This is a genomic window from Flavobacterium sp. W20_MBD1_R3 (assembly GCF_052119725.1).
Classification (GTDB): Bacteria; Bacteroidota; Bacteroidia; order Flavobacteriales; family Flavobacteriaceae; genus Flavobacterium.
Genome location: NZ_JBGQOR010000003.1, coordinates 230,686 through 288,356, shown reverse-complemented (window position 1 = coordinate 288,356; position 57,671 = coordinate 230,686). Strand labels below are relative to the sequence as shown.

Annotated in this window: 59 protein-coding genes (2 of these 59 only partly in view); 19 read left to right on the top strand and 40 right to left on the bottom strand. The window is 33.6% G+C overall.

Features of this window, described 5'->3' with window-relative positions; all coding sequences use genetic code 11:
* From ACEN2F_RS07220 to ACEN2F_RS07170, 11 genes are all read right to left on the bottom strand, one after another.
* Positions 1-560, bottom strand: the start of a protein-coding gene (locus tag ACEN2F_RS07220) for a DUF4838 domain-containing protein (protein WP_441737444.1). Its footprint begins 1,630 nt before the window's first position; the window shows 560 of its 2,190 coding nt (coding positions 1-560); its start codon is at positions 558-560; the stop codon falls past the left edge of the window.
* Between the two features lie 69 nt (positions 561-629).
* A complete protein-coding gene (locus ACEN2F_RS07215; RefSeq protein ID WP_441737442.1) occupies positions 630-1,901 on the bottom strand; it encodes a YaiO family outer membrane beta-barrel protein in 1,272 nt (423 codons plus the stop codon).
* Positions 1,898-3,340 carry a glycosyltransferase family 2 protein gene (locus tag ACEN2F_RS07210; protein WP_441737440.1) on the bottom strand — a complete coding sequence of 481 codons (1,443 nt, stop codon included), beginning with the start codon at positions 3,338-3,340 and terminating at the stop codon, positions 1,898-1,900. Before ACEN2F_RS07210 ends, ACEN2F_RS07215 begins: the two co-directional genes overlap by 4 nt.
* Positions 3,340-4,401: a HEAT repeat domain-containing protein gene (locus ACEN2F_RS07205; protein ID WP_441737438.1), complete on the bottom strand. Its 1,062-nt coding sequence runs from the start codon at positions 4,399-4,401 to the stop codon at positions 3,340-3,342. The genes ACEN2F_RS07210 and ACEN2F_RS07205 overlap by 1 nt, the downstream gene beginning before the upstream one ends.
* A gap of 374 nt (positions 4,402-4,775) precedes the next feature.
* The gene (locus tag ACEN2F_RS07200) at positions 4,776-6,041 is read right to left on the bottom strand and encodes a YaiO family outer membrane beta-barrel protein (RefSeq protein WP_441737436.1); all 1,266 of its coding nucleotides are present in this window, start codon (positions 6,039-6,041) and stop codon (positions 4,776-4,778) included.
* Positions 6,038-8,422 carry a sulfatase-like hydrolase/transferase gene (locus ACEN2F_RS07195; RefSeq protein WP_441737435.1) on the bottom strand — a complete coding sequence of 795 codons (2,385 nt, stop codon included), beginning with the start codon at positions 8,420-8,422 and terminating at the stop codon, positions 6,038-6,040. Before ACEN2F_RS07195 ends, ACEN2F_RS07200 begins: the two co-directional genes overlap by 4 nt.
* Positions 8,423-8,434: 12 nt before the next feature.
* Positions 8,435-9,871 (bottom strand): glycosyltransferase family 2 protein, encoded by a 1,437-nt coding sequence (locus ACEN2F_RS07190; RefSeq protein ID WP_441737433.1) that lies wholly within the window; start codon positions 9,869-9,871, stop codon positions 8,435-8,437.
* A 2-nt stretch (positions 9,872-9,873) separates the two neighbouring features.
* A complete protein-coding gene (locus tag ACEN2F_RS07185) occupies positions 9,874-10,977 on the bottom strand; it encodes a hypothetical protein (protein ID WP_441737431.1) in 1,104 nt (367 codons plus the stop codon).
* 26 nt (positions 10,978-11,003) lie between these two features.
* A complete protein-coding gene (locus ACEN2F_RS07180; protein WP_441737429.1) occupies positions 11,004-11,372 on the bottom strand; it encodes a response regulator transcription factor in 369 nt (122 codons plus the stop codon).
* A 462-nt stretch (positions 11,373-11,834) separates the two neighbouring features.
* Positions 11,835-12,599 (bottom strand): TIGR02757 family protein, encoded by a 765-nt coding sequence (locus ACEN2F_RS07175; protein ID WP_441737427.1) that lies wholly within the window; start codon positions 12,597-12,599, stop codon positions 11,835-11,837.
* Between the two features lie 139 nt (positions 12,600-12,738).
* Complete coding sequence (locus ACEN2F_RS07170) at positions 12,739-13,401, bottom strand: ABC transporter ATP-binding protein (protein WP_441737425.1); 663 nt, start codon at positions 13,399-13,401, stop codon at positions 12,739-12,741.
* Between the two features lie 244 nt (positions 13,402-13,645).
* Here ACEN2F_RS07170 and msrA point away from each other — a divergent pair, with 244 nt between their 5' ends.
* Both msrA and ACEN2F_RS07160 read left to right on the top strand, forming a co-directional pair.
* The gene (msrA, locus tag ACEN2F_RS07165) at positions 13,646-14,194 is read left to right on the top strand and encodes a peptide-methionine (S)-S-oxide reductase MsrA (protein WP_441737548.1); all 549 of its coding nucleotides are present in this window, start codon (positions 13,646-13,648) and stop codon (positions 14,192-14,194) included.
* A 44-nt stretch (positions 14,195-14,238) separates the two neighbouring features.
* Entirely contained in the window at positions 14,239-14,538 is a 300-nt protein-coding gene (locus ACEN2F_RS07160; RefSeq protein ID WP_441737424.1) for a hypothetical protein, read from the top strand.
* Between the two features lie 15 nt (positions 14,539-14,553).
* On the opposite strand, the gene ACEN2F_RS07155 is transcribed toward ACEN2F_RS07160, so the two are convergent.
* From ACEN2F_RS07155 to ACEN2F_RS07135, 5 genes are all read right to left on the bottom strand, one after another.
* Positions 14,554-14,856, bottom strand: coding sequence for a DUF6787 family protein (locus tag ACEN2F_RS07155; protein WP_441737422.1), 303 nt, complete (start codon positions 14,854-14,856; stop codon positions 14,554-14,556).
* A gap of 32 nt (positions 14,857-14,888) precedes the next feature.
* Complete coding sequence (locus ACEN2F_RS07150; protein ID WP_441737420.1) at positions 14,889-15,323, bottom strand: DUF6146 family protein; 435 nt, start codon at positions 15,321-15,323, stop codon at positions 14,889-14,891.
* A gap of 118 nt (positions 15,324-15,441) precedes the next feature.
* Positions 15,442-16,392, bottom strand: coding sequence for a D-2-hydroxyacid dehydrogenase (locus ACEN2F_RS07145; RefSeq protein WP_441737418.1), 951 nt, complete (start codon positions 16,390-16,392; stop codon positions 15,442-15,444).
* 187 nt (positions 16,393-16,579) lie between these two features.
* Positions 16,580-17,650 (bottom strand): 3-phosphoserine/phosphohydroxythreonine transaminase, encoded by a 1,071-nt coding sequence (gene serC / locus ACEN2F_RS07140; RefSeq protein ID WP_441737416.1) that lies wholly within the window; start codon positions 17,648-17,650, stop codon positions 16,580-16,582.
* 93 nt (positions 17,651-17,743) lie between these two features.
* Positions 17,744-18,802, bottom strand: coding sequence for an acyl-CoA reductase (locus ACEN2F_RS07135; RefSeq protein ID WP_441737414.1), 1,059 nt, complete (start codon positions 18,800-18,802; stop codon positions 17,744-17,746).
* Between the two features lie 135 nt (positions 18,803-18,937).
* Between ACEN2F_RS07135 and ACEN2F_RS07130 the strand changes: the two genes are divergently transcribed.
* Entirely contained in the window at positions 18,938-19,288 is a 351-nt protein-coding gene (locus tag ACEN2F_RS07130; protein ID WP_441737412.1) for a 4Fe-4S dicluster domain-containing protein, read from the top strand.
* A gap of 163 nt (positions 19,289-19,451) precedes the next feature.
* Here ACEN2F_RS07130 and ACEN2F_RS07125 read toward each other — a convergent pair whose 3' ends face one another.
* A complete protein-coding gene (locus ACEN2F_RS07125) occupies positions 19,452-22,181 on the bottom strand; it encodes a TonB-dependent receptor (RefSeq protein WP_441737410.1) in 2,730 nt (909 codons plus the stop codon).
* Between the two features lie 326 nt (positions 22,182-22,507).
* Here ACEN2F_RS07125 and ychF point away from each other — a divergent pair, with 326 nt between their 5' ends.
* From ychF to ACEN2F_RS07095, 6 genes are all read left to right on the top strand, one after another.
* Positions 22,508-23,602 (top strand): redox-regulated ATPase YchF, encoded by a 1,095-nt coding sequence (ychF, locus tag ACEN2F_RS07120; RefSeq protein ID WP_441737408.1) that lies wholly within the window; start codon positions 22,508-22,510, stop codon positions 23,600-23,602.
* A gap of 379 nt (positions 23,603-23,981) precedes the next feature.
* Positions 23,982-24,509, top strand: a complete 528-nt coding sequence (locus ACEN2F_RS07115; protein WP_441737406.1) for an NADPH-dependent FMN reductase — start codon at positions 23,982-23,984, stop codon at positions 24,507-24,509.
* 155 nt (positions 24,510-24,664) lie between these two features.
* Positions 24,665-26,527 carry a DNA topoisomerase IV subunit B gene (locus ACEN2F_RS07110; RefSeq protein ID WP_441737404.1) on the top strand — a complete coding sequence of 621 codons (1,863 nt, stop codon included), beginning with the start codon at positions 24,665-24,667 and terminating at the stop codon, positions 26,525-26,527.
* A 12-nt stretch (positions 26,528-26,539) separates the two neighbouring features.
* Positions 26,540-26,725, top strand: coding sequence for a hypothetical protein (locus tag ACEN2F_RS07105; protein WP_441737402.1), 186 nt, complete (start codon positions 26,540-26,542; stop codon positions 26,723-26,725).
* Positions 26,706-27,410 carry a PDDEXK nuclease domain-containing protein gene (locus tag ACEN2F_RS07100; protein WP_441737401.1) on the top strand — a complete coding sequence of 235 codons (705 nt, stop codon included), beginning with the start codon at positions 26,706-26,708 and terminating at the stop codon, positions 27,408-27,410. The genes ACEN2F_RS07105 and ACEN2F_RS07100 overlap by 20 nt, the downstream gene beginning before the upstream one ends.
* Complete coding sequence (locus tag ACEN2F_RS07095; protein WP_441737399.1) at positions 27,410-30,103, top strand: DNA gyrase/topoisomerase IV subunit A; 2,694 nt, start codon at positions 27,410-27,412, stop codon at positions 30,101-30,103. The genes ACEN2F_RS07100 and ACEN2F_RS07095 overlap by 1 nt, the downstream gene beginning before the upstream one ends.
* A gap of 38 nt (positions 30,104-30,141) precedes the next feature.
* On the opposite strand, the gene ACEN2F_RS07090 is transcribed toward ACEN2F_RS07095, so the two are convergent.
* From ACEN2F_RS07090 to ACEN2F_RS07060, 7 genes are all read right to left on the bottom strand, one after another.
* Entirely contained in the window at positions 30,142-30,912 is a 771-nt protein-coding gene (locus ACEN2F_RS07090; RefSeq protein WP_441737397.1) for a TerC family protein, read from the bottom strand.
* Positions 30,913-30,944: 32 nt separating this feature from the next.
* A complete protein-coding gene (locus ACEN2F_RS07085) occupies positions 30,945-31,319 on the bottom strand; it encodes a DNA topoisomerase IV (RefSeq protein WP_441737395.1) in 375 nt (124 codons plus the stop codon).
* Between the two features lie 169 nt (positions 31,320-31,488).
* The gene (locus tag ACEN2F_RS07080; protein WP_441737393.1) at positions 31,489-32,061 is read right to left on the bottom strand and encodes a pentapeptide repeat-containing protein; all 573 of its coding nucleotides are present in this window, start codon (positions 32,059-32,061) and stop codon (positions 31,489-31,491) included.
* Positions 32,061-32,282, bottom strand: a complete 222-nt coding sequence (locus ACEN2F_RS07075) for a DUF6095 family protein (RefSeq protein WP_441737391.1) — start codon at positions 32,280-32,282, stop codon at positions 32,061-32,063. The genes ACEN2F_RS07080 and ACEN2F_RS07075 overlap by 1 nt, the downstream gene beginning before the upstream one ends.
* Positions 32,283-32,338: 56 nt before the next feature.
* Positions 32,339-33,151 (bottom strand): N-acetylmuramic acid 6-phosphate etherase, encoded by an 813-nt coding sequence (gene murQ / locus ACEN2F_RS07070; protein WP_441737546.1) that lies wholly within the window; start codon positions 33,149-33,151, stop codon positions 32,339-32,341.
* 157 nt (positions 33,152-33,308) lie between these two features.
* Entirely contained in the window at positions 33,309-33,977 is a 669-nt protein-coding gene (locus ACEN2F_RS07065) for a ZIP family metal transporter (protein ID WP_441737389.1), read from the bottom strand.
* A gap of 102 nt (positions 33,978-34,079) precedes the next feature.
* The gene (locus tag ACEN2F_RS07060; RefSeq protein WP_441737387.1) at positions 34,080-34,844 is read right to left on the bottom strand and encodes a class I SAM-dependent DNA methyltransferase; all 765 of its coding nucleotides are present in this window, start codon (positions 34,842-34,844) and stop codon (positions 34,080-34,082) included.
* A 95-nt stretch (positions 34,845-34,939) separates the two neighbouring features.
* Between ACEN2F_RS07060 and ACEN2F_RS07055 the strand changes: the two genes are divergently transcribed.
* Together ACEN2F_RS07055 and ACEN2F_RS07050 are read left to right on the top strand one after the other, a co-directional pair.
* The gene (locus ACEN2F_RS07055) at positions 34,940-36,145 is read left to right on the top strand and encodes a THUMP domain-containing class I SAM-dependent RNA methyltransferase (RefSeq protein WP_441737385.1); all 1,206 of its coding nucleotides are present in this window, start codon (positions 34,940-34,942) and stop codon (positions 36,143-36,145) included.
* A gap of 43 nt (positions 36,146-36,188) precedes the next feature.
* Complete coding sequence (locus ACEN2F_RS07050; RefSeq protein WP_091172024.1) at positions 36,189-36,425, top strand: hypothetical protein; 237 nt, start codon at positions 36,189-36,191, stop codon at positions 36,423-36,425.
* Positions 36,426-36,521: 96 nt separating this feature from the next.
* Here ACEN2F_RS07050 and ACEN2F_RS07045 read toward each other — a convergent pair whose 3' ends face one another.
* The 8 genes from ACEN2F_RS07045 to ACEN2F_RS07010 form a co-directional block, all read right to left on the bottom strand.
* On the bottom strand, positions 36,522-37,343 hold the full coding sequence (locus tag ACEN2F_RS07045) for a DUF6048 family protein (RefSeq protein ID WP_441737383.1): 822 nt from the start codon (positions 37,341-37,343) through the stop codon (positions 36,522-36,524).
* The gene (locus ACEN2F_RS07040) at positions 37,315-37,836 is read right to left on the bottom strand and encodes a DUF6452 family protein (RefSeq protein WP_441737382.1); all 522 of its coding nucleotides are present in this window, start codon (positions 37,834-37,836) and stop codon (positions 37,315-37,317) included. The genes ACEN2F_RS07045 and ACEN2F_RS07040 overlap by 29 nt, the downstream gene beginning before the upstream one ends.
* 81 nt (positions 37,837-37,917) lie before the next feature.
* Complete coding sequence (gene rlmD, locus ACEN2F_RS07035) at positions 37,918-39,333, bottom strand: 23S rRNA (uracil(1939)-C(5))-methyltransferase RlmD (protein WP_441737381.1); 1,416 nt, start codon at positions 39,331-39,333, stop codon at positions 37,918-37,920.
* Between the two features lie 404 nt (positions 39,334-39,737).
* The gene (gene nhaA / locus ACEN2F_RS07030; RefSeq protein WP_441737379.1) at positions 39,738-40,889 is read right to left on the bottom strand and encodes a Na+/H+ antiporter NhaA; all 1,152 of its coding nucleotides are present in this window, start codon (positions 40,887-40,889) and stop codon (positions 39,738-39,740) included.
* A 413-nt stretch (positions 40,890-41,302) separates the two neighbouring features.
* A complete protein-coding gene (locus tag ACEN2F_RS07025) occupies positions 41,303-41,887 on the bottom strand; it encodes a fasciclin domain-containing protein (protein ID WP_441737377.1) in 585 nt (194 codons plus the stop codon).
* A 129-nt stretch (positions 41,888-42,016) separates the two neighbouring features.
* Positions 42,017-42,412, bottom strand: a complete 396-nt coding sequence (locus tag ACEN2F_RS07020) for a hypothetical protein (RefSeq protein ID WP_441737375.1) — start codon at positions 42,410-42,412, stop codon at positions 42,017-42,019.
* 71 nt (positions 42,413-42,483) lie between these two features.
* Positions 42,484-43,041, bottom strand: coding sequence for a sugar O-acetyltransferase (locus ACEN2F_RS07015; protein ID WP_441737373.1), 558 nt, complete (start codon positions 43,039-43,041; stop codon positions 42,484-42,486).
* Positions 43,042-43,081: 40 nt separating this feature from the next.
* A complete protein-coding gene (locus ACEN2F_RS07010) occupies positions 43,082-43,540 on the bottom strand; it encodes a YciI family protein (RefSeq protein WP_441737371.1) in 459 nt (152 codons plus the stop codon).
* A gap of 178 nt (positions 43,541-43,718) precedes the next feature.
* Here ACEN2F_RS07010 and ACEN2F_RS07005 point away from each other — a divergent pair, with 178 nt between their 5' ends.
* The 6 genes from ACEN2F_RS07005 to ACEN2F_RS06980 all read left to right on the top strand — a co-directional run bounded on the left by ACEN2F_RS07005 (position 43,719) and on the right by ACEN2F_RS06980 (position 49,649).
* Positions 43,719-45,923, top strand: a complete 2,205-nt coding sequence (locus ACEN2F_RS07005) for a TonB-dependent receptor (RefSeq protein WP_441737369.1) — start codon at positions 43,719-43,721, stop codon at positions 45,921-45,923.
* Positions 45,924-46,151: 228 nt separating this feature from the next.
* Positions 46,152-46,772, top strand: coding sequence for a hypothetical protein (locus tag ACEN2F_RS07000; protein ID WP_113666180.1), 621 nt, complete (start codon positions 46,152-46,154; stop codon positions 46,770-46,772).
* 52 nt (positions 46,773-46,824) lie between these two features.
* Positions 46,825-48,159 carry a 2TM domain-containing protein gene (locus ACEN2F_RS06995; protein ID WP_441737367.1) on the top strand — a complete coding sequence of 445 codons (1,335 nt, stop codon included), beginning with the start codon at positions 46,825-46,827 and terminating at the stop codon, positions 48,157-48,159.
* 33 nt (positions 48,160-48,192) lie between these two features.
* On the top strand, positions 48,193-48,477 hold the full coding sequence (locus ACEN2F_RS06990) for a 2TM domain-containing protein (RefSeq protein ID WP_441737365.1): 285 nt from the start codon (positions 48,193-48,195) through the stop codon (positions 48,475-48,477).
* 4 nt (positions 48,478-48,481) lie between these two features.
* Positions 48,482-48,796 (top strand): 2TM domain-containing protein, encoded by a 315-nt coding sequence (locus ACEN2F_RS06985; protein ID WP_441737363.1) that lies wholly within the window; start codon positions 48,482-48,484, stop codon positions 48,794-48,796.
* Positions 48,797-48,881: 85 nt separating this feature from the next.
* A complete protein-coding gene (locus ACEN2F_RS06980; protein WP_441737361.1) occupies positions 48,882-49,649 on the top strand; it encodes a LytR/AlgR family response regulator transcription factor in 768 nt (255 codons plus the stop codon).
* 104 nt (positions 49,650-49,753) lie between these two features.
* On the opposite strand, the gene ACEN2F_RS06975 is transcribed toward ACEN2F_RS06980, so the two are convergent.
* From ACEN2F_RS06975 to ACEN2F_RS06945, 7 genes are all read right to left on the bottom strand, one after another.
* Positions 49,754-49,936, bottom strand: a complete 183-nt coding sequence (locus ACEN2F_RS06975; protein ID WP_441737359.1) for a CsbD family protein — start codon at positions 49,934-49,936, stop codon at positions 49,754-49,756.
* Positions 49,937-50,173: 237 nt separating this feature from the next.
* Positions 50,174-50,947: a CDP-alcohol phosphatidyltransferase family protein gene (locus ACEN2F_RS06970; protein WP_441737357.1), complete on the bottom strand. Its 774-nt coding sequence runs from the start codon at positions 50,945-50,947 to the stop codon at positions 50,174-50,176.
* 87 nt (positions 50,948-51,034) lie between these two features.
* Positions 51,035-52,057 (bottom strand): COX15/CtaA family protein, encoded by a 1,023-nt coding sequence (locus ACEN2F_RS06965; protein WP_441737355.1) that lies wholly within the window; start codon positions 52,055-52,057, stop codon positions 51,035-51,037.
* Positions 52,058-52,107: 50 nt separating this feature from the next.
* Positions 52,108-53,529 carry a CCA tRNA nucleotidyltransferase gene (locus ACEN2F_RS06960; RefSeq protein WP_441737353.1) on the bottom strand — a complete coding sequence of 474 codons (1,422 nt, stop codon included), beginning with the start codon at positions 53,527-53,529 and terminating at the stop codon, positions 52,108-52,110.
* Between the two features lie 101 nt (positions 53,530-53,630).
* The gene (locus ACEN2F_RS06955) at positions 53,631-54,224 is read right to left on the bottom strand and encodes an L-threonylcarbamoyladenylate synthase (RefSeq protein WP_441737351.1); all 594 of its coding nucleotides are present in this window, start codon (positions 54,222-54,224) and stop codon (positions 53,631-53,633) included.
* Entirely contained in the window at positions 54,221-55,144 is a 924-nt protein-coding gene (locus ACEN2F_RS06950; protein ID WP_441737349.1) for a glycosyltransferase family 2 protein, read from the bottom strand. Before ACEN2F_RS06950 ends, ACEN2F_RS06955 begins: the two co-directional genes overlap by 4 nt.
* Positions 55,144-55,941, bottom strand: coding sequence for a glycosyltransferase family 2 protein (locus ACEN2F_RS06945; protein WP_441737347.1), 798 nt, complete (start codon positions 55,939-55,941; stop codon positions 55,144-55,146). Before ACEN2F_RS06945 ends, ACEN2F_RS06950 begins: the two co-directional genes overlap by 1 nt.
* 96 nt (positions 55,942-56,037) lie before the next feature.
* On the opposite strand from ACEN2F_RS06945, the gene ACEN2F_RS06940 reads away from it, so the two are divergent.
* Together ACEN2F_RS06940 and ACEN2F_RS06935 are read left to right on the top strand one after the other, a co-directional pair.
* Positions 56,038-56,685, top strand: coding sequence for a class I SAM-dependent methyltransferase (locus ACEN2F_RS06940; RefSeq protein ID WP_441737345.1), 648 nt, complete (start codon positions 56,038-56,040; stop codon positions 56,683-56,685).
* A 4-nt stretch (positions 56,686-56,689) separates the two neighbouring features.
* A complete protein-coding gene (locus tag ACEN2F_RS06935; protein WP_441737343.1) occupies positions 56,690-57,454 on the top strand; it encodes a lipopolysaccharide kinase InaA family protein in 765 nt (254 codons plus the stop codon).
* Here the strand turns inward: ACEN2F_RS06935 and ACEN2F_RS06930 are convergent.
* Positions 57,451-57,671 carry the 3' portion of a glycosyltransferase family 9 protein gene (locus ACEN2F_RS06930; RefSeq protein ID WP_441737341.1) on the bottom strand. The gene runs 1,630 nt beyond the window's last position, so 221 of the gene's 1,851 nt are visible here — the last part of the coding sequence; its start codon lies off the right edge, out of view; its stop codon occupies positions 57,451-57,453. The two genes, ACEN2F_RS06935 and ACEN2F_RS06930, sit on opposite strands and share 4 nt — an antisense overlap.

The window sequence follows — 57,671 nt, the reverse complement described above, 5'->3', positions numbered from 1 at the left end:
GGATTGCTTTTAAAAAAATCTTTTGGAGGCAAGAGAGTATGAAAAGAATGTCCCCAAATGCTAAAATCGTCTAAATGCCAATCTAATTTGTGCCAATCTCGGAAATCTTCATCAAATGCATCTGGATAAAAAAGTACTCGGTATTCAAACGAAGGAATATGAATTTGGGTTGTGTTTTTTGGAAAAATGACACTTTTTAATTTGGGAACATATAGATCTTTAGCAGTAAATTTTCTAAACCCCCAATTTTCAAGCAAAGTATATACGGCGTAACGAAGCAGTTTTTCATTTGCTGCAGCCAAAAAAATAGCGGTATCATCACTTTTGATAAGGAAAGTGTTTTTATCCTTTTTATTTTGTGAATTCGTAATGGAAAGATGAATTGTAGGAGTTATTTGTGTGCTAATCTCCGTACTGTTTTGAATGATGAATGGATTTAAAAAGCTTTTGTCTAAATACTTTTTTAATATTTTAGCAGCTGGTTTTGCATTTTCATCCATGTATTGAATCGCATTTTCTGCCCCAGATTTATTCTCAATTATAATGTTAGATTGAGCCATAGTTTTGAAGTTAAAGAGAACCAAAAAAAACAGAAAGCAAATTAAGTTCAGCCTTTTATTAAACATATTTTAGAATTTATATTGCAACATTAATGATAGTTCTACTTCGTTTTGTGTGCGGTTTTGAACGTATTCTTGTTCATTATAAGTGAGTTGAATTCCCATGATATAATGATTGTTGAACATTCTGTAATATCCTGCACCCAAACGGTACGAATCTAGCGCAATTCGTTCTTTGAACTGTCCTAAAGTAGTTCGTTCTTCTGGTGAAGAGCCGTAGCCAGAGGTCAAAGTTACATAATCAAACCGCGTATCAAAATAATACCTCATGGTCAATGTAATTGCGGGATAGTAATCTTGTTGATCTTTTTGAATAAAAGTCCTCAGATTGATCCAGTAGGATGCAATATATTTTCCAAGACCAATAACTACGGTATTAAATTCAGTGCCATCTTGGATTTTTAGATAGCGAAGACCTAAATCACCTTCCCAGCCTTTTTTAAAATTTTGATAAAAAGAATATCCCAGTCTTACTTTTGGGAATACGGCGTCATTGCTGAAAGCGGCACTCACGTACGAATAATTATTTTTGCCGGTAAAAAAATACGATTCGGCTTCATATTGAATTCCATTTGCAATACTTTGCCCGGAGGACAAGCGATCAGCATAATTCACTCGCCCAATCAAAGAACCCCATTGACGCTCCCTTATGTATTGAAAACCCAGTAAATGCCATGGTCCATATTTTTTTCTATCAAAAGTAGTAAAGCTGTAGTTTATGCCTGCTCGATCTGATTTTAGTTTAGATTCCATCTGGAAAACAAGTTGTGTAATGCCATCATCACTGGGGTTTTTAGCTTGTAATATTTTTAAATATTCATATTCTTTTTTTTGGTCTTTTTGCAATTGGAAAACAGTCAGTTTTTTTTGTTCGAAATTTTTATTTTCAGGATATTTTGCAATTGCTTCGTCTATCGAAACTAGGGCATTCGCGTAATTTTTATCCTCTAATTCAAGATTGATCAAATAGTTGAAAGTATCTTCATTGTCGGGATTTTTTTCAATGTAATATTTATAGTAAAACCTAGCGCTATCTTTTTTTTGTAGTAAATCATAGTTTCTACCCAAAAGCAGATAGTAATCTAAATATGCAGGTGCAATTTTTTTTCCCAATAAAGCTCTTTGAATGTTTTTTTCATAATTTTTATTGGTCTGCATATCTTTTATAATGACCGTGAGAAGACTATCAGAATCAATTTTTTGTGCTGATATATTCTGATTGGTTATAAATAATACAAAAATTAAAAAACTGGCGGTATTTAAAATTTTGTTTAGAATCATGATGTTACTTTTTCAGTTGTTGCAAATCCTTTTCGAATCATTACGCCCCATTTTTGTTCTGTTTGTCTAAGAAAGAACCAATAACCCTTTAATGATGCGTAGACATTTAAGGGATGGTAAACGAAGGGCTCTATGATGGCCATAAATATCAAGACCATTAGCTCTTTGTAATTAGCATAGCTCTTGTACAATAAATCGTCTATCAAAATGGATATTAGTGTAATCATTAAATAAAATATATAAACAAATAAACCCACAGTGATAAGATATTCAATATTTACGGAGTGGTTTATAAATCCTATAGTCAGTGCTATAATTCCAAGTAATTCTATAATAGGGACTAAGAATTCGAAAAAAAAGAAAAAGGGTAATATTAAGAATGCCGTTTTACCATATTTTGGGTTCAAAAACATTTTGCGATGTAGGAAAAGCGTTTGAACAAGTCCCCGGGCCCAGCGAGTGCGTTGCCGTAGCAATACTTCTCTTGTTTCAGGCACTTCGGTCCAGCATAATGATTCTGGAATGTATTTAATTAAAAATTGTTGCTTGTTTTCATGCATGTATTTTCGCATACGGGTAATGAGCTCCATATCTTCTCCTAATGACTTATGCCAATAACCGCCTACTTTTATGGCTATTTCTTTGTCAAACATTCCTAATCCGCCAGAAACTAAAAGTAAACCGTTGATTTGGCTCCAAGCCATTCTGCCAAAAAGGAACGAGCGAACATATTCTAATTCCTGAAATCGAGGATACCAGTCTTTAGGGAAATGTACTTTATGCAAAAAACCATCTTTTACCTCGCAAGAATTTGAAATTCTGATTCCGGCACCCGTGGCTATTACCCGAGTTTCATTTTCCATAAATGGTTTGGCTAATTTGAGAATCGTATCTCTCTTAAGAATACAATCCACATCAGTACAGAGAAACAAAGGATATTTAGAGGAATTAATTCCTGCATTAGAACCATCCGCTTTACTTTTTCCATTTTCTTTATCCACAACCATTAGTTTTGAATAAATTGGATTGGTTGATTTATAATGTCCTCGCACGGGTCTGGTAACAATTTTTTCTTGATAATAAAAATCAATTTTTACTAGCTCAAATTCGGTGATCAATTTAGTTAACGTATCATCTGTGCTGCCATCATTGACAATAATGATTTCGTATTTAGGATACGTCAATGACAACAATGATTTTACATTATAAACAATATTAACTCCTTCGTTAAATGCTGGTGCTACTATAGAAACGCCTAGCAAATGATTCGACCTTGTCAGAATATCTTCAGAAATATATTTTTGGTATCTAAGATGTTTTAATATGGCAAAATAGGAAAGAACAGATAAAAAAACATAAAATAAAATATAGGTAAGTGAGAAAAATGAAATGAAAATTTCATAAAAGTGGATAATCTGATATGTGAGACTGTTTATCATTATAAGTATATTTCTCTGACATGTTTTGTCATTTTTGTGGTATCAAAATCTGTGGCTGCAAGAATATTTAGTTCTGTTTTGTCTATTTCGTTTAGGCATTCAACTGCTTTTAGCTTTATTTCTTTATTGGTTTCTGTTCGAATAATATTTTCTAAAAAAGGAACTATGCTGTCATCGCCTATTACTTTTAGTGTATCTAGAATTTCCCATTTAATTTCAGTAGATTCTTTAGCAAAAAGTTGAATCAGATCATTTTTGGCCTCGAGCAAGAATAGTTCCCTGATGGCTGTGATTGCTTCTTTTTTTAAACCGTCATCTTCATGATGCAGTAATGCTGTAATTCCTTTGGCTTGGTTTCTATAATTGTAAAAAACCATTATTTTCAATCCTAATTTTGTAACTGAAATGTTACTTGTTTCAATCCATTGGTCGATATTTTTAGGGATAGGAATTCTTTTTTTATGTAGAATATCCATTATTTTTATCATGTTAAGATGCGATATTCCAGAAGACTGTTCTTTCAAACTTTCCATGTGATTTTCCGATAAGGAAATGTAGGCCATATTGGCATTAGACCGAATTACGATATTAGGATGTTTCAAATATGGTTTTATCAAAGCACTTCCTTTTTTATAATCTAAAGCCTGAAAATGGTGAAAACCTTCACATTTATAAAAACTTCGAAAATCTTGGATTAAGCCTGCAGAATATTTGTCAAGTTGTAATGCTTGGTAAAAAATATTAATTTGTTCTGATGCTTTTCCTTTTAAACTGAGTTTAAACCGAATCATATCATTAATGATCATTTCCTTACACCAAGATTTATAGAGCGGAATAGAAGTTTTGAATAGCGATAATTTAGTTCTGAATGTTTTTTCATTGGGATTTGAAAGAATCATTTCGGTCAAAAAAGTTTCAGCTTTGTTACTTATTGATTCTCTGAGGGGTTTGTTGTGTTCATAGCGTATTCTCTTAAACAAAAGAATAATTATTAATAATATTGTCAAAATCAAAAGAAACGGAATAATGTAATATTTCAGGTAGTATGTTATTAAGTCCATGATTAGTAGTGTTTTATATCATAATAGTACAAACAAAATAAGGCTAAAAAAAATATTTTCGACGTATTGCAATAAAATCCTATCAAACACATAATCCAATATAAGAGGTTTTGTTTTTAACAAAAAAATTATTTTTTTTTGAATCTATTTAGAGCTGTTTTTTGAAGTTTTTACGGGATAAAAATATCTCTCTTTATTAAGTGCAACGATTGATAATCGTTAGAGATGATTTTTGTTTTATTGTAGTCCAATATTATTTTAGTGAATACTTATTTTCTTTTTTCGAAACAAAAATGAATATTTTAAAAATAAAAAATCCTTCTTTTGAGTATTCAAAAGAAGGATTTATAAATTCAAATTTAATTTAATGCTTTTTATTTAAATTTTAGTTCCCATGAAAGCGCTAATGAATAAATCCAAAAGAAATTGCCTTGATCAAATATTATTTCTTGGTGCGAAACTGCAAATTGAGCACCCCAAGCATTTTGCTTATTTGTAGAGGTAAAATAATAGCCTAGATTGATTCTTTGAGATTCTAAGTCTACAAATTTAGTCGCACTTTCATTTATATTAAATTGGTTAATTTCAGGTGAAAAACCTACACTAACGGCTACTCCTAAATAATTATCAGCATCGCTTCGGTATTTTCGGTAGGTGAAAGTACCGGATTTGCTGGTTCCTGTTTCTCCGGGAGTAAAATAAGGACGGAATGATAAATAACTGTTTCCAGTATACCAGCCTAAAGATCCAGTATAAATATTTGTGGTGGTGCTATACTTTAAAGTTCGGAATCCCAGTGAAACTTCAAAACTTTTGGGTAATGATTTAAACAATTCAGCACCGTATTTTACATCAGGAAACAGGAAAGTATTCGCAATACCAACATTAACATAAGCATAAAGTCCTTTTGCAATTTTTGGATATAAATCCACTTCATATTGTACTCCGTTTTCGTTGAATCTCCTATTTAGATTTACTCGGCCTATAATACTTCCATATTTAGTTTGTCGCCTGTACATTAATGCATAATACTGCATAGGATCAAAAACATCAGAATAAAGATCGACTGATGCTGTTAATCCTATGGCATTTTGGCTCAAACTATTGTTTAAAGTTGCCTTATAATCTTTAGCTTTCTGGTCATCAGGATTTTGATCTACTGCTAACTGAAGCGTACTTAGTGCTTCTAATGGATTATTGGTGTTTTCTTGCGCGCTTGCTTTTAAATATAAAAAATCAGAATCATTTGGAAATGTTTTCAAGGCATTATTTGTCATTTCTAATGCGGCATACGGCAGGTCAGCCCACAATTCATTTTTGATCGCTGCAATCCGAGTTGGTTTGTTTTCTTTGTCTTTTTCAAGGATATAATTAAACTCTTTTCGAGCTTTTTTGTAATCACCGTCCCACGAATAGGTTGTTGCCAAAAAAGATCTTATATCATGGTAGTCAGGATACTTTGTTAGGATAAATAGTAGGGTATCCTGCGCTTGTTTCCGTTGTTGGTTAAAGGCTAGAGTACGGGCATTTTCAAAAGAAGCATCTGGATCTCCCTCAAATTTAATTTCTTGCCCAGACATTTGAAAGCTACTTGAAAGTAGGACTAAAAAAGTTAGTTTTATAATTATTTTTGAAATCATTTTTTTATTGATTTTTTAAAATTTGAGTATTCTTTGTTTTTTGGAAATAACACTAAAAGGCTATCAATTAGTTTATTTGAATCTTTATAATTCTGCATTCTATTGTAGGCTTGAGCCAATTTATAACTCAATTCCGCATCATTTATTTGATTACTTAATGCTTGTTTGCCAATCGCTATTGCTTTTTTATTTTGGCCCGACCACCAATATACATCCATCAGGGCTAAATAGGAATCACCATAAAATGGGGTTCTTTTGATTACCTCTAATAATTCTTTTTCTGCATTTTTATAATCACCATCCCACGCTAATGTTCGACCTTTTAGAGTTCTTACGTCGCCATAATTAGGCAGATCGTTCAAAATGTAATTGCATAATAACCGTGCATTTTTCCGTTCTTTTTTGAATGCTAATTCTCTGGACAGAAAGAAAATGTGATCGTGGTCCATCCCTTTTGTTAATTTCTGAATAGTTACAAATTCTTCGGCAGTAAACGTATAAGTTGGTTTTTTGAATATCGAAATAGACTTTGTAATTTTATCTTTTGTGGTCAAATAAGCATTTAATTTTTTAAAGTCTAAAAAAGAATTACTGACAATTTCCGTCATATCGTTGTCTGTTTCGCTCAAGTTGAAATTTTCATCAATTTTAAACAATATTCCTTCAGAATAGAAATAATCTTTATAAATATAATCATTGATACTTCCTTTATATCGCATCAACGGAATGTTGTGAATATTTCTAAATTCTCTCACCGTATCAAGTCCTTGACCTAACCAAGTCGTTTCTTTTAAGGTGTTAAAGTTGTAATTATTGGTTAAAAAGGAGACTAAACTTGGCGTTACATCACTATGTGAAGAGATTGATTTGAATTTTGCTGTTTTCTTTAACATCGGGCTGTATATGTAAAAAGGAACGTGAAAACGGGATAAATTATCCTTTTGTGGAACTGGAATTAGTCGGTGATCACCTGTAATTATAAAAATGGTGTTCGCATAATCAGGTCTTTTGGCATACGCTTCCATAAAATTTTGAATGGATTTATCCGTGTACAGCAAACACGCAAATATATCTTTATAGTCTTTTAGCTTCTTTTTTTCGAAATTGGATTTGGATTTTAAAACACGTTCTACTTTTTCTAAGTACGATTTTTTAGAAGGAAAGTCAAAAGGTTCGTGATTGGTTAGAGTCATTATAATATCTAATCGGGGTTGCTTTTCATCTTTTAGCTCTGATAATATTTTACGGTATATTTCTGAATCAGGATAACCCCAAGAAAATCCTCCTGCATTTTCTTTCGTTTTAATGTAGCCAGGACCAAATTTATTGATGTCGATAATTTTATCGATACCATTGTATTCGAGAAAATTACTTTTTCTGTCAAAACTGGATTCATCACCACAAAAATAATTAGCGGTATAACCATTTAATTTTAGCACACTAATTAGTGAATTGTGTTTAGGTAACGGATTCAGTTCCATGAAACCATTTTCTCCAAAGGGTAATGATCCTATTAAAGAGGGAAGTGCTCCAAATGTTCGACCCGCATTACTGACAAAATTTTCCCAGTAAAGCGATTTAGAGGTCAAGGAATCTAAATAAGGTGTAAAACCATTATAGTCGCCATCATCTGTAAAGTCACTGCCAAGACCTTCAACAATTATAAAAACTATATTAGGTTTCTTTTTATCAATATGAAAAAATGGAGCAAGAACATCACTAGTGTTAACAGCAGATTTTTCTAATGGATATTCTTTTTTGTAAACGGTGTTATCCTTAGATGCCAAAGTTTTATCGTTTTCGGAACGTATGATGTCACTCAACAAAAAATTTAATTTGTTTTGACTAGCAGATGTACCGCTACCGGCCAAAACAAAATGTAAGCCTCCAAAAAAGAGTACAACCAGAAGCAAAACTTTTGGGTTGATTTTAGATCCAAAAAAATGGAATAACCAATTTAGTCCAAGATAACCCAACGGCAAAATTATAAAAGGTAAAACTAACAGGAATGAAAAGGATACAGATGCTGTCACAGTAGTGTACATATCACGCGATGAATACCCTAAAATATCTGCTCCAAGATTGATATGAGTCGTCATGCTATATGCAATCAATCCAAGTTGTATGATTGCTATACTTGAGAATAATACTTTGATGCTCCGGATTCCTAAAGAGATTTTTATATGTCTTAATGCTAAATACAACGGGAAAAATAATAATCCTATGAGTATTCCTGTAAAAAAATCATTCAAAACTTTATAAATGAATGATAAAATTTCGAAATTTTTGAATAGTTCAATTAAACTCAACAGACAAAAAATAAGAATTAAAGAGATTGTTGCATAAATATACTCTAAATTGTTTTTATACGTAAATTTCATGTTTATTTATCTTTAATTGGATTCCTTATACATTCCTTTTCGCTTCATTTCGCCCCATTTTTTATTTTTGTTAAAATAATAATCAATATTTCCTTGAATCGCCGCAAATAAAATAAAAGGATGATTTACAAATGGTTCCAAGAACACAATAAGCAATAATTTAATGCCTGTTCCTTTCTTTTTATACTGATGGTACGTTAATTCTTCCGTAATTAAGGATATTAAAGAAAAGAAAACAGTAAATAAATAGGCTAAAATAATAAAGGCCAAGGAATAATCCCAACGAACGAGATTAAAGACGGTCAGAATTCCAAAATAGAGCAAACCGGCAACCTCGATTACCGGAGCCAACCTTTCAAAAAAGAACCAATACGGATAACTAAGTATTCCTAATGCTCTATATTTTGGATTAAACCCTACTTTTCGATGTCTTCTTAGGGTTTCAATTGTTCCTCTCGTCCAGCGATTTCGTTGTGAAATAAATGTTTTATAATTATCAGGAGCCTCAGTCCAGCATAGCGGATCTGGGATGTAAGCAACTTTGTATTTTTTTTTCTTTTCCTCCATGTAGGCTCTCATTCGAACTACAAGCTCCATGTCTTCTCCTACTGTACGCGTGTCGTAACCACCAACTCTGATTGCGATTTTCTTGTCAAAGAGACCAAAAGCTCCTGAAATAACCAATAAACCATTGAGCCTGCTCCAGGCCATTCTTCCTAATAAAAAAGCGCGAATGTATTCTAGAATTTGTCCTTGCTCCAGTAATTTTTTTGGAAAATTAACATCCTGTAATTTACCATCTTTGACAACGCAGGAATTTGAAATTCTGATGACACCACCAGCAGCAATTACTCTTCTATCTGTAGTTTCAAGAAACGGTTTAATCATTTTTTGAAGGGAATCTTCTAATAACAAACAATCAACATCTATGCAGGCAACGTATTTACTGTTGCTAATATTGAGTCCCATATTCAAAGCGTCAGATTTTCCGCCGTTTTCTTTATCAACAATAATTAATTTTTCAAAGGCAGGATTTGTTGATTTGTAAATTCCTTTTCTGAGCGGTTTTGTTTGGATTTGTTCATTGATTAGCAACGCCACGGGAACTAGATCATATACCTGGATTAGTTTCTCTAAACTGTCATCTTGACTGCCGTCATTTACTACAATCACATCATAATTAACATAGTGATTGGACAATAAGGAACGCACATTCTCTACGATATTTAAACTTTCATTGTGGGCAGGAGCTATAATCGAAATGGAAGGAGCTATATTTGAAGATAATATTTCTTTGTAATTTACAAAACTATTTTTTCGTTTGTATTCTATTGTTTCTATGGCAGATATGAACGCAAGTAACAAATAAGATACAATTGCAGTGATGCTGTAAATAAAAAATAGATAATGAATTATTTCAATTATAATCTGTTCTGTATTGTTTCCCATACTTAATGGTGATCTAGATAATTAACAATTTTCAAAAAGTCAGGTTCAGAAGATTCAAACTGAAGCGAGTTGAATTTCTCTTTGTTGAGCACTTTTAAAATTTTTAATGCCGAAAGCTTTACTTCAAAAATCTCGTAATGGATGTATTGCAACAGAAATAATTCGTCACTAGGTTGATACAAATTTTCCATCATTTTAAAAAAAGCAATTTGTTCTTCCGGACTGCGATATTCTATTTTGTTTTTCAAAATTTCTTTAGCCTCCAAGGCGTTTAAATAATGCAATACATGAATTGCTTCAAATCTTATTTTTTTATTGATGTGATATAACAAATGAATTAATTCATCTTTTGCTTCAAATTGATTGTATATTTTTGCTAGTTTTAATGAAAAAATTACAACTGAATCATTAGAAGAATTTAACCAGAATTTAATATTAGTAATATTCTGGTTTTCCATTCTTTGTAAAACTTCTAATAATTGAATCTGATCCCATTCTGATAGCGATGTTTCTAAGATATCTAAAAAATCAAGTCCTTCAAAATAAAATAAATTGACCATATACAATTGCATTTCTTTTCGGACCTCTCGTTTTGGATGGTTAATATGAACTATAATTTCATCATGAGCTTCCTTGACATGAAATTGCTTTAATTCTCGAATTCCTTTAGCTACAACATACCATTTTTTGTGTCTTAATCTGGTTAAGGCATACTCCTTCAAACCAAGATAAAAATAAAGTTTATGAATAGATTCAGCTATTTCTCCCGAAATTTCATTTTTTAATTTTAGCAAAACACCAATAAATATTTTTCGTCGAAAGGGATTTGTAATACGGTTTTTTAATTGATCAATAATTACTTGCTGTTCTGCACTGATATCTTCTTCTTCATTTCCGGAATACAAATAGTTTATAAGATGGGATTCATATTCCTTCTCATATTGTGCCGTTATTTTTTCGTTTTCTCTTAAATGTCCTCTTAAAAATTTTAGATAAAGTATTAATGGAATTATAATTAATAAAAACACAGCACTAATACTCCATACTATTTGAATAATAGATGGTGATTCATTAAAATAATCAATCAAGTAATAATTTGTGTTCATACAATAATCCAGGGCAATTGAAACGGTTAACGCAATAGTCTTTTAACTCTAATAACTAATTCATTAGGGCTTAAAGGTTTACTCATAAAATCAGTAGCGCCTAAATCAAATGCTTTAAGGACTATTTCTTCCTGACCCGCTGATGAAAAAACGATGATAGGCGTTTGCATATGTAGTTTATTTCTTACGTGACTGATAACTTCTAATCCGCTTATGAAAGGCATCATAATATCAGTCAAAATCAATTCTGGATTATGTTCTTCAATTAATTCTATGGCTTTTTTGCCGTCTATAGCAGTCAGAATTATGTACCCTTCTTTTTCTAATCTAAATTTTAACAGCAACAAAAAAACAGAATTATCCTCTGCTAAGACGATTTTTTTGGCATCACTCATGGCACATTATTTTTTGTTCTGTTGAAAATGCATTTGCTTGCTGTTTTAAAATTAATATGAAGAAACTTCTATCTGCTGCAATTATATTTTGTAGTTTTTTTAATAATAATATTTTTATCATGGATCGAATCTCTAATTTATTTTATTTGGAAATACCAAATCGGAATTATTGGTCTAATATCAACCAAGACTATGTACGTAATTTGATCAATACTAGTTTTTGATTTATGAATAATTAATGCAAGTATTTTTAACTTGTTGATTTTACTATATCACTAAAGTAATAGTACAAAGATTATACGCTTTGTGATGAGGACTAAATTATATTTTTTGTTCAGTTTAAGGTCATTTTTAGATGGGAATTTGTTGCAAATAAAAAAAAATAAAGATTATTACTTAACAACTTCCAGATTAAATATATTAATAAAAAATACAAAAATAGTAATTTAACTTTTTAGTACGTTAAAAACCTTCAAAAACACCTAATCCAAATAAAGCAAAATCGTATTTAACAGGATCTGTACTATCGAATTTCCGCAGTTTAAAGTCTAATTCAGCTACGGCTTTGCCATCATTTTGTTTGCGCGTCAATAGACCTAATTTTCGTGCTACGTTTCCGGAATGCACATCTAAAGGACAGGATAATGCTGCCGGTGCTATGCTTTTCCAGATTCCTAAATCGACTCCGTTATTGTCTTGACGAATCATCCATCTCAAATACATATTGATTCTTTTTGCTGCTGAATTATTCAACGGATCCGATATGTGTTTTTGGGTTCTATATTGATGCGGAATTTCAAAGAATACTTTTTTGAATTCATGAATGCTTTTTTGCATTGAATGGGTTTCCTGATGTTTGCTAAACACCGCTTCTAAACCGCCATGATTGCTGTAAATGTGCTGTAAACTTTTGATAAAACTGGCAAAATCAATTCCGTTGAAAGTTCGATGTACGAAAGTTTCTAGTTGTTCCAAATCATTTTCGGTATGAGACATAACAAAATCGTACGGTGCGTTTCCCATTAAATCCATCATTCGATGGGAGTTTTTAAGAATCATTTTTCGATTTCCCCAAGCAATTGTAGCACTGAGAAAACCAGCGATTTCTATATCTTCTTTTTGTGAAAACAAATGTGGAATCTGCACAGGATCACTATGTATGAAGTCGAGTGTATTATATTGTACTACTTTTTCGTCGAGGAAATCTTTAAGTTCTGATGTATTCATTATAGAGGATGACTTTAAAGACGCATTTGTTTTGAGCAAGTATAGTTTGTTGTTGCAATTCATAGCCCAGATAGAAACGACATCCTTTTTATTTTTTCTTTAAAAATAAAAAGATAGAGTGTATAGCTGGAAATAGCTCCTAATTACTAATCAAACCATCTACCATTATTAGTTTTCTGTCGGCCATGTTGGCTAATTCCTCATTGTGTGTTACGATGACAAAGGTTTGACCAAATTCATCACGCAGTTTAAAAAATAATTGATGCAGGTTTTCAGCAGAGGCAGTATCCAGATTTCCGGATGGTTCATCAGCAAAAATAATGGCTGGTTTGTTAATTAGTGCTCTAGCCACCGCCACACGTTGCTGTTCTCCGCCCGAAAGTTCATTGGGCTTGTGATTCATTCTATGGGAAAGACCAAGATATGTCAGTAATTTTTTAGCTTCCACCTCAGTTTCGGCTTTTGGTTTATTAGCTATAAATGCAGGAATGCATACGTTTTCTAGTGCTGTAAACTCCGGTAATAATTGATGAAATTGGAAAATAAAGCCTAAATTTAAGTTTCTGAATTTGGACAAATTTTTGTCGTTCATCGTCAAAATATCTTCATTGTTGATGCGCAATTCAATTCCGTTTTCAACAGTTGGCTTATCTAAAGTTCCTAGAATTTGCAAAAGTGTCGTTTTTCCAGCTCCCGATGCACCTACTATAGAGACAATTTCTCCTTTTTGAATATGTAAATCAACTCCTTTGAGCACATGCAGTTGATCGTAATATTTGTGCAGATTTTTGGCTTTTATCATGTAAAACTATTTTTGCAAAGAAACAAAGATTTTAATGATTATTAAATGCAACGCAATTTTTTTTGCCTTGACAAACTATAAACTTTAGTTAATAGGATGCATTCACTGCGTAATAATGAATAAATTTGATTTTAATTAATACATTATGAAAAAAATAATTGGTGTTTTTTTGGCGCTATTGCCGTTTTCATTTTGCGCAAAAGAAAAAAATATTGTTTTGCCAAAAAGTATAGAAACAAATAATATGGAAATACAAAACGAAGTAGAAGTTGCAACCTTAGCAGGAGGTTGTTTTTGGTGTACAGAAGCAGTTTTTTTACAATTAGATGGCGTAAGTAAGGTGGTGTCGGGATATATTGGGGGAACCACGGTGAATCCAACGTATCAGCAAATTGGTACAGGAAATACTGGTCATGCCGAAGCTATTGAGATTACCTTTGATCCCAAGAAAATAAGCTTTGGGGAGCTTTTAGAAATATTTTTTGCCACTCACGATCCCACAACATTAAACCGTCAAGGCAATGACATTGGTACGCAATATCGAAGTGAAATTTTTTATCAAAATCCATTTCAAAAACAATTATCAGAGGATTATATAGCATTGATGACTTCCGAAAATACATTTGGAAAACCAATTGTTACTAAAATTTCGCCAGCAATGAAGTTTTATGTTGCGGAGGATTATCATCAAAACTATTATAACCAGAACAAAACACAAGGATATTGCAGTTACGTAATTACTCCTAAAATTGATAAATTGAAAAAATTATATCAAGACAAGCTTAAAAAATAAGTGGCATTAGATTTGTAAACATGTTGTAACAAAATTCATATGCTATGACAGCTCAAGTATCTATACCCGTTGGTAGTAACAAAACTAGGAATTTTTTTTTAGGAATTTTATTTGATGCTATTGGAATGCTTTCATTTACCGTTCCGTTGATAGGTGAATTTTCAGATGTGATTTGGGCTCCAATGGCCGGTTTTTTGATGACTTGGATGTACAAAGGCGCCGTAGGAAGGGTAGGAGGAGTGGTTACTTTTTTAGAGGAAATCTTACCTTTTTCGGACTTTATACCCACTTTTACATTAACATGGATTTATAATTATATTATCAAAAAAAAAAACGTCTCGTAATTGAGGCGTTTTTTTTTAGTCGGTAAAGAGGAAACCTAATCCCAATCGTTTTAGCATCTTTTTTTCGAAAGCCCAAAAGAATTTGAACTGTCCAAACAAAAAGCCTATCAAAACCAAAAGAATTTGGTATATAGGGAAAATCAGAATTAACCGTACAGGAGTAAACCAATACCCTAGATCTTCAGAGGTAATCCCCAACCAAAAACAAAACGGTTTAGAGAGCCATGCTGATGCTGATCCGGTTATCGCAAATACGATAAATATAAGGGTGAGTTGGAAATTAGTTTGAATTCCCCAACGTTGTTTGAGTTTGTTCATTTTTATTTATAATGAATACAAATATAGTGACATTATCTGATGGGGACAAAACCAAAAAGTTTTTGTTTGTATGTGTTTTGAAAATAAATCATGTAATTGTATATCAAATAATTTACTTCATACCCATAATCAATGTTAGGATCATAATTAATGGTCATTTCGTATAAATTGGGATCATAGCGTTGCGGTTGCAACACTCGACTGTTCCATTCACTTATATAAAGTTGGTTTTTAATTTCTAGAAAAGATTGCGAATGATAATTGCGCGGAAAAGCTCTTGAGCTAAGCCAAGTATTAAAACCGGGATCAATAATGATCACTTCATATTCTAGTTCATCATTAGCAATTCGTACTGTGTCGCCTTGAGCTGCAACGGATTTTTCAGTGCTGGGAAAAGCAGTTTTTGAAGTGTTACAACCCAAAAACACACAAAAAAGGACGATTATAATGTAATAGCTATTCTTCATGATGATAAAATTGAATTATAAAGTTACAAAAAACAACTCATTGATTGCTAGATTTTTAGACAAAAAAAGAGGCTGTTTGATTTAAACAGCCTCTCGTTAACTATTTAAAAAGCAAAAACTAGCCTAACAAACTAATAATTTGCGATGCTAATTCAGTACCAATTCTGTCCTGTGCTTCTCCAGTTGCAGCTCCAATGTGAGGAGTCAACGATATTTTATGATTCATTAAAATAGTCATTTCAGGAGTGGGTTCGTTTTCAAAAACATCTAATCCAGCAAATAATACTTTTCCGCTGTCTAATGCTTTCACTAATGCAACTTCGTCAATAACTCCACCACGAGCGCAGTTTACAATCCCCACACCATCTTTCATTATTGCTAATGCAGCCTCGTCAATGATATAACCGTCTTGAGCAGGAACGTGTAATGTAATGAAATCAGCTTCTTTGAACAAAGATTCTAATGATTGTGAAACGATTGTCGTTGTGATGGATTGCCCGTCAAAAAATGCTACTTTCACATCTACCTGTGGGATAAAACTATCGGCAGCAATAACTTTCATACCCAATCCTAACGCCATTTTAGCAGTAGCCTGACCAATACGGCCAATACCAACTATTCCAAGTGTTTTACCTCTTAATTCGATTCCGTTTGCGTATGCTTTTTTCAAGCCATCAAAGTTGGTATCGCCTTCAAGTGGCATATTTCTATTAGAATCATGCAAGAAACGAACGCCAGAAAATAAATGTGCAAAAACTAATTCCGCCACTGATTCTGATGATGAGGCTGGAGTATTGATTACATGAATTCCTTTACTTTTGGCATAATCTACATCAATATTATCCATTCCTACACCGCCACGACCTATTATTTTCAATCCTGGGCATGCATCAATAATGTCTTTACGAACTTTAGTCGCACTTCGCACTAAAACTACACTAATATTATTTTCATTAACAAAATTAGCTACTTGTTCTTGTGCTACTTTTGTAGTTATAACTTCAAATCCACCTTTTTCTAAAGCTAGAATTCCACTTTTAGAAATTCCGTCATTGGCTAATACTTTCATTTTTTATATCATTGCGAGGAATAAAAAAATCATCCTCATATTTATTTAATATTTTATTTTTCTGGAGCTATTTCCCGCTTTCCATTGCAATCTTTTATGTTTTTAAATAAAAAACATAAAAGGATTTTCACTTCAATCAGGGCTAGGGATTCAGAATTCAATTTGTATTTTTTTGTTAAACTAAAATCTAAACTTTAGCTTCCAATTCTTTCATTACATCAACCAATACCTGAACACTTTCTAAAGGAAGCGCATTGTACATAGAAGCTCTGTAACCGCCTACTGAACGGTGTCCAGGCAAACCTGAAATTCCTGCTGCTTTCCACATTGCATCAAATGTTGCTGCATGTGCTTCATCATTCAATAAGAAAGTAGCGTTCATAGTCGAACGATCTTCAGTTGCTGCAGCTCCTTTAAATAACGGATTTCTATCAATTTCTCCATAAATTAATGCTGCTTTAGCATTGTTTATTTTTTCAATAGCAGCAATTCCACCCAGGTTTTTCAACCATTGTAAAGTCAATAAAGACGCGTAAACAGGAAAAACAGGTGGCGTATTGTACATACTTTCTGCTTTGATATGTTTGGCGTAATCCAACATACTTGGGATTATTCTACCATTTTTACCTAAAATTTCTTCTTTTACAACAATCAGCGTAGTTCCAGCTGGGCCCATATTTTTTTGTGCGCCTGCATAAATCAAATCAAATTTAGAAAAATCTAATTCTCTTGAAAATATATCTGAACTCATATCACATACAATTGGCATATCCACTGATGGAAATTCCTTCATTTGTGTCCCAAAGATCGTGTTGTTGCTTGTGCAGTGAAAATAATCAGCATCTGCAGGTATTGTATATCCTTTTGGTATGTGATTGTAGTTTTCTTCTTTTGAAGAGGCAACTACTACGGTTTCACCAAAAAGTTTGGCTTCTTTTATAGCTGCTGCTGCCCAAGTTCCAGAATCAAGATAAGCTGCTTTTCCACCTTCTTTCATCAAGTTATAAGGTGCCATAACAAATTCTAGACTTGCTCCGCCTGAAAGAAATAAAGCTTTATACCCTTTGCCTTCGAGGCCTAAAAGTTCAATAACAATAGCTCTTGCTTCATCCATAACGGCAACAAAATCCTTGCTCCTGTGCGAAATTTCTAAAAGTGATAACCCGGAATCGTTAAAATTTAAAATGGCTTGTGCTGATTTTTCAAAAACTTCTTGCGGTAAAATACAAGGTCCTGCGCTGTAGTTGTGTTTTTTCATGGTGTAGTTTGTATCCAAAAAATTAAAGTGCAAATTTCGACAATAGGAGTTTAAAAAGCGTTAATTAATTCGGAATAATTGAACTTTTTTCAGCTATATTGTTAACAAAAACGAAATAGTATCAGTGTTATCTGCATAATTCCATAATAGAGGATTTTGAGTTTGTCCAAAATGGACATTATTCTCAATCGTGCTATCAGCTACAACACATTGTATTTGATCACTTTCTGATTGTAATCTTGTCTTTAAGTCATTTATGTCTTCATAAAACTCATAAAAAACACTTGAAATAGGCGAAGCATGACTTTGATCTTCTTTTAAAGTTAAAAATCCGTTATCCAATAATTTGAAATTACTCATCAGGAAAACGGCTTTGTTGTAATCGTAATTGTTGGCGTATTTTTCGTAATGAATGACGTCTTGGTACACAAATATAGCTTCAAAAAACGGAACAAACGAATAACCTTTTGGAACAAAAAGTTTAGAAACATTGCGGCAACCCAATCCAAAGTAGCGAAAAATATCTTCACCCAAAGCGGTAAGCTGTTCTTTGGATTCATTTCCAGTCAAAACCGCTACTGAATTCCTGCTTTTTCTAATAATAGAGGGTTTGTCCTTAAAATAATATTCAAAATACCGGGCTGTATTGTTACTTCCCGTGGCTATAACGGCATCAAAATTCTCTAATTTTCCCGCTACGAAAGTAATATTTTGAGTTAATTCTGGCTCTACAGCAATGATGTATTTTGCTAAAAAAGGTAATAAATGCTGATCGTTTGAGGATGTTTTTACCATTACACTATTTCCGGTAATCAAAACCGAAAGGAAATCGTGAAAACCAACTAATGGTATATTTCCTGCAAGAATTAAAGCGACTTTTTTAGGCTCTTGAATTGGAATGTCATAAGGAGAAAGCCATTCATTGAGGTTTTCTGCTGTTAATGCTTCGGCCCATGAACGCATGGAGAAATAAACATTTTCGGGAGTATACCAGCCGTTGTGTGATTGCGATAATTGAATCAAGTCAATAAAAGCATCAAAAAACGTGTCGTTGTTCAAAACTGCTGGATTTTTTGATGTGTTATTTTCGGAAAACTGACTTAAAAATTTGCCTAATTCAACAAAAACACTTTTTTTTGTTTCTAATGTCATAATGTTTGCTTATGAATAGTTTTGATTGTAATTTTGCACAAAAATAAGCATTATTATATCGAAAGTCAAAAGTCCTAATGTCAAAAGAATATTTGGCAACCGACTATCGAGATTATGGCTTTAAAACTATAAAAGATGGCAATTATTATAACAGATGAATGTATCAATTGTGGCGCTTGTGAACCCGAGTGCCCAAATACAGCAATATATGAAGGAGCAGACGATTGGAGATACAAGGATGGAACAAAACTGAAAGGAAAAGTAATTTTACCGGATGGTTCCGAAGTAGATTCTGATGAGGCTCAAACTCCAATTTCTGACGAAGTGTACTATATTGTACCGGGAAAATGTACGGAGTGTAAAGGCTTTCATGATGAGCCACAATGTGCGGCTGTGTGTCCTGTAGATTGTTGTATTCCAGATGATAATCATGTGGAAAGTGAAGAAACATTACTGAGCAGACAAGCATTTTTACACAACGAATAAAATAGAATTTAGTATTAAATCAAATCAATAATCCTGAGTGTAATGCTCAGGATTTTTTTTGTCAATGATAGCTGTATTGCGAGTGTTTAATTTTTTGGAGAATAAATGAAATAAAAAAAGGGCTGTCGAAAGACAACCCTTTTTAAATTATTCAGTAACCGAATTAAAATTTATAGTTCAATGATAAATTAAACATCGTTCCTAATTGGCTAAAGTGGTAACCATCATACGTCATTTGAGAATAACGTTGATTGAAGGTGATCAAGTCCGATTGTTCTTTGATACCAACAGCATTATTAATAAGTGCGGTTCCGGCTGCATTTTCAGCTTTAAATTCCCACTCAGGTAAAACATTTAATAAATTATTTACGTTTAACGCTACTGTTAATTTTTCTGTTGCAGAAAAGGTAACGCCCAAGTCAGTGACAACTTTTGTTAAAAATTCGACTCTTAAATCATCGCTCATACCTGCGTTTTTGAATTTTGTAGGTCCAAAAACAGTATTATTCAAAGAAAAACCAAATTTCCCAATTTCATAATCCCCACCTACAATGTATTTAAATTTTGGTCTTGAGGTAAAAAGTAATGCTTCCTGAGTAGCATCAATGATAGTTTGATTAGCTAAAGCTCCGGATAAGTCTTTAACGCTTTGAGGATCTTTTACCGCTCCGTCTCTTTCGTTTTCAAAGGTGTAATTTCCAGAGAAATTAAGCGCTAATTTTCCTGATCCTAACAAAATATTTCTGTAACTGGCAACAACATCCACTCCAGAAGTTTTAGTATCCATACCATTTACAAAGAAACTTTGTTGGTTTGTAGGTTCTCCATTTTGATCTAGTTCAAATGCAATTTCATTACTTAGCAATACTCTGTCTTTTACTTTGATATTGTAGTAATCTAAAGTAAAAGTGAAGTCTTTAGAAGGTTTTAATCCAAAACCTAATGTTAAGTTCTTCGATTTTTCTGCATCTAATTTTGGTATTCCGTTTTGTCTTGCTGCAGATGAAACATTGTTTATTAATCCCGTTACCACAATTGCACCACCCGCTTGGAAAGAGGATTGCGATTTTTGAGTATAAATTTGGTGCAATGATGGCGCTCTGAAACCAGTTGAAAGAGAACCTCTTAAGGTGATTTTGTCATCTAGAAATTTATATCTTGAGCTTAATTTCCATACGGTTGCTCCGCCAAAATCACTGTAATCTTCGTAACGTACTGTACCGTTAACTAAGAAATCTTTAGTTACATCATACGCAACATCAAAATAGCCACCTAAATTGTACCGATTAAATTTTCCTGAATTCTCAGGAGTATTTCCTTGAAATGAATCTGCACCAACACCAAAATAAGACGCTTCATCTCCAGCAATAATCTCAAAATTTTCTGTTCTAAATTCAGATCCAAAACCAATGCTGATTTTATCAGAAACCACTTTAGAGATGTCTAAATTACCAACGATGTGGTTGAATGAGGTTCCTCCTGGTCTGAACGAAATTGGGCTTGAACCACCGTAAACAAAATCATATGTTGCTGGATTTCCATCAAAATCTGACCTATTGTGAGAATTACTAACCGTATAGCTTTGTTTGTTACCACCTGTTGTAATACTAGCATCTGTATTCCAGTCATTTTTTGTTGATTTATAACCAACTGTTGCGTTGTAGTCATTTAAATCTCCAGTAAAAGTAGGAACATATCCTACGTAAGAACTTGCATTTGCACCATCTCCAAATAGATCTAATAAATAAGGAAATTCATCTAATGTTCTCCAATATGGTGTTCTGTAGTTAGCAAATGAGTTTACTTTCTTGTACACATAAGCGGCATTGTAATATAATTGCGTATTTTCTGTATAATTAACTCCACCATTCACTAAGAATTTTGCAGCGGCAGTTTCTGGGGAACCATTAATATTTCCAGCATCAGGATATTTTGCAAGAAAAGCTTGTACGTCTGCTAAAGGAGCTCCAAAACCTGTATTACTATCTGCTTCAGCAGCTGCATCAACTTTACCGGGTCTGTTCGCCAAGTTCACTTTAGAAAAATCTACGGTATAATTGACAAAACCTCTTTCACCTACGGTAGATCCGTTGTTTAAACTTACGCCTAACATTTCGCCATCACCCTCTGAAGTAACTCCACTTCTAAGTGTTACAGATCCATAATTAGTATTCTTTTTTAATATAATATTCATAACTCCTGCAATCGCATCTGATCCGTATTGTGCTGATGCACCATCACGAAGTATTTCCACTCTTTCGATAGCGTCAGTAGGAATTGCTGAAATATCTGCACCTGTTTCACCACGTCCCGGCGACGTTTGGGTATACAACAAAGAACTCATGTTTTTACGTTTCCCGTTGATAAGGATTAAAGTTCTACTCGGTCCCATATTTCTGATTTCATAAGGATCTAGTAATGAAGTTGCATCGTTTACCGGAGTTTGAACCGTGTTGAACGATGGAATTTTGTACTGTAATGCTTTGTCAAAAGAAGCTTGTCCGGTTGAGGCTAAATCTTTTGCAGAAATTACATCAATAGGCAGCGCTGATGTGGTATTACTTCTTGGCGCTGTTCTGGTTCCTGTAACTACAACTTCATTTAGATTTTGTCCTCCTTCTTCTGACAGGACAACATTTAGAACAGCACTGGTAACTGCTTTCTCTAATTTGGCAAAACCTACATAGCTAAAAACTAAAGTTGCTCCTTCTTTAACTTTTATCTTGTAAGCGCCATCCATGTCAGTAGAAACTCCATTTTGGGTCCCTTTTTCAATAATGTTAACACCTGGCAAGCTGTTGCCAGTGTCGTCTTTAACGATGCCCGAGACTTCTTTTTGCGCAAAAAGTAGCGAGACATTTAACAAAAAGAATAATAATGCAATCTTTTTCATAATAAGTTGAGTTTAGTTTTTGGTTTGTTTTAAAATCGGGCGCAATATAAATTTTTTTTAACAAAAAATTAGCGTGTAGTTATGTTTTCATAAAAAATTACTAATAATTTAAATTATTGCAATTTTATAGTCACAATTAATGTTTTAATTATATCATCTAAACATTTATAAAATCTTATCTTTGCAAACTTTTAGCACAGATGCTTTATTTTGAGGCCAGCCTGTTATTCGCAAAAAAAAAAATACGATGAAGTCGTTGTGAAATTTGTTTAAATAACAGTACGATTTCGATACCATATTCCATTAAAAATAAATATTATCTACACATGAAAGCAGGAATTGTAGGATTACCGAATGTTGGAAAATCAACATTATTCAATTGTTTATCCAATGCAAAAGCGCAAAGTGCTAACTTTCCTTTTTGTACCATCGAACCCAATATAGGTGTTGTAAATGTGCCGGATTCCCGAATGGAAAAACTGGAAGAATTAGTAAAGCCAGAACGCGTCCAAATGGCAACTGTAGATATTGTTGATATTGCAGGATTAGTAAAAGGAGCCAGTAAAGGCGAGGGTTTAGGAAATCAATTCTTAGGAAATATTAGAGAGTGTAATGCAATTATTCACGTTTTACGTTGTTTTGATAATGATAACATTGTTCACGTTGACGGAAATGTAAACCCAATTCGCGACAAAGAAACCATTGATATCGAGTTGCAGTTAAAAGATTTAGAGAATGTCGAAAAACGTTTAGAAAAAGTAAATCGTGCCGCTAAAACAGGTAACAAAGAAGCACAAACTGAAAAAGCACTTTTAGACCGAATCAGAGAAACATTGCTTCAGGCAAAATCAGCTCGAATAGTTGTTCCTCAAAACAATGACGAAGAGGTTTTGATGGAAAGTTTTCAGTTAATCACGGCTAAACCCGTTTTATACGTGTGTAATGTTGATGAAAACTCAGCAGTAAACGGAAATAAATACGTAGATCAAGTTCGAGAATTGGTCAAAGATGAAGATGCTGAAGTGATCATTCTTTCTGTAGGAGCCGAAGCCGATATAACTGAATTAGAAAGCTATGAAGAGCGTCAAGTTTTTCTAGAAGATATGGGTTTAAGCGAACCTGGAGCCTCAGTCTTGATACGTGCAGCCTATAAATTATTGAAGCAACAAACTTATTTTACCGCAGGTGTCAAGGAAGTTCGTGCTTGGACTATCGATGTTGGTTCAACTGCGCCGCAAGCTGCAGGAGTAATTCACACTGATTTTGAAAAAGGATTTATCCGTGCCGAAGTTATTGCTTACGAGGATTTTGTTCATTACGGTTCAGAGGCAAAATGCAAAGAAGCAGGAAAATTCAAAGTTGAAGGTAAAGAATATATCGTAAAAGATGGTGATGTGATGCATTTTAGATTCAACGTGTAAATAAGTCATAATGTCCAAAGTCATAAAGTCGAAAGTTAGTAATAGCTTTCGACTTTTTTTGTACCCAATCCAGCTTTCCACTTCAAACGAAGTTCACTGAACTCCAATAAAAATAAAACGCAATGGTATTAGTAACGGATAGTCATGATTTTATCATCATTTTTTAAATCTGTGAATCAGTGGCTAATTATTTTGTAACAGAGGCAATAAAAAAGTAAGACTAATTGGCAAAATACTTTCCACTAGAATCTGAGTTAAAATCGATTTCAGTTAATATCAACTTTGATAATTTCAGTTTCATTTTTTAAATCTGTGAATCAGTGGATAATTATTTTGTAACAGAGCCAATTTTTAGTACTTTTAAAAAAAAACAAGTATCATGAAAATAATCGCTTTTGGCGCAAGCCCTAGTAAAAATTCAATCAACAAAAAATTAGCGATTTACGCCGCAAGCCTTTTTGACAATGCTGAAGTTGAGGTGTTGGATTTAAACGATTTCCAAATGCCGCTTTTTACGGTAGATATCGAGGTCACAATTGGTCAGCACGAGTTGGCAAAAGCATTTTTGGCTAAAATTGCCACTGCCGATATTTTAGTAGTTTCCATGGCGGAACACAATGGAAATTTTTCTGCAGCCTTCAAGAATATTTTTGACTGGTGTACCAGAATAAATGGGAAGGTTTTTCAAGAAAAACCTATGTTATTGATGGCCACATCGACAGGAGCTAAAGGGGGATCAAACGTTTTAGGAATCGCAAATAATGCTTTTCCTTTTTATGGAGGAAATGTAAAAGCAACTTTTTCATTGCCAAGTTTTGAAGCTAATTTTGATGAGATAAATAATAAGATTTCTAATGCTGAGTTGGATAATCAGTTGAAAGAAACTATTAAAAATTTTAAATTTTAATGGTAATAGCAACTACAATTTGAAATTGGCAATTTAAAATCGTAAATCCCAAATTAGAAATTGATTGTCAATATCATTTTTGATAACTTTGAGTGCTTCCTGTTTTAAATTTTATCGAATTGCATTACATTAGCACCAAATCCACAAAACCTACAATGTCCGATCAAAATCAATATACCGAAGATAATATTCGGTCACTCGACTGGAAAGAACATATTCGCATGCGTCCCGGAATGTACATCGGGAAATTGGGAGACGGTTCCTCTTCAGATGATGGTATTTATATTCTGCTAAAAGAAGTACTCGATAACTGTATCGATGAATTTGTCATGGGTGCAGGAAAAACTATCGAAGTCACTATCAAAGATAAAACGGTCACTGTCAGGGATTATGGACGTGGAATTCCGTTAGGAAAAGTGATTGATGTGGTTTCAAAAATGAATACTGGCGGGAAATATGATTCTTTGGCCTTCAAGAAATCTGTTGGTCTAAACGGAGTAGGTACAAAGGCAGTTAATGCGTTGTCGAACTATTTTAGAGTAGAATCCGTTCGGGATGAAAAACAAAAAGCAGCCGAATTCTCTGCAGGAAATCTGGTGCTCGATGAAGATATTATCGAAACCACTAAAAGAAAAGGGACTAAGGTTACCTTTATTCCGGACGAAGCCATTTTTAAAAATTACAAATACCGCTATGAGTATGTTATCAAAATGCTCAAAAATTATTGTTACTTAAACAATGGTTTGACAATCCTATTCAACGGTGAAAAATATTTTTCAGAGAATGGTCTAAAGGATTTATTAGAAGAAACTATTCATATAGAGGATTTAGAATATCCCATCATTCATTTGAAAGGGGAGGATATCGAAATTGCTTTGACACACAGTAAAACTCAATACAGCGAAGAATACCATTCGTTTGTAAACGGACAAAACACTACACAAGGTGGAACACATTTAGCTGCCTACAGGGAAGCTATCGTTAAGACGATCAGGGAATTTTATAACAAGAGTTTTGAAGCCTCGGATGTCCGAAAATCAATCGTTACGGCAATTAGTATCAAAGTAATGGAACCAGTTTTTGAGTCGCAAACTAAAACTAAATTGGGTTCAACTGATATGGGATCTGAGCCAGGAATGCCATCGGTGCGCACTTTTGTCAATGATTTTGTGAAAACCAAATTAGACAATTACTTGCATAAACATCCACCAACGGCTGAAGCATTGCTGCGAAAAATTCTTCAAGCCGAAAGAGAGCGCAAAGAATTATCAGGGATACGAAAATTAGCGACAGATCGGGCCAAAAAAGCAAACCTGCACAATAAGAAATTAAGAGATTGCCGGGCGCACCTTCCGGATACTAAAAACCCTAAAAATCTAGAAAGTACGCTTTTTATCACTGAGGGAGATTCAGCTTCGGGATCTATCACTAAATCACGCAATGTAAATACGCAAGCCGTTTTTAGTTTGCGAGGGAAGCCTTTGAATTCCTATGGAATGAGTAAAAAAATTGTGTATGAAAATGAAGAGTTCAATTTGCTGCAATCGGCACTTGACATTGAAGACGGTTTAGATAAATTGCGTTATAATAATATCGTAATTGCTACTGATGCCGATGTTGATGGAATGCATATTCGCTTGTTATTGATTACTTTTTTTCTGCAGTTTTTTCCGGAATTGATCAAAGAAGGACATCTATATATTTTGCAAACACCACTTTTCAGGGTTCGAAACAAGAAAGAAACAATATATTGCTATTCTGATGACGAACGAAAAATAGCGATAGAAAAATTAAAACCGAAACCGGAAATTACTCGATTTAAGGGATTAGGTGAGATTTCACCAGATGAGTTCAAAAATTTCATTGGCGAAAGCATCCGTTTAGAACCAATTATGATGGATAAAAACACTTCGATTGAACAATTATTATCTTTTTATATGGGTAAAAATACGCCGGACCGACAGGAATTTATCATCAAGAATTTGAAGGTGGAATTAGATGTAATTGAGAAAGTTTAAAAAAGTTATAAAATGAGTACAATAAAAATACTGTTTTTTATCGCTTTACTATTTGTGGTTAGTTTTTCAACGATCTCTTTTATTAAAATTAGTAATGATCATTTAGAATGCGATACAATTCTGAAAAGAGAATTGGATAAAAATGGATTTGAGGTTACAAAGCAAGAGCATGTTTGTAATGAAAAATACTCTTTGTAGAATAAAATTAGAATTGATTACCATTCAATATAATATATTTAATGAAAGGCGTTTCTACGAAATAGAATCTGAGAAATACAACTGGAGTGTTCGAGAATTAAAACGACAATATGATTCGGCTCTTTATACACGATTGGCTTTAAGCAGAGATCCCGCAGGAGTTTTGAAACTTTCGGAACAAGGTCAGATTATTGAAAAACCCAAGGACCTTATTAAAGATCCTTTTATATTAGAATTTTTAGGTTTGCCAGAATTACACCAGTATGCGGAATCGGAATTAGAGGAGGAAATTATCAATAAACTGGAGCATTTTTTACTAGAATTGGGCCACGGTTTTACTTTTGTTGCAAGACAAAACAGAATTACTTTTGACGATAAACATTTCCGAATCGATTTGGTTTTCTATAACCGAATTCTTAAATGTTTTGTGCTGATAGACTTGAAAACAGGAAAATTAAAACACCAGGATTTAGGACAAATGCAAATGTATGTCAATTATTATGACAGAGAAATGCGTTTGGAAGATGAAAATAAAACTATAGGAATTGTATTGTGTCAAAACAAAAGTGATTTGGTTGTAGAATACACTTTACCTGAAAATAATGAGCAAATTTTTGCTAGCAAATACAAAATGATTCTGCCAAGCAGAGAAGATTTAATACAATTAATTTCGGAATCAAGATAATGAAAGACGAAGAAGACGATAACTTAGTACCACAAGGTCAGGAAGATGATACTACTAGCGGAGATGAAGGTTTTGAAGACATAAAAACTTCAGGAGGTCATAATTTTTATGATAATAAAGAAGACGGAAACGATACCATTACCAAAGTTACAGGAATGTATAAGGATTGGTTTCTGGATTATGCTTCTTATGTGATTCTGGAACGTGCTGTTCCCGCAATTGAAGATGGATTTAAACCGGTGCAACGGCGTATAATGCACTCTTTGAAAGAATTAGATGACGGTCGTTATAATAAAGTGGCTAATGTAGTTGGGCATACCATGCAATATCATCCTCACGGAGATCAGAGTATTGGTGATGCAATGGTGCAAATAGGTCAAAAAGAATTATTGATTGATTGCCAGGGAAACTGGGGAAATATCCTAACTGGTGATGGTGCTGCAGCTTCTCGTTACATCGAAGCACGCTTGTCTAAATTTGCTTTAGAAGTGCTATATTCACCAAAAATCACTGATTGGGGGATGTCCTATGACGGAAGACGAGCAGAACCGAATAACCTGCCTGTTAAATTCCCATTATTATTAGCATCAGGTGCTGAGGGTATCGCGGTAGGTCTTTCTACAAAAGTGTTGCCTCATAATTTCAATGAATTAATTGATTCATCGATAAAAATATTAAAAGGGAAACCTTTTACTTTATACCCTGATTTTTTGACACAAGGTATTGCTGATGTGTCTAATTATAATGATGGATTGCGTGGAGGTCGCATCCGTGTTCGGGCCAAAATAGGTCAGTTGGATAAAAACACTTTGGTAATCACCCAGATTCCGTTTTCGACAAATACAACGACTTTGATTGACAGTATTTTGAAAGCAAATGACAAGGGGAAAATCAAAATCAAGAAAATTGAAGATAATACTGCTGCTGAGGTGGAGATCTTGATTCATCTTTTTCCGGGTGTTTCTCCAGATAAAACGATTGATGCATTGTTTGCATTCACGGCATGTGAAACTTCAGTGGCGCCATTAGGGTGTGTAATTGAAGATAATAAACCATTGTTTATTGGGGTTTCTGCAATGTTGAAAATCTCAACCAACAGAACCGTTCAATTACTGAAAAGCGAACTCGAAATACAGTTGAGTGAATTAGAGGAGCAATGGCATTTTCTTTCTTTGGAACGTATTTTTATCGAAAACAAAATCTATCGCGATATTGAGGAAATGACGACCAGAGAAACAGTAATAAAAGCCGTTGATGATGGGTTGAAACCTCACACAAAACACTTGAAACGAACTGTTACTGAAGAAGATATTCTACGGTTATTAGATATCCGAATCATGCGTATTTCTAAATTTGACAGCAACAAGGCTCAAGATAAAATCCAGTCACTAGAAGGCGATATTGAACAAGTAAAACATGATTTAGAAAATTTGATTGATTTTGCAATAGCCTATTTCGTGCGATTGAAAGAGAAATATGGAAAAGGCAGGGAGCGCCAAACGGAGCTTCGTGTTTTTGATGATATTGAAGCCACGAAGGTAGTCTTGAGAAATACAAAATTATACGTAAATAGAGAAGAAGGTTTTGTAGGAACAAGTTTAAAAAAAGACGAATATGTTACGGATTGCTCTGATATTGATGATGTAATTATTTTTCTACGCAACGGAAAAATGATTATTACAAAGGTGGATGCGAAAACTTTTGTAGGTAAGGATATTATTCATATTGCTATTTTTGATAAAAGTGATAAGCGTACCATTTACAATATGATTTACCGCGATGGAAAATCTGGTCCTTCTTACATTAAGCGATTTAATGTTTCAGGAGTTACCAGAGATAAGGCATACGATTTAACCAATGAAACTGCAGGGTCTCAAGTGTTGTATTTTTCATGTAATCCAAATGGAGAAGCGGAAGTGATTACTATTTTATTACGTCAAATTGGAACTATCAAAAAACTGAAATTTGATATTGATTTTGCCAGTTTAGCGATAAAAGGACGAGGTTCCAAAGGAAATTTGGTTACGAAATATCCAATTAAAAAAATTGAGTTGAAGGAGAAAGGAATCTCGACTTTATTGCCGCGAAAAGTTTGGTTTGATGACACCGTACAACGACTTAATGTAGATGCAAGAGGAGAATTACTGGGAGAATTTAGGCCAAATGACAAAATTTTAGTTGTTTCGCAATCGGGAAAGGTAAAAGTAATTACACCGGAATTGTCTACTCATTTTGATCAGGATATGATTATTTTGGAGAAATGGGTTCCAAAGAAACCAATATCGGCCATATATTATGATGGCGAAAAAGAACGCTATTATATTAAACGTTTCTTAGTAGAAGCGGAGAATAAAGAGGAAAGTTTTATTACCGAACATGCAAACTCACATCTTGAAATAGTAGCTACAGATTATCGCCCAGTAGCCGAATTAGTTTTTACAAAAGTAAAAGGCGTTCAAAAAGAAAATATGATCGTAGACATAGAATCTTTCATTGCACTTAAAGGATTTAAAGCACTTGGGAATCAATTAACCACTGATAAATTAAAACAAGTGAACTTGCTAGATCCTTTGCCTTATGACGCACCAGAGGAAATTATACCAGAAGAATTAGAAGTAAAAGGAGATACTAATGCTAACGGCTCCGGTTTTTATCGAGATAATGATGGTCAAATAATATTAAGTCTAGAATAAAAAAAATGCTCCACATTGGAGCATTTTTTTATAAATAATTATTTTTTCTTTCGCATTTTCATATTCAAAAATTCAACAGCCAGCGAAAAGGCAATTGCAAAATACAGATAAGCTTTTGGAACTGCTCCCACAGACTGGCCCACAAGTACAGCTTCAGATAAATGCATGCTTTCCGTAATCAGCATAAAACCAATTAGAATCAAAAATGCTAAACCTAAAATCTGAATTGATGGATTGTTGTTTACAAAAGTTCCTACTGGAACTGCAAACAACATCATGACCCCAACAGAAATCACTACTGCCGTAATCATAATATACAATGCACCTTCCAGTCCGTTAGTCATGCCTACAGCAGTCAAAATACTATCTACGGAAAAAATAAGATCAATCAATAAAATCTGAAATATTACATTTCCAAAAGATTTTGCTGCCGAAGTTTTTAGATCTTTTTCTTCTTCCCCTTTGTGGTCTACTTTCTCGTGAATTTCCTTAGTACTTTTGTAAATCAAGAAAATACCACCAGCAAATAAAATCATAGCTTGTCCATTAAAATGGGCAGAAAACCAACCCCAGTCTACACTAAACCAAGGTTCTTTCATGGCAATAAGAAGTGTAATCCCAAACAACAAGGCTATTCGCAGGAACATTGCCAAAAACAAACCTAACTGAGTAGCTTTTTTGCGCTTTTCAACCGGTAATTTTCCAGTAACAATAGATATAAAAATAATATTATCAATACCTAGAATGATTTCTAGAAATGTCAACGTCAGCAATGCGATCCATGCATCAGGATTTAAAAATACTTCCATTTTTTGTAATTATAAGGGTTTGGTTTAAGGATTTAATCAGCAATTTTTGTCACTGTTCCTCTTTGTTTCGCATCGGAACCAACCATTCCGAACTCAAAGGTATATGAATTTTTTGATGTTGTTAGAATTTTCATCCCAATGGCTTTCTCTTCAGCCATGTTTTTTGGATGTAATTTTTGCAACACATACTCGCAATCGCTGATCCAACGAATGGAGGCAGTATCTGTTTTTCCTTCAAAAGTTTCAATTTCAATTTTGTCGTTACGCTCAAAAAGAGTTGTTTTTTTTACACCATCTACTTCATATTCAAAACTAAATTTTCCAGTTTTAAAATCTTTGCAGTTGCGCTTATTATTGTAACAGGATAACAATAGGAGTAGAGGAAGTAAGAAAATTATTTTTTTCATTTTTTATTTATTTTATTTTTTGCACCTAATCAAGCTGTTCGTTGCAACTCCCAAGGCTTAAAGCTTTTTTTCTATTGCCAAAAAAGGAGCTTGCTCTGGTCGCTCTTTTTTGTCAAGAAAAAATAGCTTTAAGCCTTGCGTGGTTTTCACTTCCATCTGGGGTAAAACATTATTGTATTTTAATATCATATTTGTCCAGAAGACCAATAATTCCTTGTGTCGAAAATTTTGCCTTTTTCATTGGGTTAAATTCGGGATCAATTTTGAAATTAGTTGCTTTTGAAAAATCAGTCCCCGCTAATTGTGTGTTGTTAAAAACGGCACCATCCAAATTACTATTGTCAAAAACAGCAGCAGTAAGATTGGTACCAACAAAACTAACTTCTCTTAATGAGCAAGAATTGAATTTTGTCTTTGGCATTTTTTTATTGGCAAACGAAGAATAATCCAAAACGCATTCTTGGAAATTGACAGTAAACAAGAAGTCATCACATTCTTCAAATTGGATTCCAAGTAATTTACAGTTTTTAAATTGTACGCCTTTTAAACTAGTTCCATATAATTTAGTCATGGCCAGATTGCAATCAATGAACTCGCAATCCATAAATGTACTATAAGAAAAATCACTATTTGATAAATCGCAGTTTTTAAAAACGCAATCTTCAAATTCCCTATTGTTTACTTTTTTATCAACGTAGACAATTTTTTCAAAGGTTTTTTGAACGTGAATTAGGTTTTCCATTAGTCGTTAAATAAGCTTTTCATAATTGTTTTTAAACCTAAAAACATAAAATACATGGCCGCAAGACAAGCAATTATTCCTATTGCTAAAACTAAATAGTGCCAAACATTTTGCTGATTCATAAAAGCATTTGTAATGACTATGGGCCCAATAAACAGTAAAGGCAAAGCACCTGCCAGATATTTGATTCCTTTAGATAAAAGTTCTTTGTTGGTTGCCATTTTTTTAGTTTAAAAGTTTACTCTTCAAAGGTAATCGATATGTTGAAAAACGAGTGTTACTTTTTGTAATTATCAATAGCGTTTCGCACACTTCCGTATTTAGTGAGTAATTGGGCAGCGTAATCGTATGAAACGGGAATTTCTTCCAAAATCATTTTCACGCCACGATCCACGAGTTTGCTGTTGCTGAGTTGCATATCGACCATTTTGTTGCCTTTCACTTTTCCCAGTTGAATCATGGTTGCGGTTGAGATCATGTTGAGCACCAGTTTCTGAGCTGTTCCGGCTTTCATTCTCGAGCTACCTGTTACAAATTCTGGTCCTACAACTACTTCAATAGGAAACTTTGCCGTTTGCGAAAGCGGACTTCCGGCATTACAAGAAATACTTCCAGTGGTAATATTATTTTCGTTGCAAGCTTGCAAACCGCCAATGACATAAGGCGTTGTTCCCGACGCGGCAATGCCAACTACAACGTCATTCTGATTTACATCGAAAGCTTTTAAGTCAATCCAGGCTTGTGTGGGGTTATCTTCGGCATTTTCTACGGCTTTGCGAATAGCGGTATCGCCACCTGCAATTATCCCAATAACCAAATCGAAGGGAACGCCAAAGGTTGGTGGACATTCTGATGCGTCAAGAATCCCAATTCGTCCTGATGTTCCTGCGCCAATGTAGAATAATCGTCCGCCCAGTTTCATTTTTGCAACTATTTCAGTCACCAATAGTTCTATTTGCGGCAAAGCTTTTTCTACGGCAAGCGGAACGGTTTTGTCTTCCTGATTGATATTAGAAAGCAATTCTTGTACTGACATTTTTTCTAAATGTTCGTATTTTGATGATTGTTCTGTTGTTTTTGTGAATTCCATATTCATTTCTTTTTTGAAGGGATAACTATCGAGTTGTCCGTACATATATTTTTTTGCGTGAGGGATAGAAGTGGAAATCCTTTTTTATGTAGCGATAGCGGAATAAAAAGATTGCAACACATAGCCCGACCCTTGTGGTCACGCCCAAATTATAAAATTATAAAAAATACGCTAATCCAATTCCAATCACAATCATTGAAACTTTGGCGATATTAAACTTGTGTCCTTCGCTGCTTTCGAAAATAATGGTGGATGAAATATGAAATAATATCCCAATTACTATCGCAGTTATTTCAGTGTAATACAAGTTTAATATTGGCAAATAATCGGATAAAAGGGTGCCTAGTGGTGTCATTAAAGCAAAAGTTACCATAAAGAAGAATATAGCTTTTTTATTTAGGCTTGAATTGATAAAGAAAGTTGTTAAAATAATCGCAATTGGCAAATGGTGAATTGCAATTCCCACAGCTAGATCGTGATGATGACTGACAGGAAGTCCTTCTAGAAATGCGTGTATACACAAACTTATAAATAACAACCACGGAATTTGAGTCATATTATGATGGCCATGTACGTGTCCATGTTCTGCTCCTTTTGAGAAAAATTCTAATATTATTTGGAATAAAATACCCAACATAATAAAAAGCCCAATGTTTGGATTTGCTCGTTCATAAATTTCGGGCAATAAGTGCATTACGGTCAGGGAGAGCAAAAATGAACCGCTAAAGGCCAAAAGTAATTTTAGATTGGTCTTGTTATTTGGTTTTAAAACCAAAGCAATACTATATCCTATAAGTACGGAAAGTAAAGGTAAAAGGTAATTCATGATTCTTGCTTAACCGTTTATTTGTTTGTTTTTTTAACCGTTAATCTGGCTTCACGGTTTATTTATTCTTATGATTAACCCTTTAAACGATTAACCTAACAATTATTTAAAAATCATAATTAGACGTTCACTTTCGGTTTTATGGAATTTTTTTAATTTGTAGTCTCCAAAAATATCTAATAAATAAATTCCAGCTTCTTCCATTAACTCTTCGAAATCGGTGAGTGTAAGTGCTTTTACTTTTTCAGTAAAGTGGAAATTTTCACCTTTATCTTCAAATTTGATATCTTTATAAAGGTAACCTTCTTTCAAATAGCGGTTCATGTGAAAATCAATTCCCTCGACTGTTTTTGTTTCGTGAGGAATTAGTGTTTGGGTCACTTGAGTTATATTCATAAAGTCGATTACAGCAAATCCGTATTCAGACAGGCTTTCTTTGATAGCTTTTAGCGTGATGAGATTGTCTTGATCATTTTCGAAATAACCAAAACTTGTAAATAAATTAAAAATAGCATCATACTTTTCTTCAAAAGGTTCGCGCATGTCGTGAACTTGAAATTGGAGCGTTTCATTCTCATTTTTAGTAGCCTCGGCAATGCTGTTTTCTGATAAATCTGCTCCAAGAACTGTAAAACCTAATTGGTTCAAATAAATGGAGTGTCTGCCTTTGCCACAGGCTAAATCTAATACTTTTGAATTTTCAGGAAGATTTAGATAATGAGTGATATTATCGATAAAAATTTGTGCTTCTTTGTAGTCTCGGTCTTTGTACAAGATGTGATAATATGGGGTGTCAAACCAGGAAGTATACCAGTTTTCGGTGGGTTTCAGTTGGTTTTTTGAGGGTGTATTTTGTGTTGCAGACATTTATTCTTTTTCAATTAATTCGATTGATGCAAATTTAGTGTATTTTTGCCGAATATAACGATAACAATTTCCCCTTTGAGGGGTAAAGGGGGCAAATGGAAAATAATTATAAAATGATTGCCAAAACCTTTTTTGGTTTTGAAGAAATATTAGCAAAAGAATTGCAAAATCTTGGCGCACAAAATGTAGAGCAAGGGGTTCGAATGGTTAGTTTTAAGGGCGATAAAGGATTCATGTACAAGGCTAATTTATCGTTGCGAACCGCTTTGAAAATCCTAAAACCTATTTATTTTTTCAAGGCTAATAACGAGCAGGCTTTGTATAAAGGCATTTCAAGTATGAATTGGTCTAAATTACTGAATGCTAATCAGACATTTGTGATTGATACCACAGTGCATTCAGAATATTTTAATCACTCGGAATTCGTTTCCCAAAAGTGTAAAGATGCTATTGTAGACCAGTTCAGAGAAAGAACCGGGCAACGTCCCAGTATTGATAAAGTACATCCTGATCTAAGAATCAATATTCACATCGATAAAGACCAGGTTTCAGTAGCGCTGGATACTTCAGGGAATGCATTGAACCAACGTGGATATCGAACCGCAACCAATATTGCGCCTATAAACGAGGTTTTGGCAGCAGGGATTTTACTACTTTCAGGTTGGGATGGTCAAACTGATTTCTTGGATCCAATGTGTGGTTCCGGAACATTTCTAGCTGAAGCAGCGATGATTGCCTGTAATATTCCGGCAAATATTAACCGTAAGGAATTTGCTTTCGAAAAATGGAACGATTGGGATAATGACTTGTTCGATAGTATTTCAGACAGTTTATTGAAACGTGTTCGTGAGTTTCATTACACCATAAAGGGCTTTGATAAAGCACCAAGTGCCGTTCAAAAAGCCAAAGACAATATCAAAAACGCTAATCTTGAGGAATATATTTCTATTGAAGAAAAAAACTTTTTTGATACTGAAAAAATTTCGGACGGGAAACTACAGGTCGTTTTCAACCCGCCTTATGATGAGCGTTTGGATATTCACATGGAAGAATTCTATAAAAATATTGGGGATACCTTAAAGAAAAATTATCCCGGAACCAATGCTTGGATGATTACGGCGAACTTGGAAGCCTTGAAATATGTTGGATTAAAACCTTCGAGAAAAATCAAACTTTTTAATGCCGGTTTAGAAGCTCGTTTAGTAAAATACGAAATGTACGAAGGTAGCAAAAGGACGAAGTTTCAGGTTGTTCAGGATTCAGATACTGCAAATCAGACTTCAGAAGATAGTCAAGCATAATCAAATTAAAATTTATACTCATAATTACAAATCATAATTTATTTTGACCAAATTACAAATACGAGCATTTCTATATCAATTGGGATGTTTTGCAATTTTATTTATTTCTGCCAGATATTTAGTAGAACATTACACAAATTTAACCGGATTTTGGATTCCGTTGACCGCATTTGTCATTGGAACACTTTTATCTCCAAAATTTCATGCAATAAAAACTAAAGATGGAGAAAAATTATTCATGAAGTGGATCTTCATGAAAGGAATTAAGGAAATAGGATAGGGAAAAAATCCTAAGATATTATTTTTAAAATATAGACCGCTAATTTGCTAATTTTTACCAAAAATAAAAATTAGCGAATTGGCGGTTATTTTTTCTCTACTTTTTTGGAACTATAACAGGTTTTACTTTTTTCTTATAAATAGGAACAAAGTAAGTTACCGTATAATTGAAACCTACTCCAAAATCACCATCATACGTTCTGTTGAATCCAGGAATGTATAAGTTAGAGAAATTTTCTGGTTCTTTATTGGTTACTAATCGGTTCAATCTAAGGCTGAAACCAACAAAGACATTGTCAAAGACTTTGGCCTTTATGCCTGCTACCACTTCGATCCAGCTTGCGCTTAAGCCATTGAACTTCTTGCCAGATGTAATCTGTGGGACTTCACCAAAATAAGGATTTGCATTGTAGATGCGATAACTGTTTAATTCCTGATTAAAAGTACTGAAACCGTATCGCATTCCTATAGAGATTATATTTTCCATATCCAGCCAGTTTTCATAAGCATTATAATCAAAACCTGCTTTTATGTAGGATCCTTTGGTTGTAAAATTGACACGATCATCATCTGTAGTTTTGTTTTCGTTCCCGATTTCGGCCGCTAAAAAGTACTTTTTAGTCAACCGATAATCAGCCACAAATTCAATTCCCTTATAATTTTTGTCATACAAAGCTCTTGTCAGTTTGAATAAATCAACTCCAACACGTATTCCATAGCGATCAGTTTTTGCAAAAATAGAATCGTTATTTTTTGCAGCTGGTTTAATTTCTACTAATGGTAAAGGGGCTGCAGGAATAATCTGTTCTGTTTTGTTAGTTTTTGGATCACTTTTGATAGGTGTTGTCTCTTGAGCTTGTACCAAAGTCAACGACAATAGGAGACCAATACTAAAAAAAGATCTTAATGTGTGTTTCATTTTCGTTTTCAATGTTACTTTTTTCGACTGATATAAATTTTATCCATTTTTGATTTGTTGCTGTTGCATCAGTATGGGAATACGGATTTGTAGGATCTAATGTGAATAGTGTCTTGTAACCACAGGCTCGGGATACAAAAAGTTCTTGTGTTGTATAATCAAATTTTATGATGTCTTCATCAACTAGAGCAGTGTTAGAATTACCTGAATTAAGCGTGAAACTATAAGTGGTAGACGTTTCGGCTGTTTTCAATGGAATTGAAATAATGTTTGAGCTGGTCGTTTGCAGACCATTAAAAATAATTTCATCTGTCATCCCTTCACCAACTACTTTTAGATTTGTAACATTTTTTAGAACAGAAGGATTAGAAAAATCGTAAAATTCTATCACTAATCTTGGTGTAGTTTGGGTATTGGCATCGCAAATGTCATCTTTCTCACAACTGGAAAAAGTCAAAGCAAAAAACAATAACAATAAAAAAGTCTTTTTCATATTATACGATTCTGTGTTCAGTATTCCGTTTTTAGAGTTCTGTAATTTACTTTACGAATGCTAAAAACGGCAAACTGGCTACTATTTTCTTCTTTCTAAAAGTACAACATTCTCCACGTGATGTGTTTGCGGAAACATATCCACGGGACGAACGCGAGTCACTTTGTATTTTTCGTCCATCAACGCCAGATCGCGCGCTTGTGTAGCTGAATTACAACTGACATAAACCACTTTTTCAGGTGCAATTTTCATAATTTGTTCGATTACATCTTTATGCATTCCATCTCTTGGTGGATCTGTGATAATCACATCAGGATGACCGTTTTGTGCGATGAAATCATCGTTGAAAACTACTTTCATATCTCCCACAAAGAACTCACAATTTGTTATTTCGTTGCGGATTGCATTAGCTTTTGCATCTTTAATAGCATCAGGAACACTTTCTACACCAATAACTTTTTTTGCTTTTTTAGAAACAAACTGAGCAATTGTTCCAGTTCCGGTATATAAATCATAAACAATTTCGTTTCCAGTAAGTCCGGCAAAATCTCGTGTTATTTTATACAATTCATAGGCTTGATCCGAATTAGTTTGGTAAAAAGATTTAGCGTTAATACTAAATTTCAATCCTTCCATTTCTTCTAAAATGTAGTCTCTACCTTTATATAATTTAATATCAGTATCGTATAAAGTATCGTTTGCCTTATTGTTCACCACGTATTGGAGCGAAGTAATTTGTGGGAATTTCTCATAGAGATGATCTAAGATTAATTCTCTGTTGGCTTTGTCATTTTCAAAAAACTGAATCAAAACCATGATTTCTCCAGTCGAAGATGTTCGCAACATTAATGTTCGCAATAAACCCTCATGCGCTCTTGGATTAAAGAAAGTAAGTCCATTTGCATTTGCAAAATCTCTCACTTCATTTCGAATTGCATTCGAAGGATCTTCCTGTAAATGACATTTGTTGATGTCCAGTATTTTATCCCACATTTTCGGAATGTGAAAACCAAGTGCGTTTCTATTTCCTAAATCTTCGGTGCTGCCGATTTCTGCTTCTGTCAACCATCGGCTGTTCGAAAACGAAAATTCCATTTTGTTTCTGTAAAAAAACTGTTTCTCCGAACCTAGAATTGGTTCAAATTCAGGTAGTTCTATTTTTCCAATGCGTTGCAAATGGTTTTTCACTTCATTTTGCTTGTAGTACAATTGTTGGCTATATTTCATGTTTTGCCACTTGCAACCACCGCACACACCAAAATGCTCGCAAATAGGTTCTACTCGATGCTCTGAGTATTCATGAAAATGAATAGCTTTTCCTTCATAATACGCTTTACGCTTTCTGAAAGTTTGTACGTCAACTACATCGCCAGGAACCACATTCGGGATAAAAACTACTTTACCATCCGGAGCCTTTGCTACCGAAACGCCTTTTGCACCAGCATCAAGGACTTTTATTTGATGAAAGACAACTTTGTCTGTATTTTTCTTTGCCATAGCGCAAAAATAAGCGTTTGAATGGTTTTATAAATTCAAATTGTGAAATATTTTTAATAAGAAGTTTTTTTTTATTGGAATCTTATTCATTGTATGATAAAAGTTCCAGTTTTGCTGCACGTTTTGCTATTGGTTTAAATGATTTTTAGATATTCGTTTGCAAGTTAAAGTGACTTTTAAGTGTTTAATAATCCTTTAGACAATTAGTTCTTGATTTTAATATTCGTCGGTTCTACTAATTTTTATTATAATTAGTGCCACGAAGAAAAAAATTCAAACCAAAAATGGTTTTTGATATATTTATTTTTCTGTTTTATTCCAAAAACAGGAATATTAACCTAATTACAATTCCTGTTTCACTTTCCTTAATTCGTTTATTTAAAGAAAAAAATCTTAATAAGTACTTAATTGTTAGTGGTTGGAATATTTTTTAAGCTTATTTTCAAACTTACAAAACCTATTATTCCGGCAAGTAATGACGAAATTAGAATGACAAATTTGGCATTATTAATAATAGTAATATCTTCAAATGCCAGAAGTGTTATAAAGATGGACATTGTAAATCCAATTCCACCTAAAAATCCTACACCTATTATTGCTTTCCAATTGAGGTCTTGTGGCAGTTTGCACAATCCGAAAGTTACTGCTAAAAAGGTCAAAATAAATATTACTAACGGTTTGCCTACGATTAGACCAAGTGCAATTCCAATACTATAATTTTGTGTAAGTATTGCGCCTATATCAGAACTTAAAACAATTGCAGTATTGGCCAATGCAAAAATGGGAAGGATAATAAATGCAACCGGTTTGTGCAAAAAGTGCTGTAAGATGTATGAAGATGATTTTTTATCGCCGTTGCCAAAGGGTATTGCAAAAGCCAACAAAACTCCTGTAATTGTTGCATGAACACCAGAATTAAGCATAAAATACCACATGACTACGCCGCCAATTAAGTAGGGAATTAGGTTTCTTACTTTTAGGCGGTTCAAAAGCAGTAGCAAAGCAAAAATTCCAAGTGCTATAAATAAGTTCATCCAAATTAGAGTTGTGGTATAAAAAATAGAAATGACTAATATGGCACACAAATCATCAATAACTGCAAAAGCTGTCAAAAACACTTTCAACGATACTGGAACACGGTTGCCTAGTAAGGACAAAACGCCAAGTGCAAATGCGATGTCGGTTGCCATTGGGATACCGGCACCTGATTGAGTAGGTGTTCCAAAATTAAAAAACAAGTATAGTCCGGCAGGGATAAGTAAGCCACCCATTGCCGCAAAAATAGGCAACAGCGCATCTTTAATGTTCGAAAGTTCACCTTGATATACTTCCCTTTCTAATTCTAAACCAATCAACAAGAAAAAAATTGCCATCAGAGCATCATTTATCCAATGTTCGAGAGTAAGACCACCAATTTTTGTTAACCAAAAAAGACCATAATCGGCACCAATAAAGGAATTAGCCAGAAGCAATGATATTAGGGTACATCCAATTAAAACGAGGCCACCTGACTTTTCACTTTCAAAAAATTCTTTAAATAAGTGTGTTATATTCATATTGTATAATGTTGGTTGGTAAATAAATGCTACGTTTAGAACGCACAGTACTGATTTTTTTCAAAAAATAAGCGTAAAAATAGTGGGCTTTAACCAACAAACTCGATTTTAAATTTGAAGATCAGCTGGAATGAAACTCTTTTTTATTATTTAATAATATTTACAGACTTTCATTAATGAGACTCGGTACAAGGTATTCTTGATGACTATATTACAGAACAATATAAGTTTGAAAGATACTTTTATAAATTTAAAATCGGATTGAAATATGTACTTTAATCAACGAAATTTAAAAAAAATAAGTCAAATAGTGATTGATTAAAAGATTCTTTTAATTTATGTTTTACGTGTGATAAATCCAAAAAAAAACCGTTGCGCAATGGCAACGGTTTTTAAAAAAGTATTTCAACACCTTATTTAGGCATTACTACTGAATCAATTGCGTGTATAACACCGTTTGAAGCAGCTACATCAGCTAGAACAACTGTTGAAGTTCCTCCATTTGCATCTGTTAATAGCACTTTACCATCTTTTAAGCTTAAAACGATTGCACCACCTTGAACAGTTGTAACGGTATATTTTCCGTTATTTTTGTTGATTGCATCGATTACTGTAGCAGCGTCAAATTTTCCTGAAACGACATGGTATGTCAAAACTGCTTTTAGTTTATCAATGCTTTCTGGTTTCAATAAACCATCTACAGTTCCCGCAGGAAGTTTGTCAAAAGCCGCATTAGTTGGAGCAAATACAGTAAAAGGACCGTCTCCACTCAATGTTTCCACTAATTCTGCTGCTTTGACGGCAGCTACAAGAGTAGAAAAATCAGCATTTCCTGACGCTACACCTACAATGTTTGGTGTTTCAACTACAACTGTAGTATCCATTGCTACTGCTGTTGAATCAGTCATTTCTGACGAATCAGCTGTTTTTTTCTCTCCACAAGAAGTAGCGATTACTCCTAACAATGCAAATGCACTAATTGTTTTTACTAATTTCATAGTCAATATTTTAAGTTTAAATTAAATTAAGATATTCAAAGGTACACATTTTTATTGTTTGTTTAATAATTTTAACAAATAATTAAACAAATAATAAGGTAGCGGTCGATTTGTAAAAAATATTTTTTGTTATTTCTTGATATCGGAGCACAGTCCTACAATCTCATGGAAAGTGTCATGCAAATCGGTAATTGATTTCACAATTGCTGCATCAGCTCCATTAGAAAGTACTAATTTGTGAAGCGCTTTACTTTTAAGTTGTAATCGTTCTGCTGAAGCTAAAATAGCATCGGTTCTAAATTCTGTTGGAATATCAGATTTTAATAACATCGCGGCTTTGTTCATCATTTCCTCTGAACGCGCTTTGATTGGGGCCAAATTTCCTTCTTCTGCCGGATGGAAGGTTTGCGACATCACTTCGTGTAATTCTTTTATGGCGGGCCATTTATCAAAAGTGGATTGTGCCGAAACTGAGTTTGAGACAACAAAAAGTGCCAAGACTAAAAATGTTTTTAGATGTTTCATTATGATTTGTTTAAGTTGTTATAACAAAGATAGGAAAATTTAGTTTTGAGAAATTGCAATTCCAACATTCATCATTCATTCAATTTCCGAATCACTTTCGCCGGATTTCCTACCGCCAATGAATTGTCAGGAATGTCTTTTGTAACTACAGATCCTGCTCCAATTACACAACCATTTCCAATGGTAATACCCGGACAAATCACCGTATTTCCGCCAATCCAGCAATCATCGCCAATGGTTATGGGTAAGGCATTTTCCAGTGTTTTTCGCAATTCAGCATCCAGCGGATGAGTGGCGGTGTACAATTGAACTCCTGGCGCAAAAAAGACATTGGAACCAATAGTTACTTTGGCACAATCCAAAACAACACAGTTTACATTGAAATAAACATTCTCGCCACAACTGATATTATATCCATAATCGCAAAAAAATGGAGGTTCAATATAAAGATTTGCACCTGCATTCGGAATCAGCTCTTTGATTATTTCCCGCGCTTTTTTAGTAATCCTGTATTCCGTAACATTCAGTCTATGGAGCAGGTTTTTAGATCTTCGTCTGTCTTTTACTAAAACTGGATCGCCCGCCAAATAATATTCTCCGGCAATCATTTTTTCTTTTTCGGTTATCATAGTTTATAAATTTGAGCAAAACAAATTGCTGTATATGCTGTTACATTTTAGTTTTAGCAATTTTATCATGGATTTTCAGTGTTTCTTGCAAAGCGGCACTTCCATACCAAAGCGTTAATTCTACTTCCAGAAGTTTTGATTGTACAGCAGGATCTGTCGCCACAAATGTTTTAGCTTCTTCAATACTGCTGGTGTTAAAAATATAAATGCCTCTGTAATTTCTTTCGTTTTTCATGAAAGGACCTGCCACAACCAGTTTTCCTACTTTTGCTAATCGATTAATGTTAGCCATGTGTCCCTCAAATAATTTTTGTGTTTCTTCTTTGGTTGCGGTTGTATTAGTTCCTGTTTTTAATAAACAAAAAACATATTGTTTCATTCCGTAATCATCTGCATTCAGTAATTTTGCCAGGTTTTCATCAAATGTTGGTGTGTTTTCCTGGGAGAATATTGTCGTGCTAAAGCAAAGTAATACAAGTAAAAAGATTGATTTTTTCATTTTTTCAAAATTTGAATATACACAAATTTAAGGTTTTCATAATAAAATAAAAAATGCATGATTTCAAAATCAAAATGTATTGATTAAACAACTCATCCTATAATTTCAACAGTTCAGTATTAACTTTTTCTGGTTCTGATTTTTGTGATAGATATTTGCTTCATCAAAATCAAACATCATGAAACCATCATTTACTCAAAAATCAAATCATTCTCAGAAAAGTCTTAAATCAATTTTCACTTTTGCTGTTCTATTATTTAGTCTGACTATTTTTTCACAAAATATAATTTCGGGTAAAGTGGTGGATGAGAAAGGAAAACTGGTTTCTGGAGCTAATATTTTTATCGAAGGGACGTATGATGGGACTTCAACTACCGAAACTGGTGCATTTAGTTTTACAACTGCGACAACGGGCAATCCAACTTTGGTCGTTAGTTTCTTGATTTTTGAAACTTCAAAAACAGTAATTGACGTGGCTAATTTCCAAAACAAAACAATCAAACTTCGAGAAAGTGTTACCTCTCTCGATGCGGTTGTCATTACTGCAGGAACATTAGAAGCGGGTGATAAAGCCCGAGTTTCTGTCCTAAAACCATTAGACATTGTGACTACAGCTGGTTCTGCGGGGAATATTATTGCGGCTTTGCAAACCTTGCCAGGAACACAAACGGTAGGCGAGGACGGAAGATTATTTGTTCGTGGTGGTGAGGCCAATGAAACGCAAACCTTTGTAGATGGGATTCGGGTAGCGCAACCGTATGGAGCGAGTACAAATAACGTACCTACAAGAGGCCGATTTTCTCCTTTTCTGTTCAGCGGAATGTCTTTTTCTACAGGTGGTTATTCCGCGGAATATGGGGAGGCATTATCTAGTGTGTTGTTATTGAACACCCAAGATGAGCCAGACCAAAATAAAACCGAAATATCATTAATGACTGTTGGTTTAGGACTTGGAAATACTCAAAAATGGGAAAAAAGTTCGTTGAGCGTCAATGCTAATTACTTGAATTTAGCACCGTATCAAGCTTTGATTCCTCAAAATGTGGATTGGAATAGTCCTTTTCAATCGTTGTCAGGAGAAACGGTGTATCGTTATAATTTCAATAATGGGATTTTGAAAGTATACGCTGCTTTTGATTCATCTAAATTCGATATTAATCAGGAAAATATCAATTCACCGGAGAAAATCAGAGTTGATTTAAACAACAATAATTTCTATTTGAATTCATCATACAAAGGTGTTTTTGGGAACAACTGGCAAGTTACTTCGGGGTTGAGTTATGGTTACAGCAACAACAAAATAAATTTAGATTCAGATAAGGTGGCGAATGATGAAAACGCGGCCCATTTGAAATTAAAATTAAGAAAAAGTTTTTCCGACCGATTGAAACTATACTTTGGAGCGGATTATTTTGTTACCCAATTCAACGAGGATTTCAATTCAAATTCAGGTTCGGTTTTCACCAACGGGTACGATTCGAACATAGCAGCTGTTTATACTGAAGCTGATATTTTTTTCTCTAAAAAGTGGGCTGCAAAAGTAGGATTACGGGCTTCGAACAATGATTTGCTAAACGAAACTGCTATTTCACCCCGAATTTCATTTGCGTATAAAATGGCAAAAAACAGTCAGTTATCCTTTGCTTACGGTGATTTTACCCAAACTCCAAATGCGGAATACATCAAATATTCCAACAGCAATCAGTTTGAAAGTGAAAAAGCATCGCATTACATTTTGAATTTTCAATACAATAAAAATGGTAAAACATTTCGTGCTGAAACCTATTATAAAGACTATCGCGATTTAGTAAAATTCGACACCCAAATGGCAGCGTATAGTTCGGTTTACGATAATTCAGGATCGGGTTATGCGAAAGGTTTGGATTTGTTTTGGAGAGATGGAAAATCAATCAAAAACTTAGAATATTGGGTTTCCTATTCGTTCATCGACACCGAAAGAGATTATAAAAATTTCAGTTCTCAAGTGACGCCAAGTTTCGTTGCGGATCACAGCTTATCAATCGTTACGAAATACTGGATAAACGATTGGAAATCGCAGATAGGTTTCACGAATTCCTATAGTTCCGGGCGTCCCTACAACAATCCGAACGAAACGAAATTCATGAATGGAAAAACAAAATCGTATAACAGTTTGAGTTTTAATTGGGCGTATTTATTGAGTCAGCAAAAGATTTTGTATTTCTCGGTTTCCAATGTTTTAGGTTCTCAGAATGTATTTGGATACGAATACGCGAACAATCCAGATAATGCAGGCTTTTACAACAGAAAAGAAATTATTCCTACAGCCGATCGTTTTTTCTTCGTAGGATTCTTTTGGACCATCAGCAATGATAAAAAAGACAATCAATTGAGGAATCTTTAAAAAAGTCATAAAGTATAATGTCAAAGGTCTAAAGTCCTTATTAGCGCAAACTTTTTCGACTTTATGACTTTCGACTTTACAACTTTGGACTAAATAGCAATTCATCCATCAAATTCTACAGTTCAGTATTTATAAATTTTAATCCAATGAAAACCGAGATACTTTTGAAGTATAAATAACACAACGTTTCAATCATCAAAAAAAACAACCATTCAAAACCAAGAAATCATGACAAAAGTTATCACCACAATCGTATTTTTTATCTGTAGTTTAGTATCTGCTCAAGGGCAATTTGAACAAGGAATGGGAAAAGCCTTCCAATTATGGGGTGAAGGAAAAAACACGGAAGCTTCAGATCTATTCGAACGAATTGCAGCAGCCGAAAAAACAAGTTGGTTGCCTAATTATTACGTGGCATTAGTAAATACGACAACTGCTTTTAGAACCAAAGATAAAGATCAAATGAATTTATTACTTTCAAAAGCACAAAAATCATTGGATATTGAAATGGATAAAAATCCAAATAATGCCGAATTGTTGGTGATGCAAGCGATGATTCACACCGCTTGGATTGCTTTTGACCCAATGACAAACGGACAAAAATTATCCGGAACGGTCATGGAATTGTACGGAAAAGCACAAGCAATTGCTCCGGAAAATCCAAGAGTTGTTTTTGGTAAAGCCGAATTTGAAATTGGTGGTGCGCAATTTTGGGGAACCGATACCAAACCAATGTGCGCACAAATTGAAAAAGCTATTGGACTTTTTGCTACTTTTAAACCGGAAACACCATTTTCTCCAAAGTGGGGATTGGACAGAGCTTTAGCAGCACAAAAAAATTGTAAATAAGAGAAAAGAAACTTTTTCTTGATTGTAGCATTGGAATAAAAAGCAAAATAAAATGAATATATTATACAAACAACTTCAAAAAGTAATAAAACTAACCCTGATTATATTTATTGTAATAGAAGTGATTAATGTGATTATGGGTAGTGAAATTCATTTTGACAAAAGACTTTTGGTTCATTTTTTCTTTACAGCATTGTACACGTTTTCGCTTTATGGAACAAATGCACTGTTTTTTATGAAATTGGATGCTCTCTTTGTTGATCGTTTTTCTAAAAAGAGATTGTTGGTAGGTTTCGCGGGTTCGGTTGTCTTGTCTTTAATCATAATTTTTTTATTGCACTTGTTTGAAGAGGTAGTGTATAATAACCAAAGTTTGCAAGAGTTTCTGGAAAATGAAAAACCGAAAAACTATGTAGGACCAAGTATTATAACTTTTTTTGTTACTCTAACAATACATGCCATCTATTTCTACAAAGCATACAATGAAAATAAAGTTAAGGAACAGAAAATCATCGCAGGAACTGCAAATGCTAAGTTTGAGAGTTTAAAAAACCAAATTGATCCTCATTTCCTTTTCAACAGTTTGAATGTTCTGAGTTCTTTGATTGAAGAAAATCCGGAAAATGCACAGCGATTTACAACCTCGTTATCTAAGATTTACCGGTACGTTTTGGAACAAAAAGATAAAGAACTAATTTCTGTCGATGAAGAACTAGCTTTTGCCAAAACGTACATGAATTTATTGAAAATGCGTTTTGAAAACAGTTTGTTTTATGAAATGCCAACGACAGCTATTTCGGCTGAAGCCAAAGTCGTACCGCTTTCTTTACAGCTTTTATTGGAAAATACGGTGAAGCACAATGTGGTTAGTGAACAAAGACCGCTGCACATCCGGATTTATGTCGAAGGCGATTATCTGGCAGTTCAAAACGATTATCAAAAGAAAGAAGTGTTACAAGAACGTCAAGGTGTTGGGTTGCAAAATATCGTTAATCGATATGGGATTATCACCAACAGGAAAGTTTTGATTGCCCAAAACGAACAAACATTTACGGTGAAAATACCGATTCTAACAAAACAAATTTCAGTTATGGAAACACAATATAGTTACGATGAAACGGGAGCATATTTGAGAGCAGCAGAACACGTGAAAAAACTGAAAGGATTTTACGGAAATTTAATTTCATATTGTTTAGTAATCTCGTTTTTAATTTTTATTAATCTAAGTTATAGCGCTAATTTCCAATGGTTTTGGTTTCCGTTATTGGGTTGGGGAATGGGACTTACTTTTCATGGTTTGGAAGTTTTTGGGTACGGAAAATCATGGGAAGAGCGAAAGATTAATGAGATTTTGAATAAAGACAATCAGAATAATAAATGGAATTGAGATTCCTAAAACTTAAAAAAAATAGAAACTAATATGGACAACTCAGAAAAATATTTTCAAGCCAAAAAGCAGGTAGGAAAAATAAAAGATTTTTACAGACATTTAACGGTTTATAGTATTGTGATTATTTCTTTGGCAATTATTAATTTGTCCACATCACCTCAATACTTATGGTTTTTTTGGCCGCTATTTTGGTGGGGAATTGGATTGGTTTTTCATGGTATGAAAGTCTTTAATTACATGCCCTTTTTAGGAACTAATTGGGAAGAAAAAAAGATTAATGAGTTGATGGACAAAGATAAAAATCAAAACCACTAATATCATGAAAACAGATGCAGTTACAGAGTTACAGTATATTGAAGCCATCGCACGTGTAAAAAAAATAAAAGGATTTTATATTCATTTGATTGTTTATTTAGTAGTGAATATGATGATTGTGTTTGTCAATATTCAAGATTTAGATCTTGGCGAAAGCTACTTTAAAATGGAGAATTTCTTTACGGCTTTCTTCTGGGGAATTGGATTAACATCTCACGCTTTTTCTACCTTCTTGCCCAATTGGATTTTTGGAAGAAACTGGGAAGAGAAAAAAATCAAGGAGTTGATGGAGAAAGAAAAAAGTGAAAAATGGGAGTGAAAGGGTGTATTCAGAATTTAGTCGCAGTTTTCAGTTAAGCAAATAATCACATAAACAATTCAACAAACAAATCATTCGATATTAAATGACTACAATAATTATAGAAGACGAAAAACCAGCTGCCAGATTACTGCAAAGAAAACTGGAAAAAATAAATATTCAAGTGGGAGTGATGTTACATTCCGTGGAAGAAGCACTGGATTGGTTTTCTAAAAATGAACATCCGGATTTGATTTTTCTGGACATTCAGTTGTCGGATGGGTTGTCCTTTGAAATTTTCGAAAAAGTTGAGATTAAGAGTGCCGTAATTTTCACGACCGCTTATGATGAATATGCGCTTCGGGCTTTCAAATTGAATAGCATAGATTATCTTTTGAAACCCATTGATGAAGATGATCTCAAAATTGCTGTCGCCAAATTCAAGTCGCTTTTGCCAAAACAGGAAACACAACCACAAAGCTTGGGAATCGATTTTGAGCAAATCAAAAAGATGCTGACGAATCCATTTGAGAAAAACTATAAAAAACGGTTTACGGTAAAAATAGGCCAACATTTGAAAGTGATTTCGATAGATGAAATCGAATGTTTTTTTAGTGAAAATAAAGGAACCTATTTGCATACTTTTGATAATAGGAATTATTTAATCGAATGTACTTTGGAACTTTTAGAACAGGAATTAGATCCAGCAGATTTCTTTCGAATCAGCAGAAAATTTATAATTCCGTTGAAAGCAATTAAGGAAATTGTAGTCTACAGCAACTCCCGTTTGAAAGTTATTCTGCCCTCTTTTAAAGAGGAAGAAGTGATTGTAAGTAGGGAAAAAGTATCCGATTTTAAAACGTGGATTGGGTAGTTTTATTTCAAAAAAAAACGGTTTCAAATGGATGTAAAAAAAATCTAAAAGGAAAATTTTTTATACTTATTTGAAACCGTTTAGGTAGGTTTAGAATTTAAAAATTAATCAAGTAATGATCTAATTTCTTTTTCGGTCTTGCCTAATTTTTGTTGTAATTTACCCCACATTTCATCTTCTTTTCCCTCCTCATATAATAAATCATCATCCGTCAAATCGGCATATTTTTGTTTAAGTTTTCCTTTTAACTCATTCCAGTTTCCTTCAATTTCTTTTGAATTTGGCATAATATCTAAGTTTTAAATTACTATTTGTTCTTTACAAATTTGGCAATTTTAAGCTTTTCAATTGTTATACAATTCTGTGAATCTATTGTATAATTCCTATAGATGAGATTATTTACTACTTATTGTTAAAATTTATTAAATTGAAATATCTATTAAATCACAACTGTAAGTGTTTTATTGTAAGGCATTGGTAATGTTGTTTTTGCTATGTTGCTATAGATATTTCCTATGGTGAATTTATACCTTGAAAAATGTCTTTCGAATCCCAATTATTACAAAAATCAATGTAGTGTACAGTATGAAAAATGGAATGATGTATTCTATTAAATTAATAGGTAACATAATGGCAATAATCAATAATTGAAAGCCTAATCCGTAAATAGAAAGTAACGTCATAAACCAGTTAGGAAACGTTTTTACTTTGTAGGCCTCTTTGTCCATGAAGTGAATTATCTTGTCAAAGGTGCCATAAACGATCGTGTAGATTTGGAATAAAATATCAACTGATTTTTGAGATTCTCCGGGTAAAGCACGTGGTGATTTGTACTCGAAAATTTTACTGGTTGTGTCGCCACCAACCGACTTGTTTCGTAAAATTACGTAGTAATAATTGTATAAAGTTCCCTGCAATTGAATACCAAAAAAGGCCAAAATTGTCATCCATATACTTGTTTCTGAAACGTAACAAATAGTCATCAAAAAAAGAAAATTAAGAATGATATCAAATACACTGTCCAAGTATCTTCCCGTGTACGAGGGCGTTTTTTTTAAGCGCGCTAACTCACCATCTGCAGCATCGATTGCTGATTTCAACACGATGAAAAAAGCAGCTAAAAAATAAGATCCATCAATAATACAATAAATAGCAATCAGACCAGAAACGCCAAAAAGCAAGGTAACATGTATTGGAGTAAACCGGGTATTTTTTAATTGATTGGCAAGGAATTTTCCGAAAGTTCTTCCGTAATCTGATAAATCTAAAAATTTATCTTGAGCAGCAAGTTTAGACATTTATGTTTATAAACCAAGAAATGCGACAATATAGTCAGGTATTATTTTGAATTTCCTGCGGATTAAACCATCAGGTTTATTTATTTTTTATTTTGATAATCGATGTAATGTAAATGTCATTGCCGATAATAAAATAAAAGCCATAACTTGATGTACTAATCCCAACCACAATGGGACACTATACAGCAACGTAAATACACCCAATAGGAATTGCAAAAATACGATAAATACTAAGATATTAATTCCTTTTTTCTGAAGTGAAGAAAGAATTTGTTTTTTACTAGTGAAATATAGCGCAAGAATTAAACCCACCACCACATAAGCCATAGTTCTGTGTACAAACTGAACGCCGCTTTTTCCTTCAATAAAATTCAGAAATAAGCTGCTTTTTTCGATAAAAACACTGTCGTGAATGAATTGTCCATCACTCATTAAAGGCCAGTGGTTATGAATTAAACCCGCATTTAAACCGGCAACAAACCCGCCATAAATTATTTGGATAACCAGAAATATTAATGCTACACGCGCAAGGTTTCTCAATGGTAGGATAATTTTAGTTTTGTTAGGGTAAATTAAATCTAAAGCTACCCAAAGTGTGTAAGCGAAGGTGATAAAGGCAAATGTGAGGTGTAATGCCAGTCTATAATGACTTACATCTGGATTGTCTATTAGTCCGCTGCGTACCATGAACCAACCTAAAAATCCTTGAAAACCACCCATAAACAGCAAAACAACACATTTTTTGATGGTTTCAGTTGATAGACGTTTCTTGAACAAGAAATACACAAAAGGAACAATAAAAGCCAAGCCAATTATCCGACCTATAAAACGGTGAAACCACTCCCAAAAATAGATAAATTTGTAATCGCTTAGCGTAAAGTCATTGTGAATATTGATTTTTTGGTACTCGGGAAATTTTTTATATTCTTCAAAAGCTTGTGACCATTTTTCTTCAGAAAGAGGCGGAAAAGTATCGGTGACTAAATGCCAGTCGGTCATTGATAAACCAGAATTTGTCAATCGGGTGATGCCTCCCACTATAACCATCATAAACAATAATGTACAACCTGACAAAAGCCAGATAATTACGTAATTATTCTCTTTTTTCATTGTTAGAATTAATTTTTGCAAAGATATTTGAAATACAATTAAATGTTAATTCAACAAGCGTTAATCTTTAGTCCAATTTTAGCCGCTTTTTTTAGCATAAATTCATATGCTGCCTGATATTCATTTGGAATTTCTCCTTCTAGTATCGCTTCTTTAATTGCTTCTTTTAACATTCCAATTTCTTTTGATGGTTTCAAGTTGAATAAATCCATGATTTCCTCTCCTGAAATAGGTGGTTGGAAATTACGAACCTGATCGCGTTCTTCTACTTCTACAATTTTCTGGCGGACGATTTCGAAATTATTATGATATTTTTTAAATTTATTTGGATTCTTCGTAGTAATATCTGCTTCACATAGTGTCATCAAATTCTCGACATCTTCCCCGGCATCAAAAACGAGACGGCGTACAGCAGAATCTGTGACAGTATCTTGAGATAACACTATCGGTCGTGAACTCATCATAACCATCTTTTGTACAAATTTCATCTTTTGATTCAAGGGCATATGCAAACGTTCAAATATCTTTTTGGCCATTTTTCCGCCAAGAAATTCGTGTCCGTGAAAAGTCCAGCCTTGTTTTTTTGTAAAACGTTTCGTTGGCGCTTTTCCAATGTCGTGTAACAATGCTGACCAGCGCAACCAAACGTCATCGGTATGCGGGCAAATATTATCGACTACTTCCAGCGTGTGATAAAAATTGTTTTTGTGTGTGTGACCTTCAATTTCCTCTACTTCATTTAGTGCTGTCAACTCCGGCAGAATGATGTCTAAAAGTCCTGTTTTAAACAATAATAAAAATCCGACGGAAGGTTTGTCTGTCGAAAGTATTTTGTTTAATTCATCAACAATGCGTTCGCCTGAAATTATTTTGATGCGTTCTGCATTTTTGGTTATCGAATTCAATGAATTTTCCTCAATTTCAAATCCCAATTGGTTCGCAAAACGAATGCCTCTTAACATTCGCAATGGATCATCAGAGAAAGTGATGTCTGGATCCAAGGGTGTTCTGATTGTCTTATTTTTTAAATCTTCTAATCCGTTAAAGGGATCTGATAGATTTCCAAAAGTAGCGGTGTTCAAAGATAATGCAAGCGCATTTATCGTAAAATCGCGTCTATTTTGGTCGTCTTCCAAGGTTCCGTTTTCGACTACCGGGTTGCGACTTTCAAAATGATAGGATTCTTTTCTGGCGCCTACAAACTCAATTTCGGTGTCTTCAAAACGCAACATCGCTGTTCCGTAGGTTTTGAAAACCTGAACTTTTGGTTTGTTAGGGAGTAGTTGAGACACTTTTAAAGCCAATTCGATTCCGCTGCCAACGGCAACAATATCAATATCTTTTTTAAAGTCTCTCTTCAAAAGTAAATCTCTGACGAAACCACCGATCACATAACTTTCAACGTTAAGTTCTTGGGAAGCTTGTGAGATGACTTCAAATATTTTATTGTGTAAGGATGTTTTGTAGTTCATTCATTTTCTGTATTTTGTCATTTCGACAAAGGAGAAATCAAATAATAGGAATTAGTTGATGAGATTTTTCCTTTGTCGAAATGACAAACAATAACGTAATTTTATTTCCGAATCACTTTCACCTGAGAATCACTTGTCAATTTTATAATTGTCGATGGTTTTCCGGCGATTTTTTCGCGATGCAAATTTACAACATAGTCTACGCCTTTTATAATTTCAGGACTGATTTCTTTGAAACTTTTTGGAGTAGGTTGTCCGGAGATATTTGCAGATGTCGAAACTAACGGTTTTTTCATTTTTTCCATCAATTTAAAACAAAAAGGTTCTTTGACTAATCTAATTCCTAAGGAGTTGTCAGCTGCAATCAAATTAGGTGCTACGTTTCGTGGTTTGTCCAGAATTAAGGTAGTTGGCCTTTGATTTGCCTGTTCGCTTTCGGTCAGGTCAGAGAAATCCATTATTTGCCAGGCTACTTCCGGAACGTCTTTGAATACATTGTAAATCATTTTGTCGCCATTCATCAAAACAATCATGCTTTGTGTTTCAGCTCTTTTCTTGAGTTTGTAAATTTTAGCGACAGCCTCTGGATTTGTGGCGTCACAACCAATTCCCCAAACGGTATCAGTAGGATAGAGAATGATGCCGCCTTCTTTTATGATTTCGTAGGCTTTTTGGATTTCTTCGTTTAGGTTCATAAATTCGCAATTTTTTGTTTAGTTTTTAATGATTTGGACAGCGGTGCTCCAACCAAAATTAATAAAAATAGGGACCAGTTCTTAGGTTTTAAAATACTGCTAAAAAAGTATTTAATAATAAGAAAAAACAAAACAGCTTTATGTCCTAAAAACCCGTAATGCTTTCGAATAATATACAATAAAGATATTTTTAATTCTTTCTTTATGGCCAATGATTTTTCTGTGCTTATACCATGAAAATGAATAAATTCCGCATCAGGAATTAAATAAGCAAATTTCGATTTTCTTGCTAATCGAATGCATAAATCTGTTTCCTCGTAATACAAAAATATGTTGGTATCAAAGCCTCCAACATTATTGAAATCAATAGTTCGGATAAACATAAAGCTTCCGGGAATAAAGTTAACTTGAATAGGTTTTGAATATTTTTTTTTTCGATTCGGATATCTTTTAGGGTTTATTGTTTCTAGAAAACTTCGTCCTATAATTTCTCTTAATGGTGAAGCAAAATGATCTAGTGAGATCATAAAATCACCATTTTCTTTATAAGCTTGTGCTCCAGCAATTCCTATATCCGGATTGGTGTCTAATGCTTTTTTAAGAATTGATAAACAATCATTTTTGAATAAAGTATCATTGTTTACAAAAGCCAGGTATTTGGAATTTGCATAGTGCGTTCCAAACATATTTCCTGCTCCAAAACCTGAATTTATTGTGTTTCTATGTAACTGTAGATTGGGATAATTAGCTTGATCGCAAAATCTTTTCAGGTTTAAATAGTCTTCATTTTGAGAACAATTATCCGTTATAATAATTTGATAGTTGATTTCTTTGGAAGTCTTGTCAATAATCGATCGAATGCAGTTTATACTGTGTTCGCTTGAATTATAATTGATTAAAATTATGGCTACATCAAACATTATAAATACTGATTTATTCCTTTTTCAATAAAAGTTAATTTCTTTTCGGTCGTTTGTCTCTCGATTTCATTATTTAATTCAATTTCATTTTTGGATTGTTCCTTATGATTAATGTGATAGGCAATTCCAACATGTTTTAATCGTTTTCCTTTGATTTCAATATTATGAAGTCTCTGAATCATTTCTGAATCATCAATTCCCCAACCCACTAAATCTTCATTGAAACCATTTATTTTGATGAAATCAGCTCTCCAAAAAGACATGTTACATCCTCTAAGTTTCGAAGATCGTTTGGTTATACTTTTGATGAAATTCATAATAAAGGGAAATCGAATCGTTCGGCCTCTTTTTTTAATTCCTTTAGAGAAGAAATTAAAATGGATTATTTTTTTTGAAAATAACTCCGGTAAAAGTGATTCCTGAATGCTTACTCTTGAACCAAATAAATAATGCCCTTTTTCTGCAAAAGTAAGATGATCTGCCACAAAATGGTTGTTCATGATAATATCTCCGTCTATTTCAATAATATAGTCATACTTAGCAGCAGCTATTGCTTTATTCATGATGCGCGGTTTCCTGTTTTTGACATCTTCATGCCAAATATGAATCAACGGAATCGGAAATTTTTTCTGAAAATCGGTAATTAATTGTTTTGTGTTTTCTGTAGAGCCATCATCAGCAATAATAACTTCATTTGGCAAAATGCTCTGATTCATGATGCTCATTAATAGTAATTCTAATGCTTGAGGCCAATTATATGTTGGAGTCACAAGGGAACATGAAGGAAGTTTTTTCATACACAGTAATTAATCCCGCAAGTTAAGATTATTTTTTATATTTGTAAAAAATATCACTGTTTTACTGGTATTTCTGTAAAACCAAAAAACCAAAAAATGAAATACTACCAAAATAAACCAGTTGGCTACTATGATAATGTCCGAAAAGAAATGCTGAAATATTTGCCGTTAAGTGCAAAAAAAGTCATTGATATAGGGTGCGGAAACGGAGCTTTTGCTTCCCTAGTCAAACAAAAAAATGATGCTGAAGTTTGGGGAATTGAATTAATGGAACAAGAAGCAGATGTTGCCAAAACAGTTTTAGATAGAGTTTTCACAGGTAATTGTGAAGCACATCTTGACGGACTTCCTGAAAATTATTTTGATGTAATCTATTTTAATGATGTCTTAGAGCATTTGGTAGATCCATATTCTGTGCTGGAGTTATTGAAATCTAAATTATCAGCAAAAGGCATTATTATAAGTTCAATTCCAAATGTTAGATTTTTTAGAACTTTTACCAGAGTTTTATTTTCTAAAGATTGGCGATATGACGAATATGGAGTTATGGATAAAACTCATTTACGATTTTTTACCGGTAAGAGTATCAAAAGGATGTATACTGATTTAGGATATACAGTTTTAGTTCATGAAGGAATAAATGTAACAAAATCTATTAAACCAATACTTTACAACATCCCATTATTGTTTACTCACATGGATATCAGAAATGTGCAGTACGCAACTGTAGTAACTTTAAAATAATAAAATGCGAAATGTTTTCTGTAAAGATGCCGCTTTTAAAAAAGAACTAATTATATCTTTTATAAATTCATTTGATAGCAAAGGTGAATTACTGTATGGAGGAACTCGTAATGCAATTAAATTATATAAAGTTGACGACCAACTTATTAATATCAAATTCTTTAAAGTTCCAAATCTGATCAATAAAATTGCATACAAATATTTCCGAAAGTCGAAGGCCAGACGTTCTTATGAATATGCAACCGCTTTATTGGAAAAAGGAATAGGAACCCCACAACCGATTGCTTATTTCGAGAATTTTGATTCTCTGGGATTAAATACAAGTTATTATGTAAGCGAACATCTCGAGACTGAATTGACCTTTAGAGAGCTAGTTGAAATTCCGGATTATCCCGATCATGATGCAATATTGAGACAATTCACTAAATTTTCATTCGATTTGCATGAAAAAGGAATTGAATTTTTAGACCACTCTCCGGGAAATACCTTGATCAAAAAGGGAGCTCACGGTCAGTATAATTTTTATTTAGTTGATTTAAACCGAATGAATTTTCATGATAACATGGATTTTGATTTAAGAATGAAAAATCTTAGCAGGCTTACGCCAAAGAAAGAGATGATTGCTGTAATGAGCGATGAATATTCAAAATATTATGAACAATCAAGTAGTGTAATTTTTGAAAAAATGTGGCAGGCAACAGTAGAATTTCAAGAAAAATTTGCTAAAAAGAAACGATTAAAAAAGCAATTAAAATTCTGGAAATCTTAATTTGATTTCATTTTTTTTAACTCCTGAAAGCGAACAAAAACACTCAAAGCGTTCAAGTAACAGATTATAATTCCTTTTTTGCCGTCAAGAAACCCTAGTCTTATGAGATATTGATATAAGAATTGGTATAACGGACGGATATAAAAATGGAAAAAATTAGGTTGTGTTCCTTTATTAAATTCTTCTTTGGCTTTTAATTTTCCATAATGAATCATTT

Excerpts from the sequence above, each read along its gene's own strand:
- ACEN2F_RS07215 (WP_441737442.1), bottom strand. The coding sequence starts at position 1,901 with ATGATTCTAAACAAAATTTTAAATACCGCCAGTTTTTTAATTTTTGTA.
- ACEN2F_RS07210 (WP_441737440.1), bottom strand. The coding sequence starts at position 3,340 with ATGATAAACAGTCTCACATATCAGATTATCCACTTTTATGAAATTTTC.
- ACEN2F_RS07205 (WP_441737438.1), bottom strand. The coding sequence starts at position 4,401 with ATGGACTTAATAACATACTACCTGAAATATTACATTATTCCGTTTCTT.
- ACEN2F_RS07200 (WP_441737436.1), bottom strand. The coding sequence starts at position 6,041 with ATGATTTCAAAAATAATTATAAAACTAACTTTTTTAGTCCTACTTTCA.
- ACEN2F_RS07195 (WP_441737435.1), bottom strand. The coding sequence starts at position 8,422 with ATGAAATTTACGTATAAAAACAATTTAGAGTATATTTATGCAACAATC.
- ACEN2F_RS07190 (WP_441737433.1), bottom strand. The coding sequence starts at position 9,871 with ATGGGAAACAATACAGAACAGATTATAATTGAAATAATTCATTATCTA.
- ACEN2F_RS07185 (WP_441737431.1), bottom strand. The coding sequence starts at position 10,977 with ATGAACACAAATTATTACTTGATTGATTATTTTAATGAATCACCATCT.
- ACEN2F_RS07180 (WP_441737429.1), bottom strand. The coding sequence starts at position 11,372 with ATGAGTGATGCCAAAAAAATCGTCTTAGCAGAGGATAATTCTGTTTTT.
- ACEN2F_RS07175 (WP_441737427.1), bottom strand. The coding sequence starts at position 12,599 with ATGAATACATCAGAACTTAAAGATTTCCTCGACGAAAAAGTAGTACAA.
- ACEN2F_RS07170 (WP_441737425.1), bottom strand. The coding sequence starts at position 13,401 with ATGATAAAAGCCAAAAATCTGCACAAATATTACGATCAACTGCATGTG.
- msrA (WP_441737548.1), top strand. The coding sequence starts at position 13,646 with ATGGAAATACAAAACGAAGTAGAAGTTGCAACCTTAGCAGGAGGTTGT.
- ACEN2F_RS07160 (WP_441737424.1), top strand. The coding sequence starts at position 14,239 with ATGACAGCTCAAGTATCTATACCCGTTGGTAGTAACAAAACTAGGAAT.
- ACEN2F_RS07155 (WP_441737422.1), bottom strand. The coding sequence starts at position 14,856 with ATGAACAAACTCAAACAACGTTGGGGAATTCAAACTAATTTCCAACTC.
- ACEN2F_RS07150 (WP_441737420.1), bottom strand. The coding sequence starts at position 15,323 with ATGAAGAATAGCTATTACATTATAATCGTCCTTTTTTGTGTGTTTTTG.
- ACEN2F_RS07145 (WP_441737418.1), bottom strand. The coding sequence starts at position 16,392 with ATGAAAGTATTAGCCAATGACGGAATTTCTAAAAGTGGAATTCTAGCT.
- serC (WP_441737416.1), bottom strand. The coding sequence starts at position 17,650 with ATGAAAAAACACAACTACAGCGCAGGACCTTGTATTTTACCGCAAGAA.
- ACEN2F_RS07135 (WP_441737414.1), bottom strand. The coding sequence starts at position 18,802 with ATGACATTAGAAACAAAAAAAAGTGTTTTTGTTGAATTAGGCAAATTT.
- ACEN2F_RS07130 (WP_441737412.1), top strand. The coding sequence starts at position 18,938 with ATGGCAATTATTATAACAGATGAATGTATCAATTGTGGCGCTTGTGAA.
- ACEN2F_RS07125 (WP_441737410.1), bottom strand. The coding sequence starts at position 22,181 with ATGAAAAAGATTGCATTATTATTCTTTTTGTTAAATGTCTCGCTACTT.
- ychF (WP_441737408.1), top strand. The coding sequence starts at position 22,508 with ATGAAAGCAGGAATTGTAGGATTACCGAATGTTGGAAAATCAACATTA.
- ACEN2F_RS07115 (WP_441737406.1), top strand. The coding sequence starts at position 23,982 with ATGAAAATAATCGCTTTTGGCGCAAGCCCTAGTAAAAATTCAATCAAC.
- ACEN2F_RS07110 (WP_441737404.1), top strand. The coding sequence starts at position 24,665 with ATGTCCGATCAAAATCAATATACCGAAGATAATATTCGGTCACTCGAC.
- ACEN2F_RS07105 (WP_441737402.1), top strand. The coding sequence starts at position 26,540 with ATGAGTACAATAAAAATACTGTTTTTTATCGCTTTACTATTTGTGGTT.
- ACEN2F_RS07100 (WP_441737401.1), top strand. The coding sequence starts at position 26,706 with ATGAAAAATACTCTTTGTAGAATAAAATTAGAATTGATTACCATTCAA.
- ACEN2F_RS07095 (WP_441737399.1), top strand. The coding sequence starts at position 27,410 with ATGAAAGACGAAGAAGACGATAACTTAGTACCACAAGGTCAGGAAGAT.
- ACEN2F_RS07090 (WP_441737397.1), bottom strand. The coding sequence starts at position 30,912 with ATGGAAGTATTTTTAAATCCTGATGCATGGATCGCATTGCTGACGTTG.
- ACEN2F_RS07085 (WP_441737395.1), bottom strand. The coding sequence starts at position 31,319 with ATGAAAAAAATAATTTTCTTACTTCCTCTACTCCTATTGTTATCCTGT.
- ACEN2F_RS07080 (WP_441737393.1), bottom strand. The coding sequence starts at position 32,061 with ATGGAAAACCTAATTCACGTTCAAAAAACCTTTGAAAAAATTGTCTAC.
- ACEN2F_RS07075 (WP_441737391.1), bottom strand. The coding sequence starts at position 32,282 with ATGGCAACCAACAAAGAACTTTTATCTAAAGGAATCAAATATCTGGCA.
- murQ (WP_441737546.1), bottom strand. The coding sequence starts at position 33,151 with ATGGAATTCACAAAAACAACAGAACAATCATCAAAATACGAACATTTA.
- ACEN2F_RS07065 (WP_441737389.1), bottom strand. The coding sequence starts at position 33,977 with ATGAATTACCTTTTACCTTTACTTTCCGTACTTATAGGATATAGTATT.
- ACEN2F_RS07060 (WP_441737387.1), bottom strand. The coding sequence starts at position 34,844 with ATGTCTGCAACACAAAATACACCCTCAAAAAACCAACTGAAACCCACC.
- ACEN2F_RS07055 (WP_441737385.1), top strand. The coding sequence starts at position 34,940 with ATGGAAAATAATTATAAAATGATTGCCAAAACCTTTTTTGGTTTTGAA.
- ACEN2F_RS07045 (WP_441737383.1), bottom strand. The coding sequence starts at position 37,343 with ATGAAACACACATTAAGATCTTTTTTTAGTATTGGTCTCCTATTGTCG.
- ACEN2F_RS07040 (WP_441737382.1), bottom strand. The coding sequence starts at position 37,836 with ATGAAAAAGACTTTTTTATTGTTATTGTTTTTTGCTTTGACTTTTTCC.
- rlmD (WP_441737381.1), bottom strand. The coding sequence starts at position 39,333 with ATGGCAAAGAAAAATACAGACAAAGTTGTCTTTCATCAAATAAAAGTC.
- nhaA (WP_441737379.1), bottom strand. The coding sequence starts at position 40,889 with ATGAATATAACACACTTATTTAAAGAATTTTTTGAAAGTGAAAAGTCA.
- ACEN2F_RS07025 (WP_441737377.1), bottom strand. The coding sequence starts at position 41,887 with ATGAAATTAGTAAAAACAATTAGTGCATTTGCATTGTTAGGAGTAATC.
- ACEN2F_RS07020 (WP_441737375.1), bottom strand. The coding sequence starts at position 42,412 with ATGAAACATCTAAAAACATTTTTAGTCTTGGCACTTTTTGTTGTCTCA.
- ACEN2F_RS07015 (WP_441737373.1), bottom strand. The coding sequence starts at position 43,041 with ATGATAACCGAAAAAGAAAAAATGATTGCCGGAGAATATTATTTGGCG.
- ACEN2F_RS07010 (WP_441737371.1), bottom strand. The coding sequence starts at position 43,540 with ATGAAAAAATCAATCTTTTTACTTGTATTACTTTGCTTTAGCACGACA.
- ACEN2F_RS07005 (WP_441737369.1), top strand. The coding sequence starts at position 43,719 with ATGAAACCATCATTTACTCAAAAATCAAATCATTCTCAGAAAAGTCTT.
- ACEN2F_RS07000 (WP_113666180.1), top strand. The coding sequence starts at position 46,152 with ATGACAAAAGTTATCACCACAATCGTATTTTTTATCTGTAGTTTAGTA.
- ACEN2F_RS06995 (WP_441737367.1), top strand. The coding sequence starts at position 46,825 with ATGAATATATTATACAAACAACTTCAAAAAGTAATAAAACTAACCCTG.
- ACEN2F_RS06990 (WP_441737365.1), top strand. The coding sequence starts at position 48,193 with ATGGACAACTCAGAAAAATATTTTCAAGCCAAAAAGCAGGTAGGAAAA.
- ACEN2F_RS06985 (WP_441737363.1), top strand. The coding sequence starts at position 48,482 with ATGAAAACAGATGCAGTTACAGAGTTACAGTATATTGAAGCCATCGCA.
- ACEN2F_RS06980 (WP_441737361.1), top strand. The coding sequence starts at position 48,882 with ATGACTACAATAATTATAGAAGACGAAAAACCAGCTGCCAGATTACTG.
- ACEN2F_RS06975 (WP_441737359.1), bottom strand. The coding sequence starts at position 49,936 with ATGCCAAATTCAAAAGAAATTGAAGGAAACTGGAATGAGTTAAAAGGA.
- ACEN2F_RS06970 (WP_441737357.1), bottom strand. The coding sequence starts at position 50,947 with ATGTCTAAACTTGCTGCTCAAGATAAATTTTTAGATTTATCAGATTAC.
- ACEN2F_RS06965 (WP_441737355.1), bottom strand. The coding sequence starts at position 52,057 with ATGAAAAAAGAGAATAATTACGTAATTATCTGGCTTTTGTCAGGTTGT.
- ACEN2F_RS06960 (WP_441737353.1), bottom strand. The coding sequence starts at position 53,529 with ATGAACTACAAAACATCCTTACACAATAAAATATTTGAAGTCATCTCA.
- ACEN2F_RS06955 (WP_441737351.1), bottom strand. The coding sequence starts at position 54,224 with ATGAACCTAAACGAAGAAATCCAAAAAGCCTACGAAATCATAAAAGAA.
- ACEN2F_RS06950 (WP_441737349.1), bottom strand. The coding sequence starts at position 55,144 with ATGTTTGATGTAGCCATAATTTTAATCAATTATAATTCAAGCGAACAC.
- ACEN2F_RS06945 (WP_441737347.1), bottom strand. The coding sequence starts at position 55,941 with ATGAAAAAACTTCCTTCATGTTCCCTTGTGACTCCAACATATAATTGG.
- ACEN2F_RS06940 (WP_441737345.1), top strand. The coding sequence starts at position 56,038 with ATGAAATACTACCAAAATAAACCAGTTGGCTACTATGATAATGTCCGA.
- ACEN2F_RS06935 (WP_441737343.1), top strand. The coding sequence starts at position 56,690 with ATGCGAAATGTTTTCTGTAAAGATGCCGCTTTTAAAAAAGAACTAATT.